At 71.2% G+C, this 57671-nt stretch carries 49 protein-coding genes (2 of these 49 running past the window's edge); 22 read left to right on the forward strand and 27 right to left on the reverse strand.

Annotated elements, in window-relative coordinates; all coding sequences use genetic code 11:
• Positions 1–742, reverse strand: partial view of a malto-oligosyltrehalose trehalohydrolase gene (gene treZ / locus ACWD2L_RS18415; protein WP_351331644.1) — the 5' end (the start) only. 1055 nt of this gene lie to the left of the window's left edge; 742 of the gene's 1797 nt are visible here — the first part of the coding sequence; the start codon lies at positions 740–742; its stop codon lies beyond the left edge, outside the window.
• 242 nt (positions 743–984) lie between these two features.
• Between treZ and ACWD2L_RS18420 the strand changes: the two genes are divergently transcribed.
• The gene (locus ACWD2L_RS18420) at positions 985–1536 is read left to right on the forward strand and encodes a DUF1707 and FHA domain-containing protein (RefSeq protein WP_351331646.1); all 552 of its coding nucleotides are present in this window, start codon (positions 985–987) and stop codon (positions 1534–1536) included.
• Between the two features lie 30 nt (positions 1537–1566).
• Here ACWD2L_RS18420 and ACWD2L_RS18425 read toward each other — a convergent pair whose 3' ends face one another.
• Positions 1567–2808: a M14 family zinc carboxypeptidase gene (locus tag ACWD2L_RS18425; RefSeq protein ID WP_351331647.1), complete on the reverse strand. Its 1242-nt coding sequence runs from the start codon at positions 2806–2808 to the stop codon at positions 1567–1569.
• A gap of 188 nt (positions 2809–2996) precedes the next feature.
• Here ACWD2L_RS18425 and ACWD2L_RS18430 point away from each other — a divergent pair, with 188 nt between their 5' ends.
• Entirely contained in the window at positions 2997–4265 is a 1269-nt protein-coding gene (locus ACWD2L_RS18430) for a cytochrome P450 (RefSeq protein WP_351331649.1), read from the forward strand.
• An 89-nt stretch (positions 4266–4354) separates the two neighbouring features.
• Positions 4355–5617 carry an MFS transporter gene (locus tag ACWD2L_RS18435; protein WP_351331651.1) on the forward strand — a complete coding sequence of 421 codons (1263 nt, stop codon included), beginning with the start codon at positions 4355–4357 and terminating at the stop codon, positions 5615–5617.
• On the opposite strand, the gene glgX is transcribed toward ACWD2L_RS18435, so the two are convergent.
• The gene (gene glgX, locus ACWD2L_RS18440; RefSeq protein ID WP_351331653.1) at positions 5592–7709 is read right to left on the reverse strand and encodes a glycogen debranching protein GlgX; all 2118 of its coding nucleotides are present in this window, start codon (positions 7707–7709) and stop codon (positions 5592–5594) included. The two genes, ACWD2L_RS18435 and glgX, sit on opposite strands and share 26 nt — an antisense overlap.
• Positions 7710–7923: 214 nt before the next feature.
• Here glgX and ACWD2L_RS18445 point away from each other — a divergent pair, with 214 nt between their 5' ends.
• The 4 genes from ACWD2L_RS18445 (at position 7924) to ACWD2L_RS18460 (ending at position 12284) form a co-directional block, all read left to right on the forward strand.
• Positions 7924–8709, forward strand: coding sequence for a Tat pathway signal sequence domain protein (locus ACWD2L_RS18445; protein WP_351331655.1), 786 nt, complete (start codon positions 7924–7926; stop codon positions 8707–8709).
• A 40-nt stretch (positions 8710–8749) separates the two neighbouring features.
• Entirely contained in the window at positions 8750–10069 is a 1320-nt protein-coding gene (locus tag ACWD2L_RS18450; RefSeq protein WP_351331657.1) for a copper amine oxidase, read from the forward strand.
• Between the two features lie 130 nt (positions 10070–10199).
• Positions 10200–11462, forward strand: a complete 1263-nt coding sequence (locus tag ACWD2L_RS18455) for an SAV2148 family HEPN domain-containing protein (RefSeq protein ID WP_351331659.1) — start codon at positions 10200–10202, stop codon at positions 11460–11462.
• Positions 11463–11561: 99 nt separating this feature from the next.
• On the forward strand, positions 11562–12284 hold the full coding sequence (locus ACWD2L_RS18460) for a 3'-5' exonuclease (RefSeq protein ID WP_351331661.1): 723 nt from the start codon (positions 11562–11564) through the stop codon (positions 12282–12284).
• Positions 12285–12348: 64 nt separating this feature from the next.
• Here ACWD2L_RS18460 and ACWD2L_RS18465 read toward each other — a convergent pair whose 3' ends face one another.
• Positions 12349–13281, reverse strand: coding sequence for a phosphotransferase enzyme family protein (locus tag ACWD2L_RS18465; protein WP_351331663.1), 933 nt, complete (start codon positions 13279–13281; stop codon positions 12349–12351).
• 137 nt (positions 13282–13418) lie between these two features.
• Here ACWD2L_RS18465 and mgt point away from each other — a divergent pair, with 137 nt between their 5' ends.
• A complete protein-coding gene (gene mgt / locus ACWD2L_RS18470) occupies positions 13419–14633 on the forward strand; it encodes a macrolide-inactivating glycosyltransferase (protein ID WP_451190164.1) in 1215 nt (404 codons plus the stop codon).
• 193 nt (positions 14634–14826) lie between these two features.
• A complete protein-coding gene (locus ACWD2L_RS18475; protein WP_351331667.1) occupies positions 14827–15921 on the forward strand; it encodes a CDP-alcohol phosphatidyltransferase family protein in 1095 nt (364 codons plus the stop codon).
• 45 nt (positions 15922–15966) lie between these two features.
• Here ACWD2L_RS18475 and ACWD2L_RS18480 read toward each other — a convergent pair whose 3' ends face one another.
• The gene (locus tag ACWD2L_RS18480; protein ID WP_351331669.1) at positions 15967–18246 is read right to left on the reverse strand and encodes an MMPL family transporter; all 2280 of its coding nucleotides are present in this window, start codon (positions 18244–18246) and stop codon (positions 15967–15969) included.
• Positions 18247–18607: 361 nt separating this feature from the next.
• Between ACWD2L_RS18480 and ACWD2L_RS18485 the strand changes: the two genes are divergently transcribed.
• The 4 genes from ACWD2L_RS18485 (at position 18608) to ACWD2L_RS18500 (ending at position 22136) form a co-directional block, all read left to right on the forward strand.
• Positions 18608–19813, forward strand: coding sequence for a S8 family peptidase (locus ACWD2L_RS18485; protein WP_351331671.1), 1206 nt, complete (start codon positions 18608–18610; stop codon positions 19811–19813).
• Between the two features lie 82 nt (positions 19814–19895).
• Entirely contained in the window at positions 19896–20459 is a 564-nt protein-coding gene (locus ACWD2L_RS18490; protein ID WP_351331748.1) for a DUF1697 domain-containing protein, read from the forward strand.
• A 24-nt stretch (positions 20460–20483) separates the two neighbouring features.
• The gene (locus ACWD2L_RS18495; protein ID WP_351331673.1) at positions 20484–21497 is read left to right on the forward strand and encodes a ketopantoate reductase family protein; all 1014 of its coding nucleotides are present in this window, start codon (positions 20484–20486) and stop codon (positions 21495–21497) included.
• Between the two features lie 54 nt (positions 21498–21551).
• The gene (locus tag ACWD2L_RS18500) at positions 21552–22136 is read left to right on the forward strand and encodes a TIGR03086 family metal-binding protein (RefSeq protein ID WP_351331675.1); all 585 of its coding nucleotides are present in this window, start codon (positions 21552–21554) and stop codon (positions 22134–22136) included.
• Between the two features lie 12 nt (positions 22137–22148).
• On the opposite strand, the gene ACWD2L_RS18505 is transcribed toward ACWD2L_RS18500, so the two are convergent.
• Positions 22149–23408: an MFS transporter gene (locus ACWD2L_RS18505; protein WP_351331677.1), complete on the reverse strand. Its 1260-nt coding sequence runs from the start codon at positions 23406–23408 to the stop codon at positions 22149–22151.
• Between the two features lie 79 nt (positions 23409–23487).
• Here ACWD2L_RS18505 and ACWD2L_RS18510 point away from each other — a divergent pair, with 79 nt between their 5' ends.
• Entirely contained in the window at positions 23488–24474 is a 987-nt protein-coding gene (locus tag ACWD2L_RS18510; protein ID WP_351331679.1) for an ArsR/SmtB family transcription factor, read from the forward strand.
• Positions 24475–24508: 34 nt separating this feature from the next.
• Here ACWD2L_RS18510 and ACWD2L_RS18515 read toward each other — a convergent pair whose 3' ends face one another.
• The 13 genes from ACWD2L_RS18515 to ACWD2L_RS18575 form a co-directional block, all read right to left on the reverse strand.
• A complete protein-coding gene (locus ACWD2L_RS18515) occupies positions 24509–25249 on the reverse strand; it encodes a sirohydrochlorin chelatase (protein WP_351331681.1) in 741 nt (246 codons plus the stop codon).
• A gap of 39 nt (positions 25250–25288) precedes the next feature.
• On the reverse strand, positions 25289–26641 hold the full coding sequence (locus ACWD2L_RS18520; RefSeq protein WP_351331683.1) for a sulfate adenylyltransferase subunit 1: 1353 nt from the start codon (positions 26639–26641) through the stop codon (positions 25289–25291).
• Between the two features lie 2 nt (positions 26642–26643).
• The gene (gene cysD / locus ACWD2L_RS18525; RefSeq protein ID WP_351331685.1) at positions 26644–27591 is read right to left on the reverse strand and encodes a sulfate adenylyltransferase subunit CysD; all 948 of its coding nucleotides are present in this window, start codon (positions 27589–27591) and stop codon (positions 26644–26646) included.
• Complete coding sequence (gene cysC / locus ACWD2L_RS18530) at positions 27588–28154, reverse strand: adenylyl-sulfate kinase (RefSeq protein WP_351331687.1); 567 nt, start codon at positions 28152–28154, stop codon at positions 27588–27590. Before cysC ends, cysD begins: the two co-directional genes overlap by 4 nt.
• A 5-nt stretch (positions 28155–28159) precedes the next feature.
• Entirely contained in the window at positions 28160–28870 is a 711-nt protein-coding gene (locus ACWD2L_RS18535) for a phosphoadenylyl-sulfate reductase (RefSeq protein ID WP_351331689.1), read from the reverse strand.
• Entirely contained in the window at positions 28867–29046 is a 180-nt protein-coding gene (locus ACWD2L_RS18540; RefSeq protein WP_351331691.1) for a hypothetical protein, read from the reverse strand. The genes ACWD2L_RS18535 and ACWD2L_RS18540 overlap by 4 nt, the downstream gene beginning before the upstream one ends.
• A gap of 28 nt (positions 29047–29074) precedes the next feature.
• Positions 29075–30772 (reverse strand): nitrite/sulfite reductase, encoded by a 1698-nt coding sequence (locus ACWD2L_RS18545; RefSeq protein WP_351331693.1) that lies wholly within the window; start codon positions 30770–30772, stop codon positions 29075–29077.
• 331 nt (positions 30773–31103) lie between these two features.
• Positions 31104–31691: a GNAT family N-acetyltransferase gene (locus ACWD2L_RS18550; protein WP_351331695.1), complete on the reverse strand. Its 588-nt coding sequence runs from the start codon at positions 31689–31691 to the stop codon at positions 31104–31106.
• Positions 31692–31761: 70 nt separating this feature from the next.
• A complete protein-coding gene (locus ACWD2L_RS18555; RefSeq protein WP_351331697.1) occupies positions 31762–33870 on the reverse strand; it encodes an MMPL family transporter in 2109 nt (702 codons plus the stop codon).
• A 134-nt stretch (positions 33871–34004) separates the two neighbouring features.
• On the reverse strand, positions 34005–34487 hold the full coding sequence (locus ACWD2L_RS18560; RefSeq protein WP_351331699.1) for a MarR family winged helix-turn-helix transcriptional regulator: 483 nt from the start codon (positions 34485–34487) through the stop codon (positions 34005–34007).
• A 49-nt stretch (positions 34488–34536) separates the two neighbouring features.
• Positions 34537–35163 carry a DUF1266 domain-containing protein gene (locus tag ACWD2L_RS18565; RefSeq protein ID WP_351331701.1) on the reverse strand — a complete coding sequence of 209 codons (627 nt, stop codon included), beginning with the start codon at positions 35161–35163 and terminating at the stop codon, positions 34537–34539.
• Between the two features lie 50 nt (positions 35164–35213).
• A complete protein-coding gene (locus tag ACWD2L_RS18570) occupies positions 35214–36509 on the reverse strand; it encodes a helix-turn-helix domain-containing protein (RefSeq protein WP_351331703.1) in 1296 nt (431 codons plus the stop codon).
• 232 nt (positions 36510–36741) lie between these two features.
• Positions 36742–38376 carry an acyl-CoA dehydrogenase family protein gene (locus ACWD2L_RS18575; protein WP_351331705.1) on the reverse strand — a complete coding sequence of 545 codons (1635 nt, stop codon included), beginning with the start codon at positions 38374–38376 and terminating at the stop codon, positions 36742–36744.
• Positions 38377–38466: 90 nt separating this feature from the next.
• Here ACWD2L_RS18575 and ACWD2L_RS18580 point away from each other — a divergent pair, with 90 nt between their 5' ends.
• A complete protein-coding gene (locus ACWD2L_RS18580) occupies positions 38467–39624 on the forward strand; it encodes a YihY/virulence factor BrkB family protein (RefSeq protein WP_351331706.1) in 1158 nt (385 codons plus the stop codon).
• A gap of 37 nt (positions 39625–39661) precedes the next feature.
• Here the strand turns inward: ACWD2L_RS18580 and ACWD2L_RS18585 are convergent, their stop codons facing one another.
• Positions 39662–40525: an NmrA family NAD(P)-binding protein gene (locus ACWD2L_RS18585; protein WP_351331708.1), complete on the reverse strand. Its 864-nt coding sequence runs from the start codon at positions 40523–40525 to the stop codon at positions 39662–39664.
• An 80-nt stretch (positions 40526–40605) separates the two neighbouring features.
• Between ACWD2L_RS18585 and ACWD2L_RS18590 the strand changes: the two genes are divergently transcribed.
• The 3 genes from ACWD2L_RS18590 (at position 40606) to ACWD2L_RS18600 (ending at position 43096) form a co-directional block, all read left to right on the forward strand.
• Positions 40606–41538, forward strand: coding sequence for an AraC family transcriptional regulator (locus tag ACWD2L_RS18590; protein ID WP_351331710.1), 933 nt, complete (start codon positions 40606–40608; stop codon positions 41536–41538).
• A 212-nt stretch (positions 41539–41750) separates the two neighbouring features.
• Entirely contained in the window at positions 41751–42404 is a 654-nt protein-coding gene (locus ACWD2L_RS18595) for a DUF4389 domain-containing protein (RefSeq protein ID WP_351331712.1), read from the forward strand.
• A gap of 23 nt (positions 42405–42427) precedes the next feature.
• The gene (locus tag ACWD2L_RS18600) at positions 42428–43096 is read left to right on the forward strand and encodes a ThuA domain-containing protein (protein ID WP_351331714.1); all 669 of its coding nucleotides are present in this window, start codon (positions 42428–42430) and stop codon (positions 43094–43096) included.
• Here the strand turns inward: ACWD2L_RS18600 and mmuM are convergent.
• Positions 43093–43992, reverse strand: coding sequence for a homocysteine S-methyltransferase (mmuM, locus tag ACWD2L_RS18605; RefSeq protein ID WP_351331716.1), 900 nt, complete (start codon positions 43990–43992; stop codon positions 43093–43095). The two genes, ACWD2L_RS18600 and mmuM, sit on opposite strands and share 4 nt — an antisense overlap.
• A gap of 38 nt (positions 43993–44030) precedes the next feature.
• Positions 44031–44996 (reverse strand): NADP-dependent oxidoreductase, encoded by a 966-nt coding sequence (locus ACWD2L_RS18610; RefSeq protein WP_351331717.1) that lies wholly within the window; start codon positions 44994–44996, stop codon positions 44031–44033.
• A 70-nt stretch (positions 44997–45066) separates the two neighbouring features.
• On the opposite strand from ACWD2L_RS18610, the gene ACWD2L_RS18615 reads away from it, so the two are divergent.
• Complete coding sequence (locus ACWD2L_RS18615; RefSeq protein ID WP_351331719.1) at positions 45067–46044, forward strand: GlxA family transcriptional regulator; 978 nt, start codon at positions 45067–45069, stop codon at positions 46042–46044.
• 71 nt (positions 46045–46115) lie between these two features.
• Here ACWD2L_RS18615 and ACWD2L_RS18620 read toward each other — a convergent pair whose 3' ends face one another.
• The gene (locus tag ACWD2L_RS18620; protein ID WP_351331721.1) at positions 46116–48161 is read right to left on the reverse strand and encodes an NAD(+) synthase; all 2046 of its coding nucleotides are present in this window, start codon (positions 48159–48161) and stop codon (positions 46116–46118) included.
• A gap of 368 nt (positions 48162–48529) precedes the next feature.
• Between ACWD2L_RS18620 and ACWD2L_RS18625 the strand changes: the two genes are divergently transcribed.
• The gene (locus ACWD2L_RS18625) at positions 48530–49174 is read left to right on the forward strand and encodes a hypothetical protein (RefSeq protein ID WP_351331723.1); all 645 of its coding nucleotides are present in this window, start codon (positions 48530–48532) and stop codon (positions 49172–49174) included.
• Between the two features lie 67 nt (positions 49175–49241).
• Here the strand turns inward: ACWD2L_RS18625 and ACWD2L_RS18630 are convergent, their stop codons facing one another.
• The 3 genes from ACWD2L_RS18630 to ACWD2L_RS18640 form a co-directional block, all read right to left on the reverse strand.
• A complete protein-coding gene (locus ACWD2L_RS18630; RefSeq protein ID WP_351331725.1) occupies positions 49242–52058 on the reverse strand; it encodes a glycoside hydrolase family 2 TIM barrel-domain containing protein in 2817 nt (938 codons plus the stop codon).
• A gap of 14 nt (positions 52059–52072) precedes the next feature.
• Positions 52073–53323 (reverse strand): ROK family transcriptional regulator, encoded by a 1251-nt coding sequence (locus ACWD2L_RS18635; RefSeq protein WP_351331727.1) that lies wholly within the window; start codon positions 53321–53323, stop codon positions 52073–52075.
• Positions 53324–53429: 106 nt separating this feature from the next.
• Positions 53430–54680: an FAD-binding protein gene (locus tag ACWD2L_RS18640; protein ID WP_351331729.1), complete on the reverse strand. Its 1251-nt coding sequence runs from the start codon at positions 54678–54680 to the stop codon at positions 53430–53432.
• A gap of 144 nt (positions 54681–54824) precedes the next feature.
• Here ACWD2L_RS18640 and ACWD2L_RS18645 point away from each other — a divergent pair, with 144 nt between their 5' ends.
• Both ACWD2L_RS18645 and ACWD2L_RS18650 read left to right on the forward strand, forming a co-directional pair.
• Positions 54825–55463: a pyridoxamine 5'-phosphate oxidase family protein gene (locus ACWD2L_RS18645; RefSeq protein WP_351331731.1), complete on the forward strand. Its 639-nt coding sequence runs from the start codon at positions 54825–54827 to the stop codon at positions 55461–55463.
• Positions 55464–55540: 77 nt separating this feature from the next.
• A complete protein-coding gene (locus tag ACWD2L_RS18650; protein ID WP_351331733.1) occupies positions 55541–56863 on the forward strand; it encodes a radical SAM protein in 1323 nt (440 codons plus the stop codon).
• Positions 56864–56878: 15 nt separating this feature from the next.
• Here ACWD2L_RS18650 and ACWD2L_RS18655 read toward each other — a convergent pair whose 3' ends face one another.
• Positions 56879–57671, reverse strand: partial view of an asparaginase gene (locus ACWD2L_RS18655; protein ID WP_351331735.1) — the 3' portion only. It continues 236 nt past the right edge of the window; only the last 793 of its 1029 coding nucleotides appear in the window; its start codon lies beyond the right edge, outside the window — the gene reads right to left on this strand; its stop codon occupies positions 56879–56881.

A 57671-nucleotide genomic window follows, 5' to 3' on the forward strand; every position in this document is an offset into this window, starting at 1 on the left:
CGAGCGCGCTGCCGATCAGGTACGCGCGCACCTCGTCGGAGCCGGGCGCGTCCAGGTTCACCGCGCTTCCCCACGGCGTGTGGTGAGTGTCGGTGAAGTACGGGCCGAACGCCGGCAGATGGTTGCCGGAAGGGCCCAGGTGGTTGTGCACGACGTCGAGCACGACCCCGAGGCCGTGCTCGTGCGCGCTGTCGACAAAACGCTTCAGCGCCTCGGGCCCGCCGTACGGTTCGTGCACGGCCCACGGGCCGACCCCGTCGTAGCCCCAGCCGTGCCGCCCCGGCATGGGGCACAGCGGCATCAACTCCACGTGCGTGACGCCCAGGTCGGCGAGGTGGCCGAGCCGTGCCGCGGCGGCGTCGAGCGTGCCCTCCTCCGTGTACGTGCCCACATGGAGCTCGTACAGGACCGCTCCGGGCAGCCCGCGCCCGGGCCGGTCGGAACGCCACGCGTACCGCCTGTGGTCGACGACGGCGCTGAGCCCGTCCGGGCCCTCGGGCTGCCGCCGCGAGCGCGGGTCGGGCAGCACGGGCCCGCCGTCGACCGCGAAGCCGTACCGCGTGCCGTCCGCGGCCTCCGCCTCGCCGGACCACCACCCGTCCCCGCGGTACGGGTCACGCGCCAACGCGTGCGTGGTGCCCTGTTCGTCCTCGGCGCCCCGGATCTCGGTGCCCCGAACCTCGGCGCCCCGAATGTGGAGCGTTACCTGCTCCGCCTGTGGTGCCCACACCTCGAACTGCACGGACCGTTCCCCCTCGTGACCGGATGCCTGCCGACAGTGACGACTGAGTTCCATGGTGCGTCAGTTGTGATCGCCGCGGGGCCGTTTTGCACCGCTGGGGCACGTGTCACACGAACTCGAGGCCCCGTCGGGCGAAGTTGACGCGCTCTCACACGAAGCTGACGCGCTTCCACGCCACCGGGCCCCGCGTGGGCGCCCGGTTTTCTGGACACCTCGGCCTCCGCTGCCCGACAATTCCCTCTGTGACGTCCTCTTTTGAACACCACACACATCCCGCTCGGCTCTCGGACGCCGAGCGGGACCGTGCGCTGAAGGTGCTCAGGGACGGCGTCGCCCTCGGCAGGCTCTCGCACGACACGTTCGTACGCCGCATGGAGCTGGTGTTCACCGCCCGGCGGACCGAGGAGCTCGACCGGCTCACCGCCGATCTGCACCAGGAGAGCCGCTTGTCCCGGGCGCTGTTCGGCGCCGTGGGGGCGGTCTCCGGGTTCACCGAGAAGCTGCGCAGGGCGTGGACCGTGGAGCGGCTGCCGAAGCTCCTCCTGCCGCCGGCCGCCTCCCCGTACCCGCTGCGCATCGGCCGCGACCCGGCGAACGGGCTGCGGCTGAGCCACGACACCGTCTCGCGGGTGCACGCCGAGCTGAGCCGGCAGGCCGGCCTGTGGGTGCTGCGCGACCTCGGCTCCACCAACGGCACGTCGGTGAACGGGCGCAGGGTGATCGGCGCCGCGGTCGTCAAGGGCGGCGATCAGGTCGCCTTCGGGCGCATGGCGTTCCGGCTGTCCGTCGACTGACCCGGGCGCGCGTGTGACCCGTGCGCGTGCTCACCCGCGCGCGTGCCGCACCGCCGCCACCGTCGTCCGCGCCTGATGCTCTATCTGGTGGGCGACGGGCACCCACCGCGCACCGAACCGCTCGGCGTACACCTCGCACCACCGCGTGACAAGGGCGTCGAGGCGGGGCGCCGCCAGGTCGTCGGCCTCCTCCAGGACCCGCAGGAGCATCGCCGCGGCCCGCAGCGGAAGCCGCCGGGCGAACGCGTCGATACTGCCGATGTACGCCATCGTGGCGCCGGGCGGCGGCGGTTGGACCCAGTCGTCCGCGAGCCCCGGCACCAGGCCCAGCGCCCAGCAGGCCGCGCCGAGGAGCGGCCCGCCGGTGTCCGGGAGCCGGGGCATGGCCTCCGCGAGGATCTCCTCCACGAGCCGGGTGTCGCGGCTGAGCCGGGCCGACAGGCGCCCCAGCGCCCGCTCCGGCGCGGGGTGCGGGGCCGGGTCGTCGACCAGGTCGCTGGCCCACATCGGGACCTCCACGATCGCCGTGGAGCCGCCGTAGCGGTGCGCGTGGTGCCACGTCGACAGGCGGGCGTCGTCGGGCAGGCTCGGGAACGCGGCCTGCGCGTCCAGGTCCGGCATCACATGGACGCCGCGCCCCGACGTCGGCCAGCCCGCCGCGTCCGACGCCCCGGTCTCCACCGGTATGTGCAGCTCGGCGGCCGACTTGGCGAAGGGCTCTGCGAGCCCCGGTATGTCCCGCGTCAACTGCACCCAGCTGCCGCCCAGTTCGGTGCCGTGCAGGGACACCTGGAGGTAGGGCCGCACCTCGTCGATCACGCCGACCAGGGTCCTCGTCTCCGGAGGGAGCCGGTCCGGAGGCAGCACGGAAGGCGACCACTCCGGCTGCTCCGCGCCCGTGGGCCTGAAGAAGCCCCGGTGGTAGTCGAGCAGCGAGTGCGGCTCCGGGGCGTTGTGCAGGGCCGCGCCGTCCGGGTCCGCGCACAACAGGAAGTGCCACGACCGGTCGGTCCGCAACTCCCGGTCGAAGAGCGCCTTTTCGGCCAGGTGCAGCGCCGTGGGCCCACCCGTGGGCTCATTGGCGTGCGCCCCCGCCACGATGAGGACGGCGCGCCGGTCGTGCCCGACGGACAGCAGGTGCAGGGGGCGTCCTCCGCGCGACGTGCCGACCTGACGTAGGCGACACAGGTCAGGTCGGTGAGACGCCAGCTCCCGCGCTGACTGGACCAACTCGGCCGAGGTGGGGTACCGCTGCTCCGACAGGTGACTCACCCCCGTTGGTGCTCCCGGCGTCAGCAATCCGCAGTACCCCATGCTCCGCTCCATGTGTCAAGAAGGCCTATACAGCGGCCCCGGGCCGCTCGGCAGGGGAGAGTTCACGCCACCGCGGCCCGGCGCAGGTCAGACCCGTGCGTCACTCTGAGTCACCGCTGTCACTCGTACGGTGGAACGGAGGCTGCGTGACGAAGGCCTCGGTGGTGCGCTGGGAAGAGCCGCGCGCAGCGACCGGTGCGCGCCCCGGTACAGAGTGGAGTCCCGCGGTGCTGTGCCCTTCCGGACCGGTCTCGTATCCCGACGCACCGGGCTCCTACCCCCGCCCGGGGGTCGCGACGCAACTCCCGAGCCTCGCCTCGCCGCGGACCGCCCACGATCCGTTCCCGCTGTACCGCACGCTGCGGGCCACTCACCCGCTGCACCTCGACGAACCGTTCGGCGCGTGGCTCCTCAGCCGCTACGTGGACGTGCGTACGGCGCTCGCCGACCCCCGGCTGGTCGCGCCGCCTCCCGGCCGCACCTTCGCCCACCTGGAAGACGACACGCTCACCGCCCAGCGCGCACTCCTCGCCCCGGCTCTCCAGGGGCGCGCGTTGGCCACCCTGAAGGCGAGCATCGAACGCACCGCCTACGTACTCGCGCGCCGCCTCGCCCGGCGCCACGAGGCCGACCTGGTCGAGGAGTTCTGCCACTGGCTGCCCGCCGCGGCCGTCGTCCGTGCGCTGGGCCTGCCCTACGAGGGCACCGCGCACGTCGCCGCCCTGTGCCGTGCGGGGCTCACCCACCTGGGCGGCGCCCCAGAGGCCCTGGACGCCTTCCTGCGCCCGCAGATCGCCCGCCGCCGCGCGCACCCCAAGGACGACCTCCTGAGTGCCCTGTGCGCCGCGCGGATCGACGGGCGGCCACTGTCCGACGACACGGTCTGCGGGCTCGCCGCGACGCTCCTCGGGGCGGGCGGGGACGCCACCGACCGGGCCCTCGCCGCGCTCCTCGCCAACCTCCTCGACCACCCCGAGCAGTTGGCGCTTGTACGGGCCCGCCCCGAACTCGTCGACGCCGCCTGGGCCGAGTCGCTGCGCCGCGACCCCGCCGCCCACGTCGTCCTGCGTCGGGCCCTCGCGCCCGTCCCGGTGAGCGGCGGCACGATACCGGCGGGCGCCACGGTCGCGTGCCTGGTCGGCGCGGCGGGCAGGGACGCGATCCGGTTCCCCGACCCCGACCGCTACGACCTGTTCCGCGCGGCTCCCGGGCAGCTGGCCCACGGCACCGGGCGGCACCGCTGCCCGGGCGTCCAACTCGCCCGCCTCACCGCCGACGCGGGCCTGCGCGCCCTGCTGACGGAGCTGCCGTCGATGGCCTGGGCGCCGGGCTTCCGACCCGCCTACGAGGGCCTGCTCACCCGCTCTCCCACGGCTCTCCTCGTACGGCTGCAAGGAGGCCGCGCCGAGGCCTGAGGCGTCATGCGAACCTACGTATCCGGGACGCCGCCTTTCGTGGCATCACCGCATGCGTGCACGCACGCGTGCCTCGTTAACGTCGGACGATGCCTGGTACATCGAACAAGACCGGTGGCACGCTCGACGCGTACCGCAAGGTGCTCGCGGCGACGGGACGCCCGCTGCCCGTCGTGTCGTTCCTCGGGCGGCTCCCGGTCGCGGTGATCCAGTTCGGCAGCGTCCTACTGGTGACCCGCACCAGCGGCTCCCTCGCGACCGGTGGCGTCGTCGCCTGCGCCCTCGCGCTCGGCCAGGTGGCCATGGGGCCGTTCGTCGGGCGGCTTGCGGACCGGCGTGGCCAGCGCCCCGTCGTCCTCGTCCTCGCGCTGCTCAACGGGCTCGCGATCGCCGCCTACACGCTGGGCGCCCTCGCCGGCCTGCCGACGGCGGCGCTGATCGCGCTCGGGGTCCTCGCGGGCGCCACCGTCCCCGGAGTCGGTCCTCTCGCGCGTGCGCGTGGGGTCGCGCTCGTGCGCCGTGAGGGCGGCGACGAGCGGGTGGTGAACGCCCTGCTGTCCCTGGAGTCCACCATGGACGAGCTCAGCTTCGTCCTCGGCCCCGCGCTCATCGGGATCGCCTCCGTAGTGGCGCACCCCGCCTACGCGTTCGGCGCGGCCGCGCTCCTCGTCGCGGTCTGCGGAACCGCGTTCGCGCTGCACCCGAGCGCCACGGCGGTGCCGCCCGCCCCGGCGGACACGCGGCCACGCGCGGGTACGGACCGGCCACGGCTGCCGCGCCAGGTCCACGTGGTGCGCGCCGGGCTCGTCCTCCTCGGCATCCTGCTCGGCGGCTGCGGCGCCGGAATCACCGCACTCACCGAGGAGTTGGGACACGGTGACCAGGCCGGGCTCGTCTACGCCGCCATGGGCGTCATGAGCGCCGTCGCCGGCCTGTCCATGGCGGCGGTGCCCGCCCGGTTCACGCTGCGGGCCCGCTGGCGCGTCGCCACCGCGGCCGCCGCCCTCCTGTCGCTCCCGCTCATCGTCACGCATTCCATGACGCTCCTGTACGTCGTGGTGACCGCCTTCGGTGCCCTGTTCGCCCCGAACCTGATCACCGGGTTCGGACTCACCGAACACGCCGTGCCGCGCGAACGGCTCGGCGAGGGCATGACGGCCGCCGTGAGCGCGTTCGTCGGCGGACAGGCCGTCACCCTCGCCGTGGCGGGCCGTCTCGCGCAGACCCACGGGGCCGCTGCCGCCTTCGCGGTGGGCAGTGTGGCCGCCGGGGCCGCCTTCCTCGTCGCGCTGCGCGTACGGCCCCTCCAGGGGCCGGGCGAGACGGCTACGCCGGCCGTTGCAACACCGTGAGGCTGCGGCCCTGCAAGGTGACTCGGTCACCGGCCTGCACCTTCGGGTCCTCGCCTGCCGCAAGACCTTCGGGCAGCGCCGTGTCGACGACGGCGTGCCACTGGCGCCCGTGGTCGACCGGGACCACGAACTCCTGTGGCTGCGGCGAGGCGTTGAACAGCAGCAGGAACGAGTCGTCCTGGATGCGCTCGCCGCGAGCGCCGGGTTCCGAGATCGCGTTGCCGTTGAGGAACACGGACAGGGCGCGGGCCTGCGCCGCACCCCAGTCCCGCTGCGTCATCTCCTCGCCCTCCGGGGTGAACCACGCGATGTCCGACAGGTCGTCGTGCGTGCCCTCGACCGGACGGCCGTGGAAGAAGCGCCGCCTGCGGAACACCGGATGGTCGCTGCGCAGCCGCACCATCGCGCGCGTGAACTCCAGGAACGGATCCGGCGCGTCGTCGGGCCCGGCCCAGCGCACCCACGCCACCTCGTTGTCCTGGCAATAGGCGTTGTTGTTGCCGCCCTGGGTGCGCCCGAACTCGTCGCCGTGGCTGAGCATCGGGACACCCTGCGACAGCATCAACGTAGCGATGAAGTTGCGCATTTGGCGGGCTCGCAGGTCGAGCACCGCCGCGTCGTCGGTCCCGCCCTCGGCGCCGCAGTTCCACGACCGGTTGTGGCTCTCGCCGTCGCGATTGCCCTCCCCGTTGGCGTCGTTGTGCTTGTCGTTGTACGACACCAGGTCGCGCAGGGTGAAACCGTCGTGGCAGGTCACGAAGTTTATGGAGGCGAGCGGGCGGCGTCCGTCGTCCTGGTAGAGATCCGAAGAGCCGGTCAGCCGGCCCGCGAACTCGGCGAGTGTGCGCGGTTCGCCACGCCACAAGTCCCGTACGGTGTCACGGTACTTGCCGTTCCACTCGGTCCACAGGGGCGGAAAATTTCCCACCTGGTAGCCGCCCTCGCCGACGTCCCAGGGCTCCGCGATCAGCTTCACGCGGGAGACCACCGGGTCCTGCTGCACCAGGTCGAAGAACGACGACAGGCGGTCCACTTCGTGGAACTGTCGGGCCAGGGTGGCGGCCAGGTCGAAGCGGAACCCGTCGACGTGCATCTCCTCGACCCAGTAGCGCAGCGAATCCATGATCATCTGGAGTACGTGCGGGGACCGCATCAGGAGCGAGTTGCCCGTCCCCGTGGTGTCCATGTAGTAATGCGGGTCGTCGGTCAACCTGTAGTAGGACGGATTGTCGAGGCCCTTGAAGGACAGTGTCGGACCCAGGTGGTTGCCTTCGGCCGTGTGGTTGTAGACCACGTCCAGAATGACTTCGATTCCGGCCTGGTGCAGCGCCCGCACCGCGGACTTGAACTCCAGTACCTGCTCGCCCCGGTCGCCCCACGACGCGTACATGTTGTGCGGGGCGAAGAAGCCGATCGTGTTGTAGCCCCAGTAGTTGGTCAGCCCCATCTTGGCCAGGCGGTCGTCATTGACGAACTGGTGCACCGGCATCAACTCCAGTGCGGTGACGCCCAGTTCCGTGAGGTGGTCGATGACCGCAGGATGTGCGAGCGCCGCGTACGTGCCGCGCAGCTCCTCCGGCAGCGAAGGGTGCCGCATCGTCAGGCCCTTCACGTGCGCCTCGTAGAGCACCGTCTCGTGGTACTCCGTGCGCGGCAGCCGGTCGTCGCCCCAGTCGAAGTACGGATTGACCACCACCGACGCCATCGTGTGCGGCGCCGAGTCCAGGTCGTTGCGCTCGTCCGGTGCGTCGAACGGGTAGCCGTACACCGACTCGTTCCACTCGATCCGCCCGCTGATGGCGCGCGCGTACGGGTCGAGGAGCAGCTTCGCCGAGTTGCAGCGCAGGCCGCGCGCGGGCTCGTACGGGCCGTGCGCCCGGTACCCGTAGCGCTGCCCCGGCATGATCCCCGGCAGGTATGCGTGCCGCACGAAGGCGTCGGCCTCCCGCAGTTCCACGGCGGTCTCCGAGCCGTCGTCGTGCAACAGGCACAGCTCGACACGGTCGGCGGCCTCCGAGAAGACCGCGAAGTTCGTCCCGGCACCGTCGTACGCGGCACCCAGTGGATACGCCTGTCCAGGCCAGACCTGCATGCTGACGACTCTTCCTTCCCGAACTCTCCACTAAGTAAGAACTCTCCACTACGTAAGAGCACGGGATACCCCAACCACCCGGCGGTCCGGGCGGCATCGGACACTCTCTGCCCGAATGTGAGGCAACCACACGGGAGTTGGAACGCTCTTACCTGACGACCACGTCGGTCCGGCATGCCCTCGACCGGGGCTGCCGGGGAAGTTGGGGGAAGATGTGCGCACAACTGTAAGACGCCATCTCGGGAAGCTGATGGCGGTGGGGGCGCTCGCGATCGCGGGCGTTGCCGTCGCGGTCGGTGTGACACTGCCGGAGGACGGCGGGAACGACATGACCAGGGCGGGGGCCGCACAGCAGGACGCGGTGGCCCCGGAGGGCACCGTGGAGCCCGCGCCTGCACAGGACGCGAAGGGGGTGGGGCGCGATCCGCTCACGGACGCGGAGACGGACCGCGCCGAGAAGCTGGCGACAGCGCCTGCCGCTCTGCGGCTCGACGCGCGGGACGTGGAGGGCGACCGAGGCCCCCAGCACCTGTCGACGAACCTGACAGAGGTCGACCCGGGCCTCAGTGACGCCGCCGCGGGCGAACGCCGCGCCGACGTCGTCTACTACGACTACAAGAGCGACTCCGTCGTCACGAAGACGGTGAACCTCGACACGGGGAAGGTCGAGGACAGCAGGACCGACCAGGGCGTGCAGCCGCCGCCCAGCCAGGGCGAACTCGCGGAGGCGGCACAGCTGTTGATCGCCGACCCGCTGGGCGCCGACCTGAAGGGCGACTACAAGGACGCCACCGGCAAGCAGCTCGCGAAGCCGGACCAGCTGCAGCTGAGCGGCATGGTGTTCCGCAAGAAGACCGTCGCGAACGTCCCCGCAGGACTCAAGGAGTGCGGTGAGCACCGTTGCCTGCGCGTCATCACCAAGGTCGTCAACGGACCGTGGATCGACACCCGCGATCTCATCGTCGACCTGAGCGCCCGCACCGTCTCCCGCCTCGGCTGAGGACTCCGCCGACCTCTCCTCCACGAAGGAGCGCTTCCGTATGCACGTCAACAGAGTTCCGCGCGCCCGCACAAGGCCCGCACTCGCGGTCACGGGTCTCGCGGTCACCGCGCTGCTCGCCGGCCTCTTCGCCACCGCACCGGCCGCCACGGCCGCCCCGCCACAGGCGTCCCAGGCCGCCGCGCCCGCCTGCTCGGACGCGTACCGCATCGAGCAGACCCTCGACGGCGGCACCACCTGGAGCATGTGCTGGCACTACAACACGCTGGCAGGGCTCGTCCTGGACGACGTCAGCTACCAGCCCAAGGGTGAGGCCGCGCCGATCAAGGTCCTGACCAGCGCACGGCTCGCGCAGGTCCACGTCCCCTACGACGACGGGGAGGCCGAGTACGACGACGTCACCGGCACCGACTTCGGGCAGGCACTGCAGAACCTGAAGCCCGCCGAGTGCCCCGGCGGCACCATCAAGACCGTCAAGGTCCCCGACATGGGCAACGTGAAGGGGCTCTGCACCACCACGCGTGCGCGCGGGCACGCGTACCGGCTGAGCGACGACTACTCGACCGGAGGCAGCGGCAAGGTCTACCAGGCCCAGGGCAAGGACCTGCTCGTCTACACGGTCAACAAGGCGTCCTGGTACGAGTACATCACCGAGTGGCGCTTCGCCTCCGACGGCACCATCACGTCCAACATAGGCGCCACCGGCAGCCTCTCCCCGTACGACTACGACGGCACCGACGGCAAGGGCTGGCCCATCGGCAAGGGCGCGAGCGCCTACGCCGAGAGCCACAGCCACAACGTCTTCTGGAGGCTCAACTTCGGCCTGGACGGCTCGCCCAAGGCCAAGGTCGAGCAGTACGACTCCAAGGTGACGCCGCCGCAGGGGGACGGATCACCCACGACGAAGACGACCCGCACCCCCGTCACCAAGGAACTCGCGGGCGACGTAAAGGACATGCGGTGGTGGCGCGTGGTCTCCACCGCCGGCAAGAACAAGGACAACCACCCCAGGTCGTACGAGTTCGTGCCCGGCCGCTCCAACCGGTACCCCGGACGTGCCTTCACCAAGCACGACGTCTACTTCACCGAGTACAAGAAGTGCGAGCAGTACGCGAGCGACAACCCGGCGGCGAACTGCGGAGGCACCAGCGTCAACAAGTGGGTGAACGGCCAGACGCTCAAGCACCCGATCACCTGGGTCAACATCGGGTTCCACCACATCGCCCGTGACGAGGACCAGCAACCCATGCCGGTGCACTGGCAGGGCTTCTCGCTGGCTCCCAGGGACGTGACCGCTATGAATCCGCTCACTCCGGACGACCTCGCGGGGCAGAACGGGGTTCCCCGAAACGGTAGTTGAGAAACCGGCGGCTTCATCCGGCTGCACCGCCACCCGCTCCCGGAGTACCCTTCCTTGATCGTTGCTGGGAGCTGTGCTCTACACGTTCGGGCACGACAAACGCGGGGGAGCGGAAGGCGGTGCGGAGCGGGTGAGCTCGGGAGGGCTGGAGCTGCCCCCTGGTGACGACGGTCACGAGGGCCAGGACAGCCAGGAGGCAACCTCCACGGAGATCCCGCCCGGAGCGGTGTCGCTGGCCATGGACGTCGCGTCCCAGATCGGACCGGAGCTGGACTGGGGCGCCGACGCCTGGCGCGAGGTCCGTACGCGCGCGCAACGCGCGGGGCGGGCCTATATCTGGCTGAACCTGGTGGAGCAGCGGCTGCGCGCCGTCGTCGCCGCCGTGCTCCGCCCCATCTACGTGCCCGTGCACGGTGAGGACTGGGTGGTCGCCGCGGCGGGGCCCGCCGGGCAGGAGTGGGTGCAGCGGGCCGTCGCCGTCCGCGAGGTCAGCCGCCGCAAGGGGTATCTCCTCGACCCGGCGGACGACAACGTGCTGTCGTTCCTGACCCTGCCGCAGCTGCGCGAGCTGATGGTGCAGCACTGGCCGTGCTTCGAGCCGTACTTCGACGACCGCCGCGACGTCGAGCTCGCGCTGGACGAGCTGGAGGTCACGCGCAATGTGGTCTCCCGCAACCGCGCCCTCTCGGAGACGGTGCTCGCCCAGGCCGAGCGAGCCTCCTCCCGCCTCCTGGACATACTCGGCGCCGGCTCCGACGTCCCCTCGGCCCGCCGGCTGCCCGTCGACGCCGTCGAGGACCTGGTCGGCGACCGGTACGCGGACGTGGTGGGGGTGCACCCGGACCGGGTCAGGCTGCTGCGCCAGTTCCCCGCCGAGGACCTCTTCGGCGGGGCGCGGCGCCTGGACGCCATCGGGATAGGGCTCAACCTGCTCGCGCAGAACTTCTCGGGCCGCCGCCTGGTCCGCCTCGCCGAGTCTGGCTGCCGGATACGGCTCCTCTTCCTCAACCCGGCGTCCAGTGCGGTCAAACGGCGCGAAAGGGAACTCGGGCTCAAACGGGGCGAGTTGAGCCGCTCCGTCGAGATGAACATCATGCACATGCGCCGGGTGCGGGACCGCCTCAAGGACCCCGGCGCCTTCGAGGTCTGCGTCTTCGACGAGACGCCGCGCTTCAACGCGTATCTCGTCGACGGTGACGGATCGGACGGCATCGCGGTCGTCCAGTCGTATCTGCGCAGGACGCGGGGGATGGAGGCACCGGTCCTCGTGCTGCGTGGCGGGGGCCGCGTCGTGAAGGCGAGCGCGTCGACGGACACGGGGGAGAACGGCCTTTTCGTGACGTACCGCGACGAATTCGAGCAGGCCTGGGCGGACGCGCGACCGGTGTCGTAGCGGCCCCGGCCGGGCCCTGCCGGGTGCCCGGCGGGATTGTCAGTGGGGCGTGCGAAGGTGGTGGTCACTGGGGGAACGCACCACGAGAAGGGGGCTGTCATGGCCTGGCACCGCGAGCTGCTGATCGGCTTCGACCTGGAGACGACCGGGACTGATCCGCGCGATGCGCGCATCGTCACCGCCGCCGTCATAGAGGTGAAGGACGGCGCGGTCCTCGGCCACCGGCAATGGCTGGCCGACCCCGGAGTGCCGATCCCCGAAGAAGCGATCGCGGTGCACGGCGTCACCAACGAACGGGCGGCCGCCGAGGGCGAGCCCGCCGACCGGGTCGCCGACGCCCTCGCCGGGATACTGGTCGACCACTGGCGCGCGGGCGTCCCCGTGGTGGCGTACAACGCGACGTTCGACCTCACCCTGCTCTCCGCCGAACTCGCCAGGCACGGGCTGCCGTCCCTGCGGGAGCGCCTCGCGGGAGCGGAGCCGGGCCCGGTCGTCGACCCGTACACGATCGACCGCACCGTCGACCGCTACCGAAGGGGCAAGCGCAACCTCGAAGCGGTCTGCACCGAGTACGGCGTCCCGCTCGACGCCGCGCACGACGCCTCGGCGGACGCGTTGGCCGCGGCGTTGCTCGCCCGCGCGATAGGCGAGCGCCACGCGAAGGTCGCGCAGCTCGGGGTGGCGGAGCTGCATCGCAGACAGGTGGAGTGGTTCGCCGAGTCGGCGGCCGACTTCCAGAACTTCCTCCGCCGCAAGGGCAATCCGGACGCGGTGGTCGACACGGTGTGGCCGATGCGCACCTCAAGCCCGTCCGGCGATTGAGGACTGGGGGTCCGGGGGCAAAGCCCCCGAGCCTGCCGCAGGCACGACGACCTCAGAGCCGCCCTCAGAACGGATACCACCGCACCGCCGCGTCCCCGTCCCGGAGCGACCCGACCCTCCGCCGAAACTCCACCAACGCCTTCGGGTTGGCCGCCGCATGCTGCGCAACCCACGCACAGGACGCCGTCTCCCGCGCCCCCCTCAGCACCGCACACCCCTCCCACTCCCGCACATCCCACCCGTACGCGGAAACGAACCCGTCATACGCCGCCGCAGGCAACCCGTACCGGTCCCGGGACAGGGCCATGACGACCAGATCGTGCTCCCGCAGATCGGAGGAGAACGTCTCGAGATCGACGAGTACGGGCCCCTCGGGCCCGATGTGCACATTGCGCGGCAGGGCATCACCGTGGATCGGCCCGGCCGGCAGCCGCGGGGTCAACGCCGCGGCGGCGGCTGCGAACCCGTCCCGCCGCTCGCGCAGATAGTCCGCGTCGGCCGGGTCGATCGCGTCGCCCGCGAGCCGCAGCCAGCGCTCGACCCCGCTGAGCAACTCCCGCCGCGGCAGCTCGAAACCGGTCGGCGCAGGCAGCGCGTGCACGAGCTTGATCAGCTCCGCCAGATCGCGCGGCTCGGCCGGGCGGACCGCCGCCGGGATGCGGTGCCACACGGTCACCGGATGCCCGTCCACGACGAGCGCCTCGTCCTTCGCGGCGCGCACCGCGGGGACGTCGTGCGCCGCGAGGTAGGAGGCGATGGCCAGTTCGCGGCGGGCGCGGTCGAGCAGTTCGGCGCCGCCGTGCTCGGCGCTGCGCCCGATCTTGACGACGAGGTCGCCGACGCCGAACACCGCGTTCTCCCCGAACGCCAGCAACTCCGCGGCACCCACCGCACCCGCGGCACCCGCACCGAGCCCACCCTCAGCTCCCGCCGCCCCGGCACTACCGTCCAAAACATCCGCCCGTGCCAGCACTTCCCGTGCCCGTGCCTCGTCCATGCTGTGCCTCCTGCGGCCCCGCGGCCCTGCGTCTCACCTGGTACGGGGTCAGTCTCGCACCCGGCATTACCGGGCATTACCCGACAGTGCCCGCTAACCAATTGCACGAGACGTCTCGTCTCGTTTACGCTGGGGTCATGACGAACCCGAACCACGGCAAACGTGCCCACATCGCCATGTTCTCCATCGCCGCCCACGGGCACGTGAACCCGAGCCTCGAAGTGATCCGGGAGCTCGTCGCCCGTGGGCACCGCGTCACGTACGCGATCCCGCACCTGTTCGAGGAGAAGATCGCCGAGACCGGCGCCGAGCCGGTCCTCTACCGCACCACGCTCCCCGGCCCGGACGACGACCCGGCGGCGTGGGGGACGACGCTGCTCGACAACGTGGAGCCGTTCCTGGACGACGCGATCCAGACCCTCCCGCAGCTCATCGAGGCCTACGAGGGGGAGGGCGGGGTCGGCGTCCCCGACCTCGTCATCCACGACATCACCTCGTACCCGGCGGGCGTCCTCGCCCACCGCTGGGGTGTGCCCGCGGTGACGCTCTCGCCGAACCTCGTCGCCTGGGAGGGGTACAAGGAGGAGGTCGCGCTGCCGATGTGGGAGGAGCCCCGGAAGACGCCGCGCGGGAAGGCCTACTACGAGAAGTTCGACGCGTGGCTCAAGGAGTCCGGCGTACCGAGGACCGCCGACGAATTCTGGGGTGTCTACGACCGCACCCTCGTCCTCATGCCGAAGGCCCTCCAGCCGAATGCCGACCGGGTCGACGAGAAGAAGAACATTTTCGTCGGCGCCTGCCAGGGCGACCGGTCCGCGCAGGGCGACTGGGAGCGCCCCGCCGACGCCGAGCACGTGCTGCTCGTGTCGCTCGGCTCGTCGTTCACCAAGCAGCCCGATTTCTACCGGGAATGCGTGAAGGCGTTCGGTGATCTGCCGGGCTGGCACGTCGTGCTCCAGGTCGGCAAGCACGTCACCGCCGAGGACCTCGGGGCGGTCCCCGGCAACGTAGAGGTGTGTCAGTGGGCGCCGCAGTTGGCGATCCTCAAGAAGGCGGACGCCTTCATCACGCACGCCGGCGCGGGCGGCAGCCAGGAGGGCCTGGCCACCGCGACGCCGATGGTCGCCGTGCCGCAGGCCGTCGACCAGTTCGGCAACGCCGACATGCTCCAGGGGCTCGGCGTCGCCCGGCACGTACCCATGGAGGAGGCGAACGCGGAGACGCTCCGGGAGGCCGTCCTCGCGCTGGTCGACGACCCGGAGGTGGCGCGCCGCTTCGCCGCCGTTCAGCAGGACATGACCAAGGAGGGTGGAACGAGGCAGGCGGCCGACCTCATCGAGGCCGCCCTGTAGACGCGATTTTTCGCGAAACGGTTCCACTGTTCCGTAAGAAGTGTGTGCCTAACAGATAACGAAATTGACTCGTCTGTGATGTACGACCAATACCTCTCAATAAAGGTTGCGTTCGTACGTTCTTGAACTTGGGGAGAACTGATTCTTACTGTGAGGTGAACCTACTTTTGAACACAGAAAGCTGGCGTGCCTCATGCCCCGAGACATACCGTCGTTGCCCGAAGTGCGGCGTCTCACCCAGAAAAAGCGCGACGCGTGGTGGACCGTGCTGCTCGTCGACCCGATGGCCACACCTCTCGTCCGGGTCACGGCGCGCTGGACGCGCATCACCCCGAACCAGATCACCTGGGGAGCCCTGATCCTGGGGCTCGGCGCGGCCGGCTGTTTCGCGATGGGGGACTGGCGCTGGCTGATCGCCGGAGCCGTCATCTACCACCTGAGCTTCGTGCTCGACTGCATGGACGGCAAGGTCGCGCGGCTGACCGGGCAGGGCTCCGTGTTCGGCGCCTGGCTCGACTACATCTTCGACCGCGTCCGCGTCATGGCCTGCGCCGTGGCGCTGATGGGCGGCCAGTTCCAGCGCACCGGTGACCTGATCTACATCTGGCTCGCCGTGGCCGTCGTCTTCCTCGACGGGCTGCGCTACATCAACTCGCTGGAGATCTTCAAGACCCGGCACTCGATGCGCAAGCAGATCAAGGCCCGTATGCGGGCGGCCCGCCGCGCGCAGAACGCGGAGCGCATCGCGTTCATGGAGGACCTGCTGCGGGCCAACCCGTCCGCGGACATGGAGCAGGACCTGAACGGCGCGGCCGCCTCGCAAGCCGCTTCCGACGCCGCCGCCGATGAGGCATCCGACGACGCCTCCGACGACGAGGTGACCGAGCAGGCGGAAACCTTCGGCCCGGCCCCGCGGCCCAAGGTCGTCGACCTGCACCAGGAGTTCCGCAGCCGCTTCCCGGTCTATCTGCGTTTCCGGGCCTTCATGCTGCGCCACCGGATCCGTACGCACCTGGTGAGCGGCATCGAGTTCCAGATGGCCGTCTTCATTGTCGGGCCGCTGATCGACCAGGTGCTCGGGGCGACCATCGTGGCCGGCGCGCTGCTGCTCGTCTTCGAACTCGCCATCGTCTACAAGCTGTTGCTGTCCACGCGCGACTTCGGCCGCACGCTGGAGGCCTTCGAGAAGGACGACCTCGAGCGGGACGGCATCGAGGAAAACGGCACCCAGCGGGCCGGTGTCGACGACAACGATGTCGACGAGAAGAGCCTGTCCACCGTCGCGTAACGCGAGCGGTGAACAGGCCGTGGGCCCGAGGGGCCGGGCGCGATGTCAGACGCGTACCTCCTCGCCGCCCTCGCGCGGGACCGGGGCGGGCTCGATGCCCGCCTCGTCGTGCGTCAGGTCCGGCAGCCGGTGCAGCCATTTCGGCAGATACCAGTTGCGCTCCCCGAGGAGCGCCATCACGGCCGGGAGCAGCACACCGCGGATGACGGTCGCGTCGATGAGGATGGCGGCCGCGAGGCCCACGCCCATCTGCTTCATGGACTGCATGGACAGCGTTCCGAAGATGCTGAACACGGCGACCATGATGACGGCCGCGCTGGTGACCACGCCCGCGGTGGTGACGACGCCCTGCCGGATCGCATCGAGGTTCGTACGCCCCTGAAGGCGCGCCTCCTTGATCCGGGACACCACGAACACGTGGTAGTCCATCGACAGGCCGAACAGGATGACGAACAGGAACAGCGGCAGCCACGTGATGATGGCGCCCACGCCCTCCGCGCCGACGAGCGAGGCTCCCCAGCCGTGCTGGAAGATGGCGACGAGGACCCCGTAGGCGGCGCCCACCGACAGCAGGTTGAGCACGATCGACGTGATCGCGACCGTCAGTGAGCGGAACGAGAGCAGCATCAGCAGGAACGCGAACGCGACGACGAACGCGAAGACCGGGACGACGGAACCGACGATCTGGTCGTTGAAGTCCTTCGACCCCGCGACCTGCCCGGTGATCGGCGCCTCGACGCCGCCGACCTTGTCGAACGTGTCGGGCCGCACCTCGTCGCGCAGCAGCGCCAGGCTCTTCTCGGCCTTGTCCTGATCGGATCCGCCCACGAGCGGTACGTCGACGATCGCCACGTTCCCGTCCCGGTGCACGGTGACCTCGACAGGGCCGCGCGAGGCGCCCGAACTCACGGCCCGCGCACGGAAGTCGGCGAGGGCGGCGCGCACATCGGCGGCGTTGATGTCGTCGGCCTTCACGACCACCTCGGCCGGGTCCGAGCCGCCGGGGAACGCCGCGTTGACCCGGTCGTACGTCGCCACGATCGGCAGCGAGTCGCCGAACTCCTGGTCCAGGGTGAGGTTCTGGGTCTTCATGCCGAGCGCGGGCGCGGCGATCGCGAGCAGCGCGCCGACCGCGACGGCGACGGAGACGGCGGGCCGCGCCAGGACGACGGTCAGCACCCGGCTCCAGAAGCGGCTGCCCGAACCGCCTTCACCGTTACCGGCGCCCCGCCGCTTCGTCGGGTGCAGGAACGGGATCCGCCCCTTCTCCACCCGGTGCCCGAGCAGCGAGAGCAGCGCCGGGAGCACGGTCACGGAGCCCACCATCGCGACCGCGACCACCATCAGCGAGGCGAGTCCCATCGCCTGGAACTCGGCGAGCCCGGTGAACATCATGCCCGCCATCGCCACGCACACCGTGACCCCGGAGACGATGATCGCCCGGCCGCTGGTGGCCGCCGCCACCCGCAGTGCCGTCTGCGGATCGTGCCCCTTCATCCGCTCCTCGCGCTCGCGCCGCAGATAGAACAGGCAGTAGTCGACGCCGACCGCGAGGCCCACGAGCAGCATCACCGAGTTGGCGGTCTCGCTCATCGGCTGCAGATGGCTGACGAGGCCCATCAGGCCCATCGTCGCCATGATCGCCGTGACGGCGAGCGCCACCGGCAGCAGCGCCGCGACGAGCGCGCCGAACGCGATCAGCAGGATGCCGAGCGCCACCGGCACCGCCGAGTACTCGGCCTTCTGGAAGTCGTCGCCGAACGCGTCGTCGAACGTCTTGTTCATGCTCGCGGCGCCGATCTCCTCGATCCGCAGCGCGTCATGATCGTCCGCGACCCCCGCGACGGCCTTCTGGACCGGTTCGACCCGGTCGGCCGCGGTGTCGGGGTCGCCCCGCATGTCGAACTGGACGAGCGCGGCGCGGCCGTCCTTCGAGATCGTCCGGGTGTCGGCGGCGTACGGCGAGCGCACGGCGGTCGCCTCGCCCGTGCCCTCGACGGCCTTCACCACGTCGGCGACCGCTGCCCTGAACTCCGGCGCAGTGGCCCGCAATGCCCCGTTTTTGCTCTGTACGAGCACGGTCTCGCCCGCCGGTTCGTCGACACCCGCGTCGTCGATGATGCGCGCGGCCTGGCTCGTCTCGCCCTTGAGCTGGTCGTCCTCCGAGACGTCCACCCGCCCCGTGACGGACCCGAGGCCCATCGCCACCACGACGAAGAGCACCCAGATCCCCACCGCCGCCCACCTGTGCCGGGCGCTCCATCCGCCCGCCCTGGCCGCGAATCCCCGCACCCGGCGCTCCGGCCGTACCCCGTTCCCTGCCATCAGGTCACCTCCAAAAACGAAGGTGTGGGCGGGATGAGGCAGGTACGTCGTGCTGTTCGGTGAGGTGCCGCGGGCGGAGGTCCGCGCGGAGGATGACCCGAGTCCCCTACATCTATCGGGGGTTGAGGCACCGAGGTATGAACCGGTGGACCTTGATCCGAACCTCCGGGAACCGCCCGATTTGTTATTACGAAACCTTGTTGAGCACGTCACAGGTTCATGTAGGTCTTGATCTGATCGCGTCAATCGGTCAGGGTTTCGTCTCAACCCCCGGACATCTTCCGGAGTTTGACAACCTTCGCGAAGGTTCGTCCTGGGGCGCTGGCATTCCCCCCACACACCACTGAGGAGATCCCTCTTCATGGCAACAAACCAGCATGCGCGCACGATGAAGCTCACCGCGGCGATAGCCACGGCGGCGACAGCAGTGGGCGTCACCATGTTCGGCGGCTTCTCCGCCACCGCGGCCCCCGCCGAGGGCAAGGTCTACGGTCAGGACGCCAAGGGCGCCGTGGCCGGCAGCTACATCGTGCTGCTCGACCAGAAGGCGAACGCCGCCGCGAAGAAGGACCTGGCCAAGGAGTACGGCGGCACGCTCAAGCGGAACTACGGCTCCGCCGTCAACGGCTTCTCGGCGAGAGGCCTCTCGGACACCGAGGCGAAGCGGCTCGCGGCCGACGGCTCCGTGTCGAAGGTCGTCCAGAACAAGAAGTTCCACATCGACGCCACCCAGGACAACCCGCCGTCGTGGGGCCTGGACCGCATCGACCAGGCGGACACCGCGGGCGACAGCAAGTACACGTACCCGGACAGCGCCGGCGAGGGCGCGACCGCGTACGTCATCGACACCGGGGTCCGGATCAGCCACAAGGACTTCGGTGGCCGCGCCTCCTCCGGCTTCGACGCCGTCGACAACGACGACAGCGCCGACGACGGCAACGGGCACGGTACGCACGTCGCCGGCACCATCGCCGGTGAGGCGCACGGTGTCGCCAAGAAGGCGAAGATCGTCGCCGTCCGCGTCCTCGACGACGAGGGCTCCGGCACCACGGAGCAGGTCGTCGCGGGCATCGACTGGGTGACCGAGAACCACGAGGGCCCCTCCGTCGCCAACATGTCGCTCGGCGGCGGCGTGGACGAGGCGCTCGACGCGGCGGTCAAGAAGTCCATCGACTCCGGTGTCACCTACGCGGTGGCGGCGGGCAACGAGTCGGCGGACGCCTCGCAGTCCAGCCCCGCCCGGGTCCCGGAGGCCATCACGGTCGCCTCCTCCACGAAGGACGACGAGCAGTCGGACTTCTCCAACTACGGCTCCGTCGTCGACATCTACGCGCCTGGATCGGACATCACGTCCGACTGGAACACGGACGACGACGCCACCAACACCATCTCCGGTACGTCGATGGCGACACCGCACGTCGTCGGCGCGGCGGCCGTCTACCTGGCGGGCCACAAGGACGCGGCCCCGGCCGACGTCTCCAAGGCGCTCACCGACGGGGCCACCCCCGACGCCATCAAGAACGCGTCGGACGGCACCGCGAACAAGCTCCTGAAGGTCGTCGAGTAAACGTTTCGGCTCGATGACCGGCGGCCGCCGTGCCCACCCCCACGGGGAACGGCGGCCGCCTTATCGTGTGCCCATGACTCAGGTGACCGAGGGCTACGCGGCGCTGTTGCGCGGCATCAACGTGGGCGGCAACAAGAAGGTGCCGATGGCCGGTCTTCGGCCGGTCGTCGAGGGCCTGGGCCTGACCGACGTACGCACGTACCTCCAGAGCGGCAACGTCGCCTTCACCGTGCCGTCCGGCGGCCACGACGCGTCGGAGGAGTCGCTCGCGGCCGCGATCACCAAGGCGATCGAGGCCGAATTCGGCTTCCCCGTCGACGTCCTCGTGCGCGGCCACGGCTACCTGAAGGCGGTCATGGCGGACTGCCCGTTCCCGGCCGCCGACCTTGAGGCCAAGCAGCTGCACGTCACGTACTTCTCGGAGCCGGTGACCACCGACCGGTTCGCCGCCGTGGACCCGGCCGCGTTCGCCCCCGAGGAGTTCCGCCTCGGCGACCGCGCGCTCTACCTCTACGCGCCCCAGGGCCTGGGCGTCTCGAAGCTGGGGGCCCAGCTGTCCCGCCCGGCGCTCAACAAGGGCCTCATCGCGACGAGCCGCAACTGGAACACCGTGACGAAACTGGTGGAACTCACCGCCCCACGGTGACCGCGTCCGTGAAAGGGTCGGCGCATGCGCTACATCATCATCGGAGCAGGAGCGGTCGGCGGCGTCATCGGGGGACGGCTCGCGCAGTCCGGGCACGGTGACGTCGTGCTCGTCGCGCGCGGCAGCCAGTACGAGGCACTGCGCGACAAGGGGCTGCGCGTCGAGACTCCCGACGGGCCGCACACCCATCAACTCCCGGTCGTGGCAGGCCCGGAGGCGCTCGGCACGCTGCGCGCCGACGACGTGCTGATCCTCGCCGTGAAGACCCAGGACAGCGCGGCGGCGCTCGCCGCGTGGGGCCCGCGCCCCGTCGAGGGCGGCGGCACGGCGGCGCTGCGGTTGCCGCTGGTCTGCGCGCAGAACGGCGTGGAGAGCGAGCGGCTCGCCCTGCGCACCTTCCAGCGCGTCTACGGGATGTGCGTCTGGCTGCCCGCCACGTTCGTCGAGCCGGGCGTCGTCCGCGCCCAGGGCGCCCCGCTCTCCGGCATGCTGCACCTCGGCCGCTACCCGTCGGGCCGCGACGAGACGGCCCACATGATCTCCGAGGACCTGGAGAAGGGGCTGTTGGAGGCGCCGGTCGTCGACGACGTCATGCGCTGGAAGTACGCCAAACTCCTTTCCAACCTGGCCAATTCGATCGAGGCGGTCTCCGGCGTGCTCGCCGGCGAGGAGAGCATCGCCCTGTTCCGCCGGGCGCGCGCCGAGGGCGAGGCGGTGCTCGACGCCGCGGGGATCGCGTACGCGTCGCAGGACGAGGAGAAGGCCACCCGCGCCGACAAGATCACCTTCGAACCCTTCGACAGCTCCCCGCGCGGCGGCGGCTCCTCCTGGCAGTCCCTCCAGCGCGGCGCGGGCAGCATCGAGGCCGACTACCTCAACGGCGAGATCGCCCTGCTCGGCCGCCTGCACGGGGTGGCGACGCCGGTCAACGACGTCCTCCAGGAACTCGCCGACGAGGCGGCGCGCGAAGGTCGTTCGGCCGGGGAGACGAGCGTGGCGGACCTGGTCGCGGCGGTGGACGCGCGCTGCGCCTCGTAACCCTGTCGCGTTTGTTCAAGAGGCGCGGGTACCGGTCGCCGTAGCGTCATCGGCATGAACGAACTCCGCATGGACACCGTGTACCCGTACCTCACCGAAAGCGCCGCCGAAGCCGCCCGCGTCGCGGCAGGCGTCAAGCCCGACCGGCTCGGCGCGGCCTCGGGCTGCGGCGACTGGGACGTGCGGACGCTCGTGAACCACTGGACCGTCTACACCTCGCACGGCATGCAACACCGGGCGCTGCGCACCCAGTTGCCCGAGGAGGCGACCGCGCGCGACATCACGTCCGAGGAGGACTGGGCCGCGACGTACACCGCCGACCTCGACCGGGCGGTCGACGCCTGGGCCGAACCGGCCGTCTGGGAGGGCGAGATCGACCTCGGCTTCGCCCAGCAGCCCGCCCCTGAGGTCGCCGCCCTCCTGTGGGCCGAACTCGTCCTGCACGGCTGGGACGTGGCCCGCGCCACCGGCCAGGAGTTCCGGGTCTCGGACGGTGCGGCGGCGCTGCTGCTCCAAGTCGTGGCGTCGAACGCCGAGTTGTACCGCCAGTACGAGGGCTTCGCCGCCCCCGTCGACGTACCGGACGACGCGCCGGTCTACGCGCGGGCCCTGGCCCTCAGCGGCCGTGACCCGCGCTGACCGCACGGCGGCTCACTCGCCGCGCCACTCGCCACCCCGCCGTGCCCACCGCACGGCGGGCCCGACCCCCAGTCCCGCCACCACGAACAGCGCCCCGAGCGCGGCCCAGCCCGCCGTCCCGTACCGGATCGCGGTGACCGTCACCAGGGCCGGCGCCGCCATCGAGGCCGCGGCCTGGCCGGAGTTGAAGACGCCCTGGTAGACGCCGTGTGCGCGGGAGTCCGCAAGGCCGTAGCCGACGGTCCAGCCGCCCGCGGCCTGCAACACCTCGGCGAGCACCTGCACCACGGCCCCGACGACCAGGACCGTCAACGCCCCCAGCGGCGAGATCCCGGCGGAGCAGGCGAAGATCGCGCAGGACAGCGCGAGAAGCAGCCCCGAGCGGCGCATCGCCTTCACCGCGCCGGGAAGATCCTCGACACCCCGCGTCGCGCGCACCTGAAGCAGCGCCACCAGCACACAGTTGAGCACCATGACGAGCGCCGCCGTCCACCGCGGCGCCTCGGTGTGCTGCGCGATCCACAGCGGCAGGCCCACCTCCAACAGGGCGTATTGCAGGGCCAGTACGGCGTTGAGGAAGGTCACTGCCAGGAACGGCAGATCGCGCACGGCCCGCCACCGGCTCTCGGCCGGGGTGTCCGCCACGGGCCGCCGCCCCGCGCCGCCCGGCAGCCGGTGCACCATCAGAGCCGAGGCCACGAACGCCGCCGCGTCGACGAGGATCAGGGCCGTGTAGCCGGACCGGCTGTCGAGCTGCAACGCGAGCGCCCCGAACGCGCCGCCCACGCCCATCCCCACATTGGTGACCATCCGCAGATGCGCCCGGCCCTCCACCCGCTGCCCTATCGGCAGCACATCCGCGTACAGCGCGTTGCGCACACCCATGCTGCCCTGGCTCAGCGTGGCGTAACAGATCGCCGTGATCAGGAACGAGACGTACGAGTCGATGAGCGTGTACGCCACGAGCCCCACGCCGCACCCGACCCACAGCCCGGTCAGCACGGGCCGCCGCCCCCACCGGTCCGAGGCCCGCCCGGCCGGCACCCCCGCCGCGAGCCCGAACACCCCGGCCACCGTGAGGCCGACGCCCACGGAGGTGGCGCTCAGGCCCACGAACCGGGTGAAGTACAGGACGCTGACCGGGAAGAAGAGCCCGCGCCCGAACGCGTTGAGGAGCGTGAGCAGGGACAGCCGGCGCAGCACCGGGACGGTGGGCAGCATGCCGCCGTAACGGGTGGTGGGAGGCGTGGGCCGGGGCGGCGAAGTGGTCATGGACACAGCGAAGCCGGGTTCCGCGCCGTACGGAAAACCTTTAGCGTGCGGCTAAAGCATCAGGATCCGGGGGAGCGTCGTGATCGAGTTCCGGTTCGTCGTCGGCGACCTGGCCCGTACGTCCTTCGCGTACTCGCCCCTCCAGGAGGCGGTGTACTCGCTGCGCTGCTGGCGCGACCCCGCCCGCTATCCGCACCAGCGGCCGTGGCTGCGCCGCATGGCCCCCGCCTTCCGGCGCCTCGACACCGAACTGCTCGTCGCGCTCGTCGCACCCCACCTGTGGCTCCCGGACTTCCTCACCCCGCGCCCGAGCCGCCCGCGCCCGGCGTTCGCGGCGCAGCTCGCCGAGATCCGCGGCGTGCCGCCCGAGACCGTCGGACCCGACTTCACCACCGCCTACGACACGGCGGCGGACCGGCTGCCGCCCGTGCTGCGCGCGGGGCTCGCCGACCCGGCCGCGTTCCGCCACCGCATCGCCGACGAGCTGGAGGCCTACTGGCACGCATGCCTCGCCCCCGACTGGTGGCCCCGCGTGCAGTCCGTTCTGGAAGCCGATCTCACGTACCGCGGCAAGGTGCTCGCGGACGCCGGCGTGGGCGGCCTGTTCACCAGCCTCGACCGGCGGCTGTCCTGGGACGGCGACGTGCTCACCATCGTGCAGCGCGACAGCCTCCGCACCTGGCGCGGGGCCGACATCCCGATCGAGGGCCGCGGGCTCGTCCTCGTCCCCACCCTCTTCTGCCACGGCGCCCACACCATGCTCGACCCCACACTGCCGCCGCTGCTCGCCTATCCGGCCCGTGGCCGCGCCACCATCTCCGAGACCCCGCCCCCGGCGACGGGCGAGGCCCTGACCCGGCTGCTCGGCGCGGCCCGGGCCCGCATCCTGCGGCTCCTCGCGGAGCCCGCGTCGACAACGGAACTCGCCCACCGCCTCGCCGTCACCCCGGGCGCGGTCAGCCAGCATCTGTCGATCCTGTACGACGCGGGGCTGCTGGCGCGGACGCGCAGTGGGCGGAGTGTGCGGTATGTGCGCAGTGAGTTGGGGGAGCGGTTGTGCGGGTGAGACGCGGGCGGTCAGGTCCCCCGAGGGGTGACTCTCAGGCCCCGACCGCCAACAACTCCGGTACCAGCGACGCCTCGTAACGAACCATCAGGACACGCGCCACCTCGGGCGCGGCGCCGAGGACTTCGGCCAGGACGTCCGCGTCCGCCGCCCCCGCCGCGATCCGGTCCGGCAGGCGGCCCGGCGCGAGCACGTACGGGGCGACCGCGACGCGTTCGCAGCCGAGCGCCCGTAGTTCGCGCACGACGTCCTGCGTGCGCGGAAGGGATGCGGAGGCGAACGCAGGCCGCACGGCGCACCAACCGGTGTGCCGCCACTCCCGCGCGATTTCAGCGATCACTGCGATCGCCTCCGGGTCGGATGAGCCCGCCGAGGCCAGGACGACCCCGGTCGTGGGCTTGTCGGCGGGGGTCAACCCCGCCTCGTACAGGCGTCGTTCGAGGGCCGAGACCAGCAGCGGGTCGGGGCCCAGGACCTCCGCCTGGTGGATGCGCATCCCGGGCGGCGCCGTGCGCAGCACCGCCGGGATGTCCGCCTTCGCGTGGAAGGCGCGGGTGAGGAGCAGGGGGAGCGCCACCACGTCCCGTACACCCTCCGCCGCCAGCGACGTCAACACCCCGTGCACGGAAGGGACGTTGAAGTCGAGGAACGCCGTCTCCACCCGCACGCCGGGGTGCTGCGTCCGCACCTCGCCCACGAGGGCGTGCACGGTCGCGGCATGGCGCGGGTCGCGGCTGCCGTGGGCTATGACGAGGAGGGCGGGTGTGTGGGACATGGTTCGCTCAGTTCTTCACCAGGGTTCCGGGAGGCGGGCTCAGAAGTCCCAACCCTCGTCGTCGACAAGCGCCTTGGGGTCCTCGGCCGAGGCGAAGGACTCGCCGGCCATGCCCGCCGCGAGCGTCGTGCCGTCCGACGGGTCGACCAGCAGGAACGAGCCCGTGCGGCGCGAGTCCGCGTAGGAGTCGATGGCGAGCGCCTCGGCGATCCGCACCTTCACCCGGCCGATGTCGTTGGCGACGAGCTGACCGGGCTCGGGGTGCTGGGAGAGGTCGTCGAGCGTGAGCCGCGACGGGATCTCCTTGACGATCGCCTTGACCGTACGGGTGGTGTGCTTGAGCAGCACCCGCTGGCCGACGACGAGCGGGGTGTCCGCCACGTGGCACACCGTCGCCTCGATGTCCTGCGAGGTGGCGGGCGCGTCGTGGCTCGGCACGATCAGGTCGCCGCGCGAGATGTCGATGTCGTCCTCCAGGAGGAGGGTGACGGACTGCGGCGTCCAGGCGACGTCAACGGCCGTGCCCAGCAGGTCGATTCCGGTGACCTTCGACGTGCGGCCCGAGGGCAGCACGGTGACGGACTCGCCGACGCGGAAGGTGCCGGCCGCGATCTGCCCCGCGTAACCCCGGTAGTCCGGGTGCTCCGCGGTCTGCGGACGGATCACGTACTGCACGGGCAGGCGCGCGTGGCAGCCGGTGAGGTCGTGGCTGACCGGCACCGTCTCCAGGTGCTCCAGGACGGTCGGGCCGCCGTACCAGTCCATGTTGGCGGACGGCTCCACGACGTTGTCGCCCGCGAGCGCCGAGATCGGGATGGCGGTGATCTCCGGAACGCCCAACTGCCCGGCGTACGCGGTGAATTCCTCGGCGATCTTCGCGAAGACGGTCTCCTCGTAGTCGACGAGGTCCATCTTGTTGACGGCCAGCACCACATGGGGCACTCGCAGCAGCGCGGCCACCGCGGCGTGCCTGCGGGTCTGCTCGATGACACCGTTGCGCGCGTCGACGAGGACCACGGCGAGGTCGGCGGTGGACGCGCCCGTCACCATGTTCCGCGTGTACTGCACGTGGCCCGGCGTGTCCGCGAGAATGAACCGCCGCCGGGGTGTGGCGAAGTACCGGTACGCGACGTCGATGGTGATGCCCTGCTCGCGTTCGGCGCGCAGGCCGTCCGTGAGCAGCGCGAGGTCCGGCTCGGCGGCGCCGCGCGAACGCGAGGCGAGCTCGACGGCCTCCAGCTGGTCGGTCAGGACCGACTTGGAGTCGTGCAGCAGCCGGCCGACCAGCGTGGACTTGCCGTCGTCGACGGAGCCGGCCGTGGCGAACCGCAGCAGGGTGGTCGCCGAGAGCCCGGCCAGCTCTTCGGCGGCGGAGGAGGTGGTGGTGCTCATGTCTAGAAGTACCCTTCGCGCTTGCGGTCTTCCATCGCGGCCTCGGACATCTTGTCGTCGGCGCGGGTGGCGCCCCGCTCGGTGAGCCGGGAAACGGCGATCTCGGCGATGACCTTGTCGATGGTCGTGGCGTCGGAGTCGACGGCGCCGGTGCAGGACATGTCGCCGACGGTGCGGTAGCGGACCTGCCGCGTCTCGACCGTCTCGTCGTCCTTCGGGCCGCCCCACTCGCCCGCCGTCAGCCACATGCCGCTGCGCTTGAAGACCGGGCGCTCATGCGCGTAGTAGATCTGCGGCAGTTCGATGTTCTCGCGGGCGATGTACTGCCACACGTCCAGCTCGGTCCAGTTGGACAGCGGGAACACGCGGACGTGCTCGCCGGGGGCGTGCCGGCCGTTGTAGAGCTGCCAGAGTTCGGGGCGCTGGCGGCGCGGGTCCCACTGCGAGAACTCGTCGCGCAGGGAGAACACGCGCTCCTTGGCGCGGGCCTTCTCCTCGTCGCGGCGGCCGCCGCCGAAGACGGCGTCGAACTTCTCCTGCTGGATCTTCTCGGTCAGCGGCACGGTCTGGAGCGGGTTACGGGTCCCGTCCGGACGCTCGCGCAGCTTGCCGGCGTCGATGTACTCCTGCACCGACGCGACGTGCAGGCGAAGGCCGTGCTTCTCGACGGCGCGGTCGCGGTAGTCGAGGACCTCGGGGAAGTTGTGCCCGGTGTCAACGTGCAGGAGGGAGAAGGGGATGGACGCCGGGGCGAATGCCTTGAGCGCCAGGTGCAGCATGACGATGGAGTCCTTGCCGCCGGAGAAGAGAATCACCGGCCGCTCGAACTCGCCCGCCACCTCGCGGAAGATGTGCACCGCCTCGGACTCCAGGGAGTCCAAGTGGGTCAGCGCGTAAGGGCTGTCGGTCTCCTCGGAGCCCTCGGAGACGGAAGAAGCTACGGTCGTCATGCGGCGAGACCCCTCTCGGTGAGCAGCGCACGGAGCGCTGCCGCGGACTCCTGCACGGTCTGGTTCTGCGACTCGATGCGCAGGTCGGGCGATTCGGGTGCCTCGTACGGGTCGTCGACCCCGGTGAGGCCGGACAGCTCACCGGCGGCCTGCTTGGCGTACAGGCCCTTCACGTCGCGGTCGGAGCAGACGTCCACGGGCGTGGCGACGTGCACCTCCAGGTAGCCGGTGCCGCCCACCTGGTGACGCTTGCGGACGGCCTCGCGGCTGTCCGCGTACGGGGCGATGACCGGGACGAGCGTCAACACGCCGTTGCGGGCGAGGAGTTCGGCGAGGTAGCCGATGCGCTGGACGTTCGTGTGCCGGTCCTCCCGGCTGAAGCCGAGGCCCGCCGTGAGGTATTCGCGGATCTCGTCGCCGTCCAGCACCTCGACCTTGCGGCCCTCGGCGCGCAGCGTGTCCGCCAGCTCGTACGCGATGGTGGTCTTGCCGGCGGACGGCAGACCCGTGAGCCAGATCGTGGCTCCGGTCACTTGGTTCTCCAAAGTCTGGGTGTCGTTCATGGCGGTCAGCCGTGCAGTCCGCACTCGGTCTTGGCCTGGCCGGCCCACCGTCCGGCGCGCGCGTCCTCGCCCTCGAGGAGGCGGCGGGTGCACGGGGCGCAGCCCACGGAGCCGTAGCCGTCCATCAGGAGCGGGTTGGTGAGCACGCCGTGCTCGGTGACGTACGCGTCGACGTCGTCCTGCGTCCAGCGGGCGATCGGCGAGACCTTGACCTTCCGCCGCTTCTCGTCCCAGCCGACGACCGGGGTGTTCGCGCGGGTCGGGGACTCGTCGCGGCGCAGGCCCGTGGCCCACGCGGCGTATCCGGCGAGTCCCTCTTCGAGGGGCTTCACCTTGCGCATCGCGCAGCACAGGTCCGGGTTGCGGTCGTGCAGCTTCGGGCCGAACTCGGCGTCCTGCTCGGCTACCGTCTGCCGCGGGGTGAGCGTGATGACGTTGACGTCCATCACGGCCTCGACGGCGTCCCGCGTGCCGATCGTCTCCTCGAAGTGGTAGCCGGTGTCGAGGAACACGACGTCCACACCGGGCATCGCACGGGAGGCGAGATGGGCGACCACCGCGTCCTCCATGGACGAGGTCACGCAGAACTTCCTGCCGAAGGTGTCCGTCGCCCACTGGAGGATCTCCAGCGGCGATGCATCCTCCAGGTCGCGCCCGGCCTGCTCGGCGAGCGCCTTCAACTCATCCGTGTCCGCGGGGGCTTGAGCCGTCGTCATATCTGTTCCCCTCCACCGTCGTTGCGCTGAACCCCGCGGGCGAGCAGCCCGCGGAACTTCAACGTGAAGGCTCGGTTGCAGGCCGCGCATTCCCAGGCGCCGTGACCTTCCTCGCCGGGCCGCAGGTCCTCGTCCCCGCAGTACGGGCAGAAGAACGGCGCGGCGCGCTCGCTCATGCTGTGTCCTCTGTTTCGCTCGCTGCGCTCACGAAAGGGCCTCCGCGGATGCACGTGCGGCCCAGGTCGCGAAGCGCTCGCCGTCCTCGCGCTCGGCCTCGTAGTTCTTGAGGACGCGCTCGATGTAGTCCGGCAGGTCGTCCGACGTGACCTTCAGGCCGCGCACCTTGCGGCCGAACCCGGCCTCCAGGCCGAGCGCGCCACCGAGGTGCACCTGGTAGCCCTCGACCTGCTCGCCGTTGCCGTCGAGCATGAGCTGCCCCTTGAGACCGATGTCCGCGACCTGGATACGGGCGCAGGCGTTCGGGCAGCCGTTGAGGTTGATGGTCAGCGGCTCGTCGAACTCCGGGAGGCGCTTCTCCAGTTCGTCGATCAGCTGCGAACCGCGCTGCTTCGTCTCGACGATCGCGAGCTTGCAGAACTCGATGCCGGTGCAGGCCATCGTGCCGCGCCGGAACGGCGAGGGCTTCACCTGGAAGTCCAGCGCCTCAAGACCGGCGACGAGCGAGTCGACCTGGTTCTCGGCGACGTCGAGGACGATCATCTTCTGCTCGACGGTGGTGCGCAGACGGTCCGAACCGTGCGCACCCGCCAGTTCGGCGATCTTCGCGAGCGTGGTGCCGTCCACTCGGCCGACGCGCGGCGCGAACCCGACGTAGAAGCGGCCGTCCTGCTGCTGGTGGACGCCGATGTGGTCGCGCCACTTCTGCGAGGGCTCCTCGGGTGCGGGCCCGTCCACGAGCTTCCGCTTCAGGTACTCGTCCTCGAGGATCTGGCGGAACTTCTCCGGACCCCAGTCGGCCATCAGGAACTTCAGACGGGCGCGGGTGCGCAGGCGCCGGTAGCCGTAGTCGCGGAAGATGCCGACCACGCCGGCCCAGACGTCGGAGACCTCGTCCAGCGGCACCCACGCGCCGAGGCGCTGCGCGAGCTTGGGGTTGGTGGACAGGCCGCCGCCGACCCAGAGGTCGAAGCCAGGGCCGTGCTCGGGGTGGTTCACCCCCACGAAGGCCACGTCGTTGATCTCGTGGACCACATCCTGGACAGGGGAGCCCGAGATCGCCGTCTTGAACTTGCGCGGCAGGTTGGAGAATTCCTTGTTGCCGATGTAGCGGTCGTGGATCTCGTCCACGGCGGGCGTGCCGTCGATGATCTCGTCGGCGGCGATACCGGCCACCGGGGAGCCGATGATCACTCGGGGGCAGTCGCCGCACGCCTCGGTCGTGGACAGGCCCACGGCCTCCAGCTTCTCCCAGATCGCCGGAACGTCCTCGATGCGGATCCAGTGCAGCTGGATGTTCTGCCGGTCGGTGATGTCGGCGGTGCCGCGCGCGTACTGCTCGGAGACCTCGCCGATCGCGCGCAGCTGCGCGACGCTCAGCCGGCCGCCGTCCACGCGGACCCGCAGCATGAAGTACTCGTCGTCCAGCTCCTCCGGCTCCAGGACGGCCGTCTTGCCGCCGTCGATGCCGGGCCTGCGCTGGGTGTAGAGACCCCACCAGCGCATGCGTCCGCGCAGGTCCTGGGGGTCGATGGAGTCGAAACCGCGCTTGGAGTAGACCGTCTCAATACGTGTCCGTACATTGAGACCGTCGTCGTCCTTCTTGAACTGCTCGTTGCCGTTGAGCGGAGTGAAGTGGCCCACGGCCCACTGACCCTCGCCACGGTGACGGCTCACCTTACGGCGGGGCGTGGCGGAGACAGGTGTTTCTGGGGTAGCAGCCATGGATGTGTGTCCTTCAGGCGGGCTTAAGGCGGCTCTGACCTGCACACTTCGCGCGATGGGCGCGGCGGTGCGCAGGGGGTCAGATGTGACGAGAGATCGGCGGGGCTGGAGAGATCAGCGCGCCGGACAGATGGCGCTGGACATGCGTCCGAAGTCGACGTGACGTCGACTCACCAAGGCGGTTCCAGCTGTAGACATGACGAAAGCGTGTCACGGGACTTTGGGCCCGGTCCACCATTGTCCGCGATCCGGACGAGATCGTCTCGAATCGCGGACAATGGTGGCGCCGGTCACAGTGGCACGAAGGGGCTCGACGGCAGGCGGGACACACTCAGGCGGCGGGAAAAGCCCCCGGCCACGGGCCCGCGGTCGGAAGGTCCTGCTCCTCCTCGGTCGCCGTGTGGAACAGCTTGAAACCGCGCCGCTGATAGTTCGCCATCGCGTGCTCACCGTCCTTGCTGCACGTGTGCAGCCACACCCGCTTCGTGGGCGCCCGGTCCGGCCACCGTTCGGCCAGGTCCCACGCGCGCGCGACCGCGTACGAGAGGAGGTGGCCGCCGATCCGCCGCCCGCGGAACGCCGGGATCAGGCCGAAATAGACGACCTCCACGACGCCGTCGTCCTGCGCGTCCAGCTCCACGTACCCGGCGGGCGTGCCCTTCTCGTACGCGACCCAGGTCTCGCCACCCGGACGCGACAGCTGCTCCTGCCACTGCGCGTAGGTCCAGCCGAGCCGGTCCAGCCAGCGGATGTCGCTGCCCACGGACGCGTACAGGAAGCGGCTGAACTCCGGGGAGGGGATCTCGGCGCGCACGACGCGCACGTCGTCGCCCTCCGGTGGGGTCGCAGGGCGCAGGTCGCCGGGAGCGGTCTGCTCCAGCGACCACGTGGTGACGGTGAGGGTGTTGCTGCTGCTCATGCGGCTCATCGGATCACGGCCGACGCGCTGTGGCCAAGGGTGTTCAGGATGCGGGAAGGTCCCGCGCGGATCAGTCCGTGCGTCGGTCCGTGCGTCGGTCCGTGCGACGGCCGAGGCGCCCGGGCCACCAGGACCTCGGGCCGATGTCCCTGACCAGCGCGGGGACGAGCAGCGAGCGGACGACCAGGGTGTCGAGCAGGACGCCGAAGGCCACGATGAACGCGATCTGCACCAGGAAGGCGAGCGGGATCACGCCGAGCGCGGCGAACGTCGCGGCCAGCACGACACCGGCCGACGTGATCACGCCGCCCGTCGCGACGAGCGCCCGCAGGATCCCGTCCCGCGCCCCGTGCTTCAGGGACTCCTCACGGGCTCGCGACATCAGGAAGATGTTGTAGTCCACGCCGAGCGCGACCAGGAACACGAACCCGTACAGCGGCACGGACGCGTCGGTGCCGCTGAAGCCGAACACGTGCTCAAAGACGAGCGCCGAAATGCCCAGCGTCGCAACGAAGTTGAGGGCCACCGTCGCCACCAGGATCAGCGGCATCATCAGGGACCGCAGCAGCCCGATGAGGATCACCAGGATGATGGCGAGGACCACGGGAACGATCAGCGTGCGGTCGCGTTCGGCGGTGTGCTGGGTGTCGTACTGCTGCGCGGTGTAGCCGCCGACCAGGACGTCGGCGCCGTCGATGGAGTGCAGCGCCGTACGGAGTCGGCCGATCGCCTCCTTGGCCGCGTCGCTGTCGGCCGGGTCCTTCAGCGTCACGTCGACGCGGATCCTGCCGTCCACGACGCGGGCGGGACCGCCGCCCGGCCGGCCCTGCTCGGTGAGGACCGCCGCGCTCGCGACGCCGTCGACCTTCTCGGCCCGCGAGACGACCGCGTCCCGCTGCCCCGCGTCCGCGATCACCACGGCCGGGTTCCCGGAGCCGCCGGGGAAGTGCTCGGCCAGCGTCGCCTGCGCGGCGACCGAGGGCGCGTCGTTGACGAAGATCTCGTCGAGCGGCACGCCCTTGGAGTCGAGGGTGGGAGCGAAGGCCGCGCACGCCAGCAGCCCGACGAGGGCGATCGCCCAGATCTTGCGCGGCGCCCGCTCCACCGCCCGCGCGACGCGCCGCCACACACCGTGCCCCGCGCCCGACCCGTCGTCGGTCCGCACCTTCGCGGGCCAGTACGCGGCGCCGCCGAGCAGCACCAGGGCGGCCGGGAGGAACGTGAGGGTGCTCAGGACGGCGCAGACGATGCCGATGGCGCCGACCGGGCCGAGCGCCCGGTTGTTGGTGAGGTCGCTCAGCAGCAGGGCGAGCAGGCCGAGGGCGACCGTGGCGGCGCTGGCCACGATGGCCCCGGAGGAGCGGCGCAGCGCGGCCCGCATCGCGGTGAACCGGTGGGCGCCCGTGGCGAGTTCCTCGCGGTAACGGGCGGTGAGCAGCAGCGCGTAGTCGGTCGCGGCGCCGATGACGAGGATCGACAGGATGCCCTGCACCTGTCCGTCGACCCGTACGACGTCGTGGTCGGCGAGGGCGTAGACGACGGCGCAGGCGGTGCCCAGGGCGAGCACCGCCCCGATGATGATCACGAAGGGGAGCAGCACGCTGCGGTAGACCAGGATCAGGATCACCAGGACCGCCACCAGCGCGACCGACAGGAGCAGCCCGTCGATCCCGGCGAAGGCGCCGGTCAGGTCGGCCTGGCTCGCCGCGGGGCCCGCGACGGCGACCGTCGTACCCGGCACCTTCGACGCCGCGGAGTCGATCTCGTCGAGCGTCGGGGCGAGTTCGTGCCCCAGGTCGGGGCGGAGCTGCACGACCCCCTGGAGGGCCTCGCGGTCGTCCGACGGCACGGCGGGCGACACCTGCCCCACGATGCCGGGCTCGCCCTTCAGCGCGGCCAACGCGCGGGTGGCGGCGGCCTGTTGGTCATCGGCTATGCGGCCGCCGCCGTCGGCGGTCCACAAGACGATCGCCGGGAGCGTCTCGTCCTCGCTGAAGGCGCGCTGCGCGTCGATCACTTGGGTGGACTCCGCACCCTGCGGCAGGAAGGCCGCCTGGTCGTTCGTGGCGACCTCGCCGAGCTTTCCGGCGTACGGACCGAACATGCCGCCGATGGCGAGCCAGCCGAAGAGCAGGACGATCGGCACGAGCCAGCGGGCGCGTCGGTGGGTGCGGGGCATGGTTCTCCCAAGGAAGGCGGCCTGACAACCTCAATCAGAAAGTATCTCGATGATTGAGTTAACTGGGATGGTGGCATACGCCGTATCTTCCGCCTCGCCCGGCCTCGCGGATGCGGTCGGCCGCGAAAGGGGCCCTAAGTGCGGGGGCTCTCCACGGCGGCGAGCTCGTGATTGAGCGATCCCAGGAACCGCACCACCACGTCCAGTTCCCCCGCGCTGAAGTCGCCGCGCACCCGGTCGGTGGCCTCCGCGAGCGGCCCGAAGTACTTGCGTGCCCGCGCCTGCGCCCCCGGCACGTACTGCAGGTGCACCACCCGCCGGTCCCGGCTCTCCCGCACCCGCCGCAGATGGCCCGCGCGTTCGAGCCGGTCCACGCAGGCACTCACCGCGCCGGACGTCAGCCCGAGACGGCGGCGCAGCACGCTCGGGGTGACGGGTTCCGTGGAGTCCAGGACGACGGCGAGCGCCTGTACGTCCGTGGGGTGCAGGTCCTGGCCGGTGGCGAAGCCGTGCACCACCCGCGTGAGCTCTCCGTTGAGGCGGCGCAGCTCCACCGCGAGACGCCGCAGGTCCGACGGTGCGGCCCCTTCGTCGGCTTCCTCGGCCCGTCCACCCACGCCCACCACGGCATTCCCTCCGCTCGATCCTGTACGAGGGTGCGTCAGCTTACTCGGGCCGCAGGTCGGGGCGGCGGATGACGTCCAGCGGCGCCCGGAGCCACGGGCTCTTGCGGTTCGCCGGGTCGAGCAGCGACTTCACGTGCGCGTCCGCGACGTCCTGCGGGGCGAGCAGCGACTCGGAGGCCGTCCCCCGTGCGCCTTCGCGCCAGACCGAGAGGCCGAGGAGGTAGTGGTCGGCGTACTCCTGCCACGTGTTGTACGTGCCCGCGACCCGCGGCACCACGTTCTTCAGCAGGTTCCACGCGTCCGCCTCGGAGAGCAGCCCGGCGGCGAAGCCGCACCGCGCGATGTCCGCGTACAGGGCGATGTCCCAGGCCAGCGGCTCCACGCCGAGCCGGGCGCGGGCCTGCTCCCGAAAGCCCGACCGCGCCAGCGCGCCGAGCCGCGCGAGCAGCTCGTCCCGCGTGCCGGACTCCCACTGCCCGGCCAGCCGGCGCCGCGCCTTGTCGTCGTCGAGGCGGGTGAACGGGTAGAGCGTGGTGCGGGAGGCGTCCTTGTCCGGGCGCACGGGTGCGCTCAGGGACACCATCCAGAGCTGGTGCAGCGTGAGGGGCGTGCGGTAGCGCCGTTTCGCCCTGGGTCTGATGCGCGGGATGCGTTCGAACAAGGACATGGCGCCGGAGCGTACCGAACCTGCCGCCGCCGCACCCACGGGGCTCTCGTTCAATGTGCGGGGCTCGAACAGGTCCGGGCCGCCGCCACCGCCGGGGCGACCGAGTGCGGGAGGAGGTCCCGTGAGTCGTCCGGGAGGAGGACGTCCACGGTCGCGTCGTCCGCGAAGCGGTAGGGGCGGTGGGCGAGGAGGGCGCCGAGGTAGCGGCGGACGCGGGACATCTCGGCGCGCACCGTCACCGTACGGGTCCCGTCGCCGAACAGGTCGTCGGCCAGCGCGGAGGCGCTGCGTCCCGCCGGGTGCAGCGCCAGGACGAGGAGCAACTCGGCGTGCCGCGGGCTCAGTTCGTGGGTCCAGGTGGCCGCGGCCCCGGACACCTCGAGGGACCAGCGGCGCGGGCGGGACACGTCGAGCGCGATATGGGTCGAGTCGAGCGGCCGGGGCTCCTCGTCCAGCATCAGGAGCCAGCCCCCGGGCAGCGGTGTCACTCCGCAGGACCCGAGCGCCGGGACCCAGCAGCCGCCCTCCGCAAGGGACTTGGGGAGCGCCACCCGGTCCACCGGCGGCATCCCGGTGACCGCCGCCGTCCAGCCGAACCGGTCGACCGCGAGCGCCCGCCCGTTCATCCGCGAGAGGACCGGCGCGGCGACCGAACGCAGCCGCTCCAGGCTCCCCAGCAACTGTTCGCGCAGCCGGGCCTCGGCGAGCTGCGCCACCGAGTGCACCCACGACAGCGTCGCCGGATGCAGCGTGTCCATCGGCCCGCTGACGTCCACGACCCCGAGGACCCGGCCGTCGCGCGGATCCGTCACTGGGGCGCCCGTGCAGATCCACGGGTGCTGCGACTGCACGAAGTGCTCGGCGGAGAAGACCTGCACGGGACGGCGGGCCACCAGCGGCGTCCCGATCCCGTTCGTGCCGACGACGTCCTCCGCCCAGTGCGCGCCCAGTTGGAAGCCCAGTCTGTCGGCCATGCGCAGCACACCGGGGTGCCCCTCGCGCCACAGGATCCGGCCCTCGGCGTCGCTGATCACCATGATGTGCTGCGCCGCGTCGGCCACCGTCACCAGCGCCTCGCGCAGCATCGGCAGGAGTGGGAGGAGCGGCGAAGCCTGCCGCTTCGACTCCAGCTCCTCCGTGGTGAGCAGGCCCAACCGGACGTCGTGGTCGGGGTCGACGCCGTCCCGCAGCATCCGCTGCCAGGAGTCGCCGATCACCGGTCGCGGACGCATCCGCGGCCGCAGCCCCGAGAGCGTGGCGTCGCGCACCCCCTTGAGGAGGCGGGACGAGTGCGCCACATCCATGGCGGACAACCGTGCGAGGTCGATCGTCGAGTCCTTGTTCATGGGGAGAACCTCGGTTTGGGGGAGTTGCGTCCATCCTGCACTGAGAAACCGCACAGGCGTGGGCCTTCCCGAGGAACGTTGCAACCCCCTGCAACCCTGGTGAACATCCGTGCGGAGTTTGAAGATGGGAGCAACGCCGCAGCGATGCGGCGTTCGAGCTCCTTCAGGGGTTCTGATGAGCGGGGATGGTGCCGTGTCGGCGCAGCACCATCCCCGCGTCAGTGCCGGGCGGTCACACCTGCGGACGCGCCCGCTCCGTCAGCGCCGCCAGGTCCAGCGTGTGCGGCAGCGTTCCGAACCCCGCGCCCCTGTCGCCCCCGAACCGCGCCGCGCAGAACGCGTCCGACACGTCGTCGGGTCCGTACCGCGCGAGCAGCGAGCCCTGCAGCACCAGCGCGATCCGCTCCACGATCCGCCGCGCCCGCGCCTCGATGCCGTCCAGGTCGCCGAGTTCGGTCAGCAGACCCTTCACCGCCGCGTCGAGCCGGTGATCCGCGCCGCGCGCCTTGCCGACCTCGATCAGGAACGCGTTGAGCGCCTGCGGCTCCCGCTGCAACGCCCGCAGGACGTCCAGGGCCTGCACGTTCCCCGCGCCTTCCCAGATCGAGTTCAGCGGTGACTCGCGCAGCAGCCTCGGCATGCCGGATTCCTCCACGTACCCGTTGCCGCCGAGGCATTCGAGGGCCTCCGTCACCAGCGGCGTACAGCGCTTCGTCACCCAGTACTTGGCCGCGGGCACCGCGATCCGCAGGAAGGCCCGCTCCTGCTCGCCCCCGTCGTCGTACGCCGCCGCGAGCCGTAGCGCGAGCGTCGTCGCGGCCTCCGACTCCAGCGCCAGATCCGCCGTGACGTTGCTCATCAGCGGCTGGTCGGCCAGCTTCGCGCCGAACGCCTCGCGGTGCGCGCAGTGGTGGGTCGCCTGCGCCACGGCCTGCCGCATCAGGGCCGCGGAGCCGAGCACGCAGTCGAGCCGGGTCGCCGACACCATCTCGATGATGGTGCGCACCCCGCGCCCCTCCTCGCCGACCCGGCGCGCCCACGTCCCGTCGAACTCGACCTCGGCCGACGCGTTGGACCGGTTGCCCAGCTTGTCCTTCAGACGCTGGAGGGCGAACGCGTTGCGTGTCCCGTCCCCGAGGACGCGCGGCACGAGGAAACAGGTGAGCCCCGCACCGGCCTGAGCCAGGACCAGGAAACCGTCCGACATCGGCGCGCTGCAGAACCACTTGTGGCCGGTGAGCGCGTACGTCCCGGCCTCGGACAGCGGTAGGGCCCGCGTCGTATTGGCCCGTACGTCGCTGCCGCCCTGCTTCTCCGTCATCGCCATGCCGAAGAGCGCCCCGGCCTTCTGCCCCGCGGGGCGCAGCCCGGAGTCGTAGACCGTGGACGTCAGCAGGGGCTCCCACGCGGCGGCGAGCTCCGGCTCCGCGCGCAGCGCCGGCACCGCCGCGTGCGTCATCGACAGTGGGCACAGGTGCCCCGCCTCCACCTGGGACCACACCAGGAACGCGGCGGCGCGCCGCAGATGACCGCCCGGCCGCGTCCACGCCGACGTCAGCCCCGCCGACACGCCCTTGCCCAGGAGCCGGTGCCACGCCGGATGGAACTCCACCTCGTCGATCCGGTGGCCGTACCGGTCGTGGGTGCGAAGGCGCGGTGGGTTCTCGTTCGCGATCCTGCCCCACTCCTGGGCCTGCGCCGACCCGGCGGTGCGACCGAGAAGTGTGAGGTCCGCGAGGGTCTCGTCCAGAAGTCCCGGGTCCAGATGCCGCGTCAGACCCTGCGTGAGGGCCCGGTCCGCGGAGAACACGTCGTATCCGACGAGCGGAGGAACCTGGTTGGTGACGGTATGCGTGCTGCCTGCCATGTCTGCCGAACCTACCCGCGCCACCGCAAACCCCACCACAGGCCGGGCCTGACGTCGGACGCCGTCCCTCCCGGCGGATACCGTTGAGGGGTGCAGCCAGCAAGCGGATCCCCCGAAACGCCGTCCGGACGTCTTCACCGGGCGCGTGTCCTCTATCACAACGTCTCGAAACGGAAGACGGCCTGGCTGCTCCTCAAGGACACCGTCAACTCGTGCATGGAGTACCGCATCCTGGGCCTCGCGGCCGAGGCGGCGTTCTTCACCCTCCTGTCGGTCCCGCCGCTGCTGCTGTCCATGGTGGGACTGCTCGCGTACGTCGACACGTGGACCGGCGCCGACACCATCGCGGGTGTCCGCGACAACATCCTGGAGGCCTCCCGCACGGTCCTCACCGACCAGGGCGTGAAGGAGATCGCAGAACCGATCCTGGACGACGTCATCAAGGGCGGCAGGCCCGACGTCATCTCCATCGGCTTCCTGCTCTCGCTGTGGTCGGGCTCGCGCGCGGTGTCGACGTTCGTGGACACGGTGACCGTGATGTACGGCCTCGACGGCGTACGCGGCATCGTGAAGACGCGGCTGCTCGCCTTCCTGCTCTTCCTGGTGGGGCTCGTCGTCGGCGCGATAGCGCTGCCGCTGATGATCGCGGGCCCGGACGCGGTGATCGGCCTCGTGCCCTGGTCCCAGTCGCTCGTGGAGATCTTCTACTGGCCCGTGGTCCTCGTCCTGTCCATCGCGTTCCTCACGACGCTGTACCACGTGTCCGTGCCGGTGCGTTCGCCGTGGATCGAGGACGTGCCGGGCGCCCTCGTGGCGCTCGCGATGTGGATCCCCGGCAGCTTCCTGCTGCGCCTCTACCTCACCAACACCATTGAGGGCCCGACCATTTACGGCTCCCTCGCCGCGCCGGTCGCCGTGCTGCTGTGGATCGGCGTCTCGGCGTTCGCGGTGCTCGTCGGCGCCGCGGTGAACGCCGCGATCGACCGGGTGTGGCCTTCGGTCGCGACGGGCGCGGCGCGCGCCGCGAACGAGCGCGTCCGCACCGCGGCCGCCGCCGAACAGCTGGCACGGGCGGCCGCCCTCGACCACCCGGACGACGACGAGGAGTTGGAGGACGGCGACGACCCCGGCATGCCGTCCGAGTTCCCGGAGCGCTGGTCGAAGTTCCTGCCCCCGGAGGACGTCACGTCCCGCCTGCGCACCCACGCCCGCAAGAACGGTGACGGATCGACGGACGAGGAGGACTGACCGGGGCCCGCCGGCCCGGTCGCCCCGTCGGCCCCGGCTACTTCCAGGCGCCGGCCGCCGCCTCCCGCTCCGCGAACTCCCGGAACGTGCCCGGCCCGCGCCCGAGCACCCGCCGCACGTCACCGGTGACCGAGGCGTTCCGCCCGTCCAGGAGCGTCCCGAACAGGTCCACCAGGAACGCCACTTCCTCCTCCGGCACCCCGAACCCGCCCAGCGCGGTCCCGTACTCCCGCACAGGGACCGGGACATAGCGCTTCTCGGTCCCAGTGGCCGCCGCGACGGCCGCGAGCGCCTCGCCCCACGTCAGCAGCGCGGGCCCGGTGAGATCCAGGACCTCGCCCGCGTACCGCTCCGACGGCTCGCGCAGCACCGCCACCGCGACCTCCGCGATGTCCCTCGCGTCGATGAACGGCTCGCGCAACTCCTCCGGTGCGGCGAACGCCAGTTCCCCGCCGCGCACCTGGTCCGCGAGCGGCCCCTCGCTGAAGTTCTGCTGGAACCAGGCGCACCGCAGCACGGTCCACCGCGCCCCCGCCCCCCGCAGCGCCTCCTCGGCGGGCAGCGCCTGGTCCTCGCCGCGCGCCGACAGCAGCACGAGCCGCTGCACTCCGAGCTCCACCGCCCGCCGCGCCAGCGTGCCCACCAGGTCCGCGGCGTCCGGCGCCCCGATGTCCGTGGGGAACGCCAGATACGCTCCGTCGGCGCCGCGCAGCGCCTCGTCCCAGGTGCCTGGCTCCTCCCAGTCGAACCGCACCGCGCCCGACCGGGAGGCCGCCCGCACGCTCAGCCCGGCGGCGCGCGCCGCGTCGGCGACCCGGCGCCCCGTACGACCGGTGGCCCCGGTCACCAGCACCGTCCGTGTGTTCCGCTCCGTCTGTGTGTTGCGCTCGGTCTGTGTCATGCATCCACTCAACTGCCGTGCGCCGCCCACCGACATCGCCGAGCCGCTCACCGCCATACGCGTCCGTCTACGCTGCCCCCATGGACGTACTCGCAGGGCTCCTCGAAGGGCCGAGGGCGCGCGGGGCCTTCATGATCCGGGCCTGCTTCGAGCCGCCGTGGGCCGTGCGGATCGCCGACGAGGCGCCGCTCTCCGTGATGATCGTGGTGGAGGGCGAGGCGTGGATCGTGCCGGAGGGCGACGACGGCAAGCCCCGCCACATCCGCCCCGGCGACATCGCCGTCGCCCGCGGCCCGGCCCCGTACGTCTGCTGCGACGACCCGGCCACCGAGCCGCGCGCCGAGATCGGCCCCGGTCAGGAGTGTCGCCCGCTGGGGCCGGCAAACATCGGCCGCTACAAGGATTTCGGCGTACGGGAGTGGGGTGAGGGCCCCGACGCCCCGGCGAAGATGCTCATCGGCACGTACCAGCTGCGCGGCGAGCTGACGGGGCGTCTTCTCGACGCGCTACCGGACCTCCTCGTCCTGCCCACCGACGTGTGGCGGTGCCCGTTCACCCCGCTGCTCGCCGAGGAGATCGTGCGCGACGAGCCGGGCCAGGACGTCGTCCTCGACCGCCTCCTCGACCTGCTGCTCATCGCCTCGTTGCGCGCCTGGTTCTCCCGGCCCGAGGCCGATGCGCCCGCGTGGTACCGGGCGATGGGCGACCCGGTCGTGGGCAGCGCGCTGCGCCTGATCCAGAACGATCCCGCCCACCCGTGGACGGTCGTCGGGCTCGCGGAACGGGCCGGGGTCTCGCGGGCCGCGCTCGCGCGCCGCTTCACGGAACTCGTGGGTGAGCCCCCGATGGCGTACCTCACGGGCTGGCGCCTCGCGCTCGCCGCGGATCTGTTGCGTGAGGGTGGGGCGACGGTTGCGGCGATTGCGCGGCGGGTCGGGTACGGCAGTGCGTTTGCGCTGTCCGCGGCGTTCAAGCGGGAGTACGGGGTGAGTCCGCAGGAGTACCGGTCGTGAAGCTCGTCGGGTGCCCACGTCACGGGGCTCCGCCCCGGACCCCGCGCCTCAAACGCCGGCGGGGCTGGAAAAGCCTGCTCAATCGCCGCAGGGGCTTGGTGTATCGGCGGCGGGGCTGGAAAGTCTGCTCAAGCGCCGCAGGGGCTTGAGGTGTCGAAACGGAGAGTGTTCGTCTTCTTGCGGGTGGGCCGGAACCGCCGTACACGAGGCATATGGCCGATAACGAGACCCTCGTAGCGACCGCGCAGCCCGCGAGCCCGGTCACTCTGGAAGCCGATTACGATCCCGCCGTCTCCCGCTGGCTGTGGCTGGTGAAGTGGCTGCTCGCGCTGCCGCACTACCTCGTCCTCGCCCTGCTGTTCGTGGGCTCGGGCCTCGCCACCCTCGTCGCCCTGTTCGCGATCCTGTTCACGGCCCGCTACCCGCGGCTCCTCTTCGACTTCAACGTCGGCGTGCTGCGCTGGGCCTGGCGCGTCGGCTACTACTCGTACGGAACCCTCGGCACCGACCGCTACCCGCCGTTCACCCTCGGCCCCGCGCCCGACTACCCGGCCCGCCTCGACGTCGCCTACCCCGAGCGGCTCTCGCGTGGCCTGGTCCTGGTCAAGTGGTGGCTGCTGGTGCTGCCGCAGTGGCTGATCGTGTCGCTGCTCGTGGGCGGCTCCGGCACGACGGGCGGCGTCGCGGGTGTGCTCACGTTCTACGCCGCCGTCGCCGTCCTGTTCACCGGTACGTACCCGCGCGGCATGTACGACCTCAACATCGGCCTGCACCGCTGGGCGGCGCGCGTGGCCGCGTACGGCGGGCTGATGACGGACACGTACCCGCCGTTCCGCCTCGACCAGGGAGAGCGCGAGCCCTACTAGGCCCTGGGCCATAGCATCCGGGCATGCCCGTCGCGACGCTCGTGTACAGCCGCACCGCGGATTACCGCCACGACTCCATCCCGGGCGCCGTCCGGGCCCTGCGCACACTCGGCTTCGACGTGCGGCACACCGAGGACCCGGCCGCGTTCGAGCGCGCGCTCGACACCCGCCCGGACGCGGTCGTCTTCCTCTCCACCAGCGGTGACGTCCTCACCCCCGCCGGGCGCGAACGGCTCGCGGCGTACGTGGACGGAGGCGGCGGCTTCGTCGGCGTGCACGCGGCCGCCTGCACCGAATACGGGTGGCCGTACTACGGGGACCTGCTCGCGGCGCGCTTCGACCGGCACCCCGCGTACCAGCCGGGCCGCGTCCGGGTCGCCGACCACGACCACCCGGCGACCCAACACCTGCCGAACCACTGGGAGTTCACCGACGAGTGGTACGACTTCCGCTCCGACCCGCGCGAGGATCCGACCGTGCGGGTCCTCGCGTACGCCGACGAATCCTCGTACGAGGGGGCGACCATGGGCGGTGACCACCCGCTGGTGTGGTGCAGGGATCCCGTGGCACCGGGACCGGGCCGGATGTTCTACACCTCCCTCGGCCACGCCACCGAGGCCTACGACGACCCGGCCTTCCGGACCCATCTGGCCGGGGCGGTGCGCTGGGCGGCCCGCGAGGGAAGCCTTTAGGCGTCCAGCGCCGCCGCGATCCCCGCCACGGCCCCCGGCCCCACCCGGCAGCAGCCACCGATCAGTTGGGCCCCGGCGTCCCGCCACGCGGTCACCTGATCCGGAGCGAACGTGGCCCGCCCCGCCCACGCGCGCGCATCGGCGTCCCACTCCTCGCCGCTGTTCGGGTAGACGACGACGGGCTTCCCGGTGACACGGGCGGCGAGCCGCACAGCCGCCTCCACGTCCCGCGGAGCACAGCAGTTGACGCCGACCGCGACGACCTCCTCGGCATCGGCAGCCACCTCGAAAGCCTCCTCCAGCGGCTGCCCGGCGCGCGTACGAACCCCGTCCACGCTGTACGACAGCCAGGCCGGCACCCCGAGCCCGCGCACCGCCCGCACCAGCGCCCGCGCCTCGTCCGCGTCGGGCACGGTCTCCAGGGCGAACACATCCGGCGCCGCCCCGGCGAGCACCTCAAGGCGTGGCCGGTGGAACGCGTACAACTCCTCCTCGCTCAGCCCGTACCGCCCCCGGTACTCCGACCCGTCGGCGAGCATCGCCCCGTACGGCCCGGCGGACGCGGCCACCCACAGCGGCCGCCCGAAACCGGCGGCCGCCTCGCGCGCCAACTCCACGCTCGACGCCATGAGTTCGGCGGCCCGCACCCGCCCGATACCACGCCGCGCGAACCCCTCGAAGGTGGCCTGGTAGCTCGCCGTGATGGCGACATCCGCGCCCGCCTCGTAATACGCCCGATGCGCCGCGACGATCGCCCCCGGCTCCTCGGCGAGCAGCCGGGCCGACCACAGCTCGTCGCCCAGATCGTGCCCGGCGGCCTCCAACTGATTGGACAGCCCGCCGTCGAGGACGATCGTGCCCCGGGCGGCGGCGCGGGTGAAGGAGTTGCTGATCATACGGTCGACGCTAGCCGAACCGCACCCGACCGGGCCGCCTACCGCACCGTGAGCACCAGCTTCCCCGTCACCCGCCCCGTGTCACCCTCTGCGTGCGCCTTGGCGGCCTCGGCCAGCGGATAGGTGTCGGCCACGTGCACCGCGAGCTTGCCCGACGTGACGAGTTCGGAGACCGCCCGCATGCCCGCCTGGTCGTACTCGACGAGCATGGCGATGGCCCGCACACCCAACTCGCGGGCCCGCGCGGTCACTTCGTCGAAGTTCCCGGGCAGCAGCGAAACGAGCACGCCGCCCGGCTTCAGCACGTCCAGTGACCGCAGCCGGTCCTCGCCGCCCAGGGTGTCGAGCACGACGTCGATGTCACGCACCTCGGCCGCGACGTCAGTGGTGCGGTAGTCGATGACCTCGTCGGCGCCCAGGCCCCGTACGAACTCGTGCTTGGCGGCGGAGGCCGTCCCGATGACGTACGCGCCGTGCGCCTTGGCGATCTGCACCGCCACATGCCCCACGCCACCGGCCGCGGCGTGGATCAACACCCGCTGCCCCGGCTCCACTTGGGCGACGTCGACGAGCGCCTGCCAGGCGGTGAGTCCGACGAGCGGCAGCGCGCCCGCCTCGACATGGCCGAGCCCCTCGGGCTTCGGCACGAAGGCGCGGGCGGGCCCGGCCACGTACTCGGCGTGCGAACCGGCCCCGTACGGATACGGCAGCATGCCGAACACCTCGTCGCCCGGCTTGAACACGGCGACGCCGAGGCCGACCGCCTCGACGACCCCGGACACGTCCCAGCCGAGCACGAACGGCGGCTTGCCGAGGAAGAGCCCGGAGTCGCGGTGCTTGTAGTCGGTGGGGTTGAGGCCCGCCGCGTGCACGGCGACCACGATCTGTCCGATGCCCGGCTTCGGTCGCGGAAGCTCGACCTCGTGGAGCACCTCGGGCGCCCCGAGGGTGTCCTGGCTGATGGCCTTCATGGTGGTGGTCACGGTGGTGTTGTCGTCGCTCATGAGTCCAGCCTGCGCCCACGGGCCCGAGACGGGCAATGGCAAGATGGTCATCCAGCGATAGAATCGTGCCATGAGCGTTCCAGAGTCCCCCGTTCCCCACCGCGTGGTCGTGCTCGCGCTCGACGGCGTCTACCCCTTCGAGCTCGGCATCCCGAAGCGGGTCTTCGGCTCGGCGGACGCGGCCTACGAGGTCGTGACCTGCGCCGCGACATCGACCCGCACGGTACGTACGGACGCCGACTTCACGATCACCGTCGCGCACGGCCCGGAGGCGCTGGAGACAGCGGACACCGTGATCGTCCCGCCGTACGACATGGCGCGCATCGACGACCCGCTGCCCGCCGCGGAACGGGCCGCGCTCGCCCGCATCAGGCCCGGCGCCCGCACCGTCTCCATCTGCACGGGAGCGTTCGCGCTCGCCGAGGCCGGGATGCTCGACGGCCGGCGCGCCACCACCCACTGGGCGCTCGCGGACCGCTTCCGCCGGATGTTCCCGCACGTCGACCTCGACCCGGACGTGCTGTTCGTCGAGGACGGCGACGTACTGACGTCCGCGGGCGCGGCCTCCGGCCTCGACGTCTGCCTGCACCTGGTGCGCTCCGACCACGGCAGCGCCCTCGCCAACTTCGTGGCCAAGTGCTGCGTCGTCCCGCCGTGGCGCGAGGGCGGCCAGGCCCAGTACATCGAGCAGCCCGTGCCCGAGGAGGGCGACAGCGGCACCGCGCCCGCCCGCGCCTGGGCCCTGGAGCGCCTCGACCAGCCGCTCGCGCTGCGGGAGCTGGCCGACCACGCCCGGATGAGCCCGCGCACCTTCGCCCGCCGCTTCCAGGAGGAGACGGGCACGAGCCCCGGCCGCTGGCTGATCCGCCAGCGCGTGCACAGGGCCCGCCACCTCCTGGAATCCACGGACCTCCCGGTGGACCGCATCGCGGCCGAGGTCGGCTTCGCCACCGGAACGTCCCTGCGCCAGCACCTGCACGCCACCATCGGGGTCACCCCGCAGGCGTACCGCCGCACCTTCCGCGCGGGGCCGGTGGGAGCGGTGTGAGAGGGGGACTGTGACGCCAGACGACGGAAATATCGTCGTCAGGCGTCACAGTCCCAAGCACTCCTGAGGGCTCACGCCCCCTCCGGCCACTCCCACCGCTCCAGGTCCCTCAGCCACACCCGCGCGTTGCCGTCGGACGGGGCGCGCCAGTCGCCGCGCGGCGAGAGCGAACCGCCGGCCGACACCTTCGGGCCGTTCGGCATCGCGGACCGCTTGAACTGCGCGAACTGGAAGAAGCGGCGGCAGAAGTACTCCAGCCAGTGCTTGATCTCCGCGAGGTCGTACGCGCTGCGCTTGTCCTCAGGGAAGCCGGGCGGCCAGGCACCCGCCTCCACGTCGCGCCAGGCGTGCCACGCCAGGAACGCGATCTTCGAGGGCCGGAAGCCGTGTCGCAGCACGTAGTAGAGCGTGAAGTCGTGCAGCGCGTACGGGCCGATCTTCGACTCGGTGGACTGCAACTCCTCGCCGGGGACCAGCTCGGGGCTGATCTCCGTGTCGAGAATCGCGGTGAGGATCTTCCCGGCCTCGTCGCCGAACTGGTCGCTGCTGACGACCCAGCGGATGAGGTGCTGGATGAGCGTCTTGGGCACGCCGCCGTTGACGTTGTAGTGGCTCATCTGGTCGCCGACGCCGTACGTGCACCAGCCGAGCGCCAGCTCGGACAGGTCGCCGGTGCCGAGGACGATGCCGCCGCGCTGGTTGGCGAGGCGGAACAGGTAGTCGGTGCGCAGGCCCGCCTGGACGTTCTCGAAGGTGACGTCGTACGCAGGCTCGCCGTTCGCGAAGGGGTGGTCCATCTCGCCGAGCATCAGGCGGGCCGTGTCGGTGATGTCCAGTTCGGCGGCGGTGACGCCGAGGGACTTCATGAGCGCGTGCGCGTTGGACTTGGTGTGCTCGCCCGTCGCGAAGCCCGGCATCGTAAAGGCCAGGATGTCGGTGCGCGGGCGGCCCGCCCGGTCCATCGCGCGGGCCGCGACGATCAGGGCGTGCGTGGAGTCGAGGCCGCCGGAGACGCCGATGACGATCTTTGGGCCGCCGATCGCGCCGAGCCGCTGGACCAGGCCCGAGACCTGGATGTTGTACGCCTCGTAGCAGTCCTGGGCGAGACGCTCGGCGTCGGCGGGGACGAACGGGAAGCGCTCGACGCGGCGCTTGAGGCCGAGGTCGGTGCTCGTCGGCGGGTCCAGGTGGAAGTCCACGCGGCGGAAGTCACCGGTGCGCGCGGTGTGCGTGCGGCGGTTGTCGTCGAACGTGCCCATGCGCTGGCGCTCCTGGCGCAGCAGGTCGAGGTCGACGTCGGCGACCGCGTGCTGGTCACCGAGCGGGAAGCGGTCCGTCTCGGCGAGCAGCACCCCGTTCTCGAAGATCATGGTCTGCCCGTCCCAGGACAGGTCCGTGGTGGACTCTCCCGCTCCGGCCGCCGCGTACACGTAGGCGCTCAGACAGCGCGCCGACGCCGACCGGCACAGCAGCTTGCGGTCCTCGGCGCGGCCGACCGTGATGGGGCTGCCGGAGAGGTTCAGCAGGACGGTCGCGCCGGCGAGGGCCGCTTCCGCGCTGGGAGGCAGCGGAACCCACATGTCCTCGCAGATCTCCGCGTGCAGGACCAGTCCGGGTACGTCCTCGGCCGCGAAGAGCAGGTCCGTCCCGAAGGGGACCTCGCTGCCCCCGACCCGGATCGTGCCGCCGCGCTCGTCGTCGCCCGCCGCGATCTGGCGCTTCTCATAGAACTCCCGGTAGGTGGGGAGGTACGACTTGGGTGCCACGCCGAGGACCCGGCCGCGGTGCACGACGACCGCGCAGTTGTAGATGCGGTTGCGGTGCCGCAGGGGCGCGCCGACCACGAGGACCGGCAGCAGGTCCGCGGAGCCCTTGACGATGTCGGCGAGAGCCTGCTCCACCTCGTCGAGCACCGGGTCCTGGAGCACCAGGTCCTCGATGGAGTACCCGCACAGGCCCATCTCGGGGAAGAGCGCGACGGCGACCCCGTCCTCCGCGCAACGGCGGCCCTGGCGCAGGACGGCCTCCGCGTTGGTGCGCGGGTCGGCGATGGCGGCGTGGCCGGTGCACGCGGCGACCCGCGCGAAACCGTGACTGTAGATCGACCGAAAGTTCACCTGTCCATGATGTCAACCGGGGCGGGGCGGTGCGCGCCGGGGCCCGGCATTCACCGGCCAGGGCCGGTCCTGAGCCGCCACGGAGATCGGACGCCATCGCGGCTCCGGCACTGTGTGAGCGACTGTTGACGCGCCGCGGCGGCCAATGGGCGTACAGGAGAACGGATCCCGTCGAATACGGGCGGGCAGGGGAGGCCGACGGAAGGGCGTGAGGGAGCATTCGATGGGGCGGCATGGGCGGTCGGTGGCCGGAGGGGATCGGTGAAGTCTTGCGGGGGGCCTGATTCGGACAAGGGGCCGCGACCGGTTGACGACGGTGCCGCAGGCTCCGTGTTGCGGGGCGCGTGTCGGATTTTGACACTCGGCGCATGGGCCACCTGTGCGGTGCGGAGACGAAGAAGCACACGTCCTGTCGTCGTCGCGTGCGGCAGGACAAGGTGCGGTGCCATTTCCATGTGGGCGGGATTCGCTTCAACGGACGGCCGAACGCCGGGGCCGTGGACGCCGCCCACCGAGCTGGGGGCGTCGACGCGGGGGCAGCCCTGTGGGCCGACCTTCTCGACAAGGGAGCGGTCGACGTGATCGCGGCCCGCGCCGCCGAGTGCACGTCGGAGGCGACCTGGCGTGCCCTCGTCGGCGAACAGCGAAAGCCGGGCGGGTGTGATGAACTCGCCGCTGCGGCGCGCGAATTGCTCAAGTCGAGCACGCACGCGTATCTGCGCGACGGAGTGGCGGGCGCGGTCCGTCAATCTGGCGGGACGGATCTCATGGCGGCCTTCGCCGGCGAGCTCGTCCGACGTGTCTCGCTGCCGTTCGACAGCCAACTCGTGCTTGCCGCACGGGCGTTGCAGATCTGCGGAATCGTCACCTGTGCCCTGCGGGGGGTTGCTCCCGCGGACTGTGCCTGTCTGCGTGACATGGCCGTCGCGCTGACCGCGGCGGAGGTCGAGCCGATCATTGCGGCAGCGACGGACGACTGGCAGCGGCTGCCCGAGTGGAAAGGTCCTCGGTGACCTGCCCCGGCGGCCGTCGGGTCGGCCGGGGCGGCGATGGGACCGCCGTCCCGGCCGACATGGCCGGCTACCTCAACTGGCTGAAGGTGAACGTGAATGTGGTCGGTTCGGGTGTCAGTCGGTACTGGGGGAGGACGCCGGGGCCGCACGATTGCGTGCCGATGCCCTGTTGTGCGTGGTCGAGGTGGATCCACAGGGTGTCGCCGGGGGTCAGGTCGGTGCGGTGCGTGGCCGCGTCGAGCTGCTGCGTCGTCCAGCGGCGGGCCGTGAGCGCGTACTCGGGTTCGCCCTCGATGCGCAGGCCGCCGAGCTCCGCCCAGCGGACGCCGACCCGCGCCCCGTTCTCCTGCGGGCGCACGTACGGGGTGTGCAGGGCGTCAACGGTCGACTCCCAGCGGCCGAGCCGCGCCGCCTCGCGCGTGTCCGGGTAGGCCTCACCGGGGCCGCCGCCGAACCAGCGCACACTCAAGTCGCCGACGGGGAGCCCGAGTTGGATGCCGAGCCGGGGCAGTGGGAGTCGCCAGTCGCCCTCGGGTGTGACGGACACGGTGAGCCGTAGGCGCTCGTCGTCCGCCGTCCAGTGGTAGGTCGCCCGCAGGCTGATGTCCCGGCTCGCCGGGCCGACCCGCGTGCGGACCAGCAGTGAGTCGTCGTTCAACTCGACGCCGTCGACACGGTGTTGCATGCGGTGCAGGCCGAACGTCCGCCACAGCAGGCCGAGCCGCTCGTCGTTCTGCCAGCTCGCACCGTCGTCGTTGTCCGTCGGGGCGCGCCACACGTCGAGGCGGGGAGCGGAGGCGAGGGTGACGTGGCCGATGGTGCGGAGGTCCCCGGTGCGGGCGTCGAAGGTGGCGGGGCCGAGCGTCATCACACCGTCGGCCGACGAGGTGTGCCCTCCGAAAAATGTCGCAGTGTTACGTATAACTGCGACATTGTTCTGACCCCACACCACCTCCCGGCCGTCGCCGTCCAGCGCCCGGACCGTCCAGTACCCGTCGTCCCCGGCCGGAGCCGGCAGCTTCACGTCCGCGGACTCGCCGGGGGCGAGCGGGGGCACGGTGAGCGTGCCGCGCTGCACGGCCTCGCCCTCCACCTCGTACGCCCAGTCGAAAGCCAGGTGGGACAGGTCGCGGAAGTCGTAGCGGTTGGTGACGCGCACGGTTCCGGCGTCCCCGTCGACGGTGATCCGGACCGGCTCGATCACCTTCTTGAACTCGATGAGCCCCGGCGACGGCGTCCGGTCCGGGAACAGCAGCCCGTCGCAGACGAAGTTCCCGTCGTGCAGCTCCTCGCCGAAGTCACCGCCGTACGCGTACCCGTACCGCTCGTCGGCGATCCCGTGGTCGATCCACTCCCACACGAATGCGCCCTGCAGCCGGTCGTGCTTCTCGAACAGCCGCTGGTAGTCGGCGAGTCCGCCGGGACCGTTGCCCATGGCGTGCGCGTACTCGCACTGGATGAAGGGGAGCGCGCGGCGCCTCTCGGGTCCGCCGTCGAGACCCCGGCCGATCAGCTCGACCTCGGCATGGTCGGCGTACATGCGTGAATAGACGTCGGTGTCACGGCAGTTGATGTCGCCCTCGTAGTGGACGAGGCGCTCCGGGTCGCGCGCGTGGATCCATTCGGCCATGGCGGTGAGCCCGCGCCCGGTGCCGGCCTCATTGCCGAGCGACCACATCACGACGGACGGATGATTCTTGTCGCGCTCGACCATGCGGGCGGCGCGATCGAGCAGCGCCGGAGTCCAGCGCTCGTCATCGACCGGGTTGTCCCGCCAGCCCTGTTCGGCGAACCCGTGGGTCTCCAGGTCGCACTCGTCGATGACCCACAGCCCGTACTCGTCGCACAGGGCGAGGAAGGCCGGGTGCGGCGGGTAGTGGGAGGTGCGGACGGCGTTGATGTGGTGGGACTTCATCAACTCGACGTCGTGGCGCATGGTTTCGAGGTCGAGTGCGCGGCCGTGTTCGGGGTGCCACTCGTGTCGGTTGACGCCCTTGAAGAGGATCGGCGTGCCGTTGACCCTGATCAGCCCGTCGGACAGCTCCACCGTACGGAAGCCGATCCGCAGCGGCACCCGCTCACCGGCCGTCGCGAGTTCGCCGTCGTACAGGCGAGGAGTCTCGGCAGTCCACGGCTCGACGGCGACGGTCACCGACTCACCGGTGGTCACATCAACACCCAGCTCCGGCACGGTGATCCGCCCCGCCACGTCGCTGTCGACGCGGAGTGTCCCGCGACCGGTGGTGTGGTCGTACGAGGCGTGCGTGAAGAAGTCCCCGACGCCTCCGGCGGGGCGGTGCAGAAGGGTCACGTCGCGGAAGATGCCGGGCAGCCACCACTGGTCCTGGTCCTCCAGGTAGGAGCCCGCGGACCACTGGTGCACGCGGACCGCGAGCACGTTGCCGGTGGGGGCGAGGAGGTGGCCGACCTCGAACTCGTGCGGCAGCCGGCTCCCCTTGAACTCGCCGAGCTCCGTCCCGTTCAGCCACACCTTCGCGCAGGACTCGACCCCGTCGAAGCGGACCACGGCCGAGCCGTCGTCGGGCCAGTCGCCGGGCAGATCGAAGACGCGCAGGTGATCCCCGGTCGGGTTCTCGTCGGGAACGCGCGGCGGGTCGATGGGGAACGGGTACAGCACGTTCGTGTAGACGGGCGCCCCGTGCCCCTGCATCACCCAATGCCCGGGCACCCTGACGCCGCTCCACCTTTCGGCGTCGTACCCCGGCGAGACGAAGGACTCGTCGTACGCATCGGCCCGCGCCGCCAGCCGAAATCCCCAATCACCATTGAGAGACAACGAGTTGGCAGACGACTCGGCGTACCAGGCGCGGGGCGGGAGCGCCCCGTGGCCGGGAGAGGGGTCGGTTACGTAAGCGATGGACATGAGTCTCCTTAAAATCAAGCCCGTCTTTCGTACGAGAGCCCGCGGGGTCCGGGGCGGAGCCCCGCGGCGTCAACCCCGGCACGGCCCAACACGCCCTCCAGCGCAAACGTGGCCGCGCCCAAACTCACCGGATCCGTAGGAATGGGCGAAAGAACAATCTCCGCGGCAGCGAACGGCCCCGCGAGCGAACCCCGCGCCGCCGCCCCCCGAACCTCCTCCAGAAGGGGACCGCCAAGCGCCCCCGCGACCCAACTACTGAGCACCACAACCTCGGGATTGAGCAGATTGACGAGATCGGCGACCGCCGCACCGAGATACCGCGCGGTCTCCCGCACCACATCCAGCGCCGCGGCGGAGCCCTCCGCCGCGGCCCGCCCGATGGCAGAGATCGTGGCGGTCTGGTCGTCCGCGTGGAGGAGCGGCGAACCCGGGTGCAGCTCCCGCAAGTTGCGCATGATGCCGGGCGCCCCCACGTACGCCTCCACACACCCCCGGCCACCGCAGTGGCACGGCCGACCGTCGAGCACGAGCGTGGTGTGTCCCCACTCGCCCGCACTGTTGGTGACACCCCGATGCAGCTCCCCGCCGAGCGCGAGCCCCGCACCGACGCCCGTGCCGAGGTTGACGACGACCGCGTCGTCCCGCCCGCGCGCCGCCCCGAACCACAGCTCGGCGACGGTGGAGGCGCGCAGCGGATTGTCCAGGTACAGGGGTACGTCGAGATGCTCCGCCAGCAGCTCCCGCAGCGGCACCGCCCCGTGCCAGCCCCAGTTCGGGGCGTACACGCTGATGCCGCCCTGCCGGTCGACGAGCCCCGGCATGCAGACGCCGACGCCGAGCACGGGCCCGCCGGTGTCGGTGTCGGCGTCGAGCACGGACCGGACCGCGTCCGCGATCACGGCGACCACATGCCCGGGTTCGTGTGCGCCGGGCCGCAGTTGGCGGTCGGAGCAGGCGACGACGCGCAGGTTCAGGTCGAACAGCTCGGCGTGCACATACGTCTCCGCGACGTCCACGCCGACGAGCGAGCCGTGGCCCGCGTCGACGGAGACGAGGCCGCGCGGCCGCCCGCCCGCCGAGTCCACGAAACCGTCCGTGACCAGGATCCCCAGGTCGAGCAGCTCGCCGACGAGCGTGGCGACGGTCGCCGAGCTGAGGCCCGTCTCCGCGGCCAACTCCTGCCGGGAGACAGCGGGCCGGTCGAGGCAGCGGCGCAGCACCTCGTACCGGTTCGCCGTCCGTATGTCGCGGGACGTGCGCTTCATGCCGTCAGGCTAGGAGCGCCTGACGGACTTCGACAAGGGGTTGGAGAAAGGGCTTTACGAAGTCGCCCCACGTGCTACCCCCACGCGCTACCCCCACACGTCACCCTCACGCGCCGCGCGGCAGCAGCCTCCGCACGAACGCGTTGCTGAACTTCCCCTCCGGATCGAGGCGTTCGGCCAGCGCCACGAAGTCCGCCGCCCGCGGATACCGGCCGGCGACGCGCGCCGGGTCGGCCGTGAACACCTTCCCCCAGTGCGGCCGCGCCCCGAACTCCCGCAGTCGGTCCTCCACCAGGGAGACGACCGGGAGCACCCGCTCCGTGTCCGCGACCCACGTGAAGTGGAACGCGACGGTGTCCCGGCCGTACGCGGGGCTCAGCCACTGCGTGTCCGCGGCGACCGTGCGCACCTCGCAGACCTGGACCACGTCTGCGATCCGCTCGCGCACCGCGTCGATGGCGGCAAGCGCGGCCACGGCGTGCTCGCGCGGCAGCAGATACTCGGACTGCAACTCGTCGCCGCTGCTGGGCGTGAACTCGGCCCGGAAATGCGGCAGTCGCTCGTGCCAGGGCCCGGGCACCCCGAACTGCTCGGTGCAGTGCACGGCGGACATCCCCGGCACCGGATGCCGCGCCTCGGCGGCGGACTCGGCCCACGGGAAGTCCAGCGCGTCCGGCATCCGCCGCTTCACCCACACCTGGTCGAAGCGCGGCCCACGCCAGTCGGTGAACAGGCTGACGCTGTACGCGGCGGCCGACACGGCCTCGAAGTCGAGCCCCTGGAAGGGGAGTTCACGAAAAACGTGCTGCGATACATCGAAGGAGGGCTCCACGTCCAGCGTCAACGACAGCACCACGCCCAGCGCACCGAGCGAGACGACCGCCCCCTCGAAACCGGCGTCCCCGCGCGCGAGCGTGACCAGCTCCCCGTCCCCGGTCAGGATATCCACGGCCCGCACGGCCTCGGCCAGCGACCGGTTGCCGTTGCCCGAACCGTGCGTGCCGGTGGCCACCGAACCGGCAACGGAAATGTGCGGCAGCGAGGCCATGTTGGGCAGCGCGAGCCCGTGCGCGTGCAGCGCGGCGGCCAGTTCGGCGTACCGCACGCCGCCGCCGACCCGCACGGTGCGCTCCGCGGTGTCGACGTCGATCAGGCTCGGCAGCGCACCCAGCGAAACGAACACGCCGCCGCGCTCCACGTCCACGTCGGCGATCCGGTTGAACGAGTGCCCGCTGCCGAGCACCCGTATGTGCTCGCTCTTGCCGACGACTTCCCGCAACTCGTCGACGGTGTCGGGCCGGTACAGCCGTTCCGCGCCGAAGGTGATGTTGCGAGCCCAATTGGTAATCGCTGACACGGGACTGCCTTTCGCAGAGTGACGATTGCCGAGAATTGGACCACGGCAATCAAGCCCCTGAGTTCTCGTTGACGTCACGGGGCTCCGCCCCGGACCCCGCTGCTCAATCGCCGCAGGGGCTTGATTGGCGTACCGTGCCTGCGCATGACGCAGACCGACGACCACCGCACCCTCCCGCTGACCCACCGCGCCGACCTGGAGGCCATCCTCGACGCGGGCTTCGTCTGCCATCTCGGTGTCATGGTCGACGGTGCCCCCGTCGTCGTACCGACCGTCTACGGGCGTGACGAGCGGTGGCTGTACGTGCACGGGACCGTGGCCGGCCGCAGCCTCGCGGCCGACCCGGAGGCGGCGGTGTGCGTGACGGTGACCCACGTCGACGGGCTTGTCCTCGCCCGCTCCGTCTTCGAGCACGGGGTGAACTACCGCAGCGTCATGGTGCACGGTGTGCCGCGCCTGATCACCGACGAGGGCGAGAAGCTGGAGGGGCTCCGGCGGCTCACCGAGCACGCGACCCCCGGCCAGTGGACGTACGCGCGGCAGCCGAACCGCGAGGAGCTCGCCGCCACCACGATCCTCGCGCTCTCCCTCGAAGAGGCGTCCGTGAAGATCCGGTCCGGCGCCCCCGACGACGGAGCGTCGGCCGACGCCGAGCTCGGTCACTGGGCCGGGACCCTGCCGCTGAACGCCCGCTGGGGCGCTCCCACGGCCGATCCACTGCTGCCCATCGGCATCACCGCGCCCGCCCACATCGTGGCCCGAGCGGGGACCCGGCAAGGTTGACCGGCGGCCGGGGCGTACCGTGAGGAGTCGAGAAACCGTAGAAGACGCAGCACAGCAGAGGGTCGAGGAGTAACGGGATGCAGAGCCGTACGGCGCTGGTAGAGGACCTGATGGAGCGCTTCCCGCACGTTCCGAAGGAAGCGGTCTTCAAGGAGGACCTGCTGCGCGGCGGTGTCGCCTTCGACGCGTCCGCGCTGAGTGACAACGAGGACGGCGAGGTCAAGCCGAAGTCGTACTTCATCTTCTCCTTCGACCACGGCACGCTGCCCGAGCTGGGCGAGGCCGCGCTGCGCCGCCCGCCCGAGGAGATCGTCCTCACCGGTGGCCCCTACGACCTGCGCCGCACGGTCGTCTCGGTCCGCGTGAACCCGAAGTCGCCGTACCGCGTGGCGTCGAACGAGGACGGCATGCTCGGCCTGTACCTCGACGGCAAGCGGATCTCCGACGTGGGCGTGCCGCCGATGCCGGAGTACTACCGGCACAAGCTCTCCAACGGGAAGTCGGTCATGGAGGTGGCCCCGACGATCCAGTGGGGCTACCTGATCTACCTGACCGCGTTCCGGGTCTGCCAGTACTTCGGCGCCAAGGAGGAGTGCCAGTACTGCGACATCAACCACAACTGGCGCCAGCACAAGGCGGCGGGCCGTCCGTACACGGGTGTGAAGGATGTCGACGAGGTCCTCGAGGCCCTCGAGATCATCAACAAGTACGACACCGGGAAGACGTCGACCGCGTACACGCTGACCGGCGGCGCGATCACGTCGAAGGTCCAGGGCCTGGACGAGGCGGACTTCTACGGGCGGTACGCCAAGGCCATCGAGGAGTACTTCCCGGGCCGCTGGATCGGCAAGGTCGTCGCGCAGGCGCTGCCCAAGGACGATGTGCAGCGCTTCAAGGACTACGGCGTGCAGATCTACCACCCCAACTTCGAGGTGTGGGACGAGTACCTGTTCAAGATGTACTGCCCCGGCAAGGAGCGCTACGTCGGCCGCGACGAGTGGCACAAGCGGATCCTCGACTCGCGCGAGGTCTTCGGCGCGCGCAACGTCATCCCGAATTTCGTGGCGGGTGTCGAGATGGCCGAGCCGTTCGGCTTCAAGACGGTCGACGAGGCCATCGCCTCCACCACGGAGGGCCTGAACTTCTTCATGTCGAACGGCATCACGCCGCGCTTCACCACGTGGTGCCCCGAGCCGACGACGCCGCTCGGCAAGGAGAACCCGGACGGCGCGCCGCTGGAGTACCACATCCGGCTGCTCGACGCGTACCGCAACGCCATGGACGAGCACGGGCTCTCCTCGCCCCCCGGATACGGTCCGGCGGGCGCGGGCCGGGCCGTGTTCTCGGTCAGCTCGTTCATGGACAGCCTCGCGCCCAACGAAGAAGCCGTGGAGTTCTGATCCGCCGCAAGGGCCCTATGCGGCCGCCTGCTCGCCGGATGCCTCGGTGCCGGCGGGCAGTGCGCCCGGCGCGTCGATCAGGCGGCTGAGCAGGTCGGGACGGGCGGCGGGGGAGACCTCCGCGAGCAGCGCGGCCAGGACGGCGATCCGGGTCTGGCCCGCGCGCAGCGTGCCGCTGAGCACGGCGCCCGCGGCGACCAGGTCGACGGCGCCGCCACCCGTGTAGATCTCGGCGAGCGGGCCCGCGGATACGCGCGTAGACACGGCGACGAGGACTCCGCGGCGTACGGCCGAGGACACCGCGTCGACCAGCTCCGGCGTCGCGTTCCCCGCGCCCGTGGCCACCAGCACGATGCCGCGCGCGCCCGCGGCGACGGCCGCCTCGAAGAGCGTGGCGTCGGCGTCGCTGTGGTGCATGACGATGTCGACGCGCGGTATCGCCGCTCCTGACTCCGGCTGAGGCAGCGGGGCCGGGCGGTTCGGCTTGTGGCGCAGGTCGACGCGGCCGAAGCCGAGCCGGCCGAGCGGTCCGGCGGACGGGTCGGCGAAGGCGTCGGCCGCGAGGGTCTGCGTCTTCACGGTGCCGCGTGCCGCGTGCACCTTTCCGTCGAAGGCGATGAGGACGCCCAGGTCACGGCCGTTCGCGGCGAGTTGGAGCGCGTCGTACATGTTCCCCGGGCCGTCCCCCTCGGCCTGGCCGAGCGGCTTCTGGGCGCCGGTGAAGACGACCGGGCGCGGGTCGTCGTGGTGCAGGTCGAGCAGGAACGCGGACTCCTCCAGGGTGTCCGTGCCGTGCGTGACCACGATG

It is taken from the genome of Streptomyces sp. NPDC002754, from assembly GCF_053592315.1.

Coding starts and splice junctions, on each gene's coding strand:
- ACWD2L_RS18435 (WP_351331651.1), top strand. CDS start 4,355: ATGCCTGGTACATCGAACAAGACCGGTGGCACGCTCGACGCGTACCGC.
- glgX (WP_351331653.1), bottom strand. CDS start 7,709: ATGCAGGTCTGGCCTGGACAGGCGTATCCACTGGGTGCCGCGTACGAC.
- ACWD2L_RS18450 (WP_351331657.1), top strand. CDS start 8,750: ATGCACGTCAACAGAGTTCCGCGCGCCCGCACAAGGCCCGCACTCGCG.
- ACWD2L_RS18460 (WP_351331661.1), top strand. CDS start 11,562: ATGGCCTGGCACCGCGAGCTGCTGATCGGCTTCGACCTGGAGACGACC.
- ACWD2L_RS18465 (WP_351331663.1), bottom strand. CDS start 13,281: ATGGACGAGGCACGGGCACGGGAAGTGCTGGCACGGGCGGATGTTTTG.
- mgt (WP_451190164.1), top strand. CDS start 13,419: ATGACGAACCCGAACCACGGCAAACGTGCCCACATCGCCATGTTCTCC.
- ACWD2L_RS18475 (WP_351331667.1), top strand. CDS start 14,827: ATGCCCCGAGACATACCGTCGTTGCCCGAAGTGCGGCGTCTCACCCAG.
- ACWD2L_RS18480 (WP_351331669.1), bottom strand. CDS start 18,246: ATGGCAGGGAACGGGGTACGGCCGGAGCGCCGGGTGCGGGGATTCGCG.
- ACWD2L_RS18485 (WP_351331671.1), top strand. CDS start 18,608: ATGGCAACAAACCAGCATGCGCGCACGATGAAGCTCACCGCGGCGATA.
- ACWD2L_RS18495 (WP_351331673.1), top strand. CDS start 20,484: ATGCGCTACATCATCATCGGAGCAGGAGCGGTCGGCGGCGTCATCGGG.
- ACWD2L_RS18500 (WP_351331675.1), top strand. CDS start 21,552: ATGAACGAACTCCGCATGGACACCGTGTACCCGTACCTCACCGAAAGC.
- ACWD2L_RS18505 (WP_351331677.1), bottom strand. CDS start 23,408: ATGACCACTTCGCCGCCCCGGCCCACGCCTCCCACCACCCGTTACGGC.
- ACWD2L_RS18515 (WP_351331681.1), bottom strand. CDS start 25,249: ATGTCCCACACACCCGCCCTCCTCGTCATAGCCCACGGCAGCCGCGAC.
- ACWD2L_RS18520 (WP_351331683.1), bottom strand. CDS start 26,641: ATGAGCACCACCACCTCCTCCGCCGCCGAAGAGCTGGCCGGGCTCTCG.
- cysD (WP_351331685.1), bottom strand. CDS start 27,591: ATGACGACCGTAGCTTCTTCCGTCTCCGAGGGCTCCGAGGAGACCGAC.
- cysC (WP_351331687.1), bottom strand. CDS start 28,154: ATGAACGACACCCAGACTTTGGAGAACCAAGTGACCGGAGCCACGATC.
- ACWD2L_RS18535 (WP_351331689.1), bottom strand. CDS start 28,870: ATGACGACGGCTCAAGCCCCCGCGGACACGGATGAGTTGAAGGCGCTC.
- ACWD2L_RS18540 (WP_351331691.1), bottom strand. CDS start 29,046: ATGAGCGAGCGCGCCGCGCCGTTCTTCTGCCCGTACTGCGGGGACGAG.
- ACWD2L_RS18545 (WP_351331693.1), bottom strand. CDS start 30,772: ATGGCTGCTACCCCAGAAACACCTGTCTCCGCCACGCCCCGCCGTAAG.
- ACWD2L_RS18550 (WP_351331695.1), bottom strand. CDS start 31,691: ATGAGCAGCAGCAACACCCTCACCGTCACCACGTGGTCGCTGGAGCAG.
- ACWD2L_RS18555 (WP_351331697.1), bottom strand. CDS start 33,870: ATGCCCCGCACCCACCGACGCGCCCGCTGGCTCGTGCCGATCGTCCTG.
- ACWD2L_RS18565 (WP_351331701.1), bottom strand. CDS start 35,163: ATGTCCTTGTTCGAACGCATCCCGCGCATCAGACCCAGGGCGAAACGG.
- ACWD2L_RS18570 (WP_351331703.1), bottom strand. CDS start 36,509: ATGAACAAGGACTCGACGATCGACCTCGCACGGTTGTCCGCCATGGAT.
- ACWD2L_RS18575 (WP_351331705.1), bottom strand. CDS start 38,376: ATGGCAGGCAGCACGCATACCGTCACCAACCAGGTTCCTCCGCTCGTC.
- ACWD2L_RS18585 (WP_351331708.1), bottom strand. CDS start 40,525: ATGACACAGACCGAGCGCAACACACAGACGGAGCGGAACACACGGACG.
- ACWD2L_RS18590 (WP_351331710.1), top strand. CDS start 40,606: ATGGACGTACTCGCAGGGCTCCTCGAAGGGCCGAGGGCGCGCGGGGCC.
- ACWD2L_RS18595 (WP_351331712.1), top strand. CDS start 41,751: ATGGCCGATAACGAGACCCTCGTAGCGACCGCGCAGCCCGCGAGCCCG.
- ACWD2L_RS18600 (WP_351331714.1), top strand. CDS start 42,428: ATGCCCGTCGCGACGCTCGTGTACAGCCGCACCGCGGATTACCGCCAC.
- mmuM (WP_351331716.1), bottom strand. CDS start 43,992: ATGATCAGCAACTCCTTCACCCGCGCCGCCGCCCGGGGCACGATCGTC.
- ACWD2L_RS18610 (WP_351331717.1), bottom strand. CDS start 44,996: ATGAGCGACGACAACACCACCGTGACCACCACCATGAAGGCCATCAGC.
- ACWD2L_RS18615 (WP_351331719.1), top strand. CDS start 45,067: ATGAGCGTTCCAGAGTCCCCCGTTCCCCACCGCGTGGTCGTGCTCGCG.
- ACWD2L_RS18625 (WP_351331723.1), top strand. CDS start 48,530: ATGGGCCACCTGTGCGGTGCGGAGACGAAGAAGCACACGTCCTGTCGT.
- ACWD2L_RS18630 (WP_351331725.1), bottom strand. CDS start 52,058: ATGTCCATCGCTTACGTAACCGACCCCTCTCCCGGCCACGGGGCGCTC.
- ACWD2L_RS18635 (WP_351331727.1), bottom strand. CDS start 53,323: ATGAAGCGCACGTCCCGCGACATACGGACGGCGAACCGGTACGAGGTG.
- ACWD2L_RS18645 (WP_351331731.1), top strand. CDS start 54,825: ATGACGCAGACCGACGACCACCGCACCCTCCCGCTGACCCACCGCGCC.
- ACWD2L_RS18650 (WP_351331733.1), top strand. CDS start 55,541: ATGCAGAGCCGTACGGCGCTGGTAGAGGACCTGATGGAGCGCTTCCCG.